This is a genomic window from Nocardia higoensis, from assembly GCF_015477835.1.
Taxonomy (GTDB): Bacteria; Actinomycetota; Actinomycetes; order Mycobacteriales; family Mycobacteriaceae; genus Nocardia; species Nocardia higoensis_A.
Window position 1 is genome coordinate 3,102,137 of record NZ_JADLQN010000001.1, and the last position, 57,671, is coordinate 3,159,807.

At 70.9% G+C, this 57,671-nt stretch carries 30 protein-coding genes (2 of these 30 running past the window's edge); 12 read left to right on the plus strand and 18 right to left on the minus strand.

Annotated features, from left to right (window positions below; translation table 11 throughout):
- The 5 genes from IU449_RS13895 to mftF form a co-directional block, all read right to left on the minus strand.
- A protein-coding gene (locus IU449_RS13895; protein WP_195002178.1) for a non-ribosomal peptide synthetase crosses the window boundary here: on the minus strand, window positions 1-10,632 show its 5' end (the start). Its footprint begins 15,615 nt before the window's first position; only the first 10,632 of its 26,247 coding nucleotides appear in the window; the start codon lies at window positions 10,630-10,632; its stop codon lies beyond the left edge, outside the window.
- Window positions 10,632-29,384 carry a non-ribosomal peptide synthase/polyketide synthase gene (locus tag IU449_RS13900; RefSeq protein WP_195002179.1) on the minus strand — a complete coding sequence of 6,251 codons (18,753 nt, stop codon included), beginning with the start codon at window positions 29,382-29,384 and terminating at the stop codon, window positions 10,632-10,634. The genes IU449_RS13895 and IU449_RS13900 overlap by 1 nt, the downstream gene beginning before the upstream one ends.
- Window positions 29,385-29,877: 493 nt before the next feature.
- Window positions 29,878-31,239: a GAF domain-containing protein gene (locus IU449_RS13905; RefSeq protein WP_195002180.1), complete on the minus strand. Its 1,362-nt coding sequence runs from the start codon at window positions 31,237-31,239 to the stop codon at window positions 29,878-29,880.
- 146 nt (window positions 31,240-31,385) lie between these two features.
- Window positions 31,386-33,011 carry a mycofactocin system GMC family oxidoreductase MftG gene (mftG, locus tag IU449_RS13910; RefSeq protein ID WP_228803965.1) on the minus strand — a complete coding sequence of 542 codons (1,626 nt, stop codon included), beginning with the start codon at window positions 33,009-33,011 and terminating at the stop codon, window positions 31,386-31,388.
- Window positions 33,012-33,039: 28 nt separating this feature from the next.
- Entirely contained in the window at window positions 33,040-34,443 is a 1,404-nt protein-coding gene (gene mftF, locus IU449_RS13920) for a mycofactocin biosynthesis glycosyltransferase MftF (RefSeq protein WP_195002181.1), read from the minus strand.
- 366 nt (window positions 34,444-34,809) lie between these two features.
- Between mftF and mftR2 the strand changes: the two genes are divergently transcribed.
- Together mftR2 and IU449_RS13930 are read left to right on the plus strand one after the other, a co-directional pair.
- Complete coding sequence (gene mftR2 / locus IU449_RS13925) at window positions 34,810-35,448, plus strand: mycofactocin system transcriptional regulator MftR2 (protein WP_228803966.1); 639 nt, start codon at window positions 34,810-34,812, stop codon at window positions 35,446-35,448.
- Window positions 35,449-35,488: 40 nt separating this feature from the next.
- Window positions 35,489-36,544 (plus strand): ferredoxin--NADP reductase, encoded by a 1,056-nt coding sequence (locus tag IU449_RS13930; RefSeq protein WP_195002182.1) that lies wholly within the window; start codon window positions 35,489-35,491, stop codon window positions 36,542-36,544.
- A 159-nt stretch (window positions 36,545-36,703) separates the two neighbouring features.
- Here IU449_RS13930 and IU449_RS13935 read toward each other — a convergent pair whose 3' ends face one another.
- The 3 genes from IU449_RS13935 to IU449_RS13945 form a co-directional block, all read right to left on the minus strand.
- Window positions 36,704-37,435: a DNA alkylation repair protein gene (locus IU449_RS13935; RefSeq protein WP_195002183.1), complete on the minus strand. Its 732-nt coding sequence runs from the start codon at window positions 37,433-37,435 to the stop codon at window positions 36,704-36,706.
- Window positions 37,436-37,480: 45 nt separating this feature from the next.
- Window positions 37,481-38,242, minus strand: a complete 762-nt coding sequence (locus IU449_RS13940; RefSeq protein ID WP_195002184.1) for an aspartate/glutamate racemase family protein — start codon at window positions 38,240-38,242, stop codon at window positions 37,481-37,483.
- 88 nt (window positions 38,243-38,330) lie between these two features.
- Complete coding sequence (locus tag IU449_RS13945; protein ID WP_195002185.1) at window positions 38,331-39,527, minus strand: NAD(P)/FAD-dependent oxidoreductase; 1,197 nt, start codon at window positions 39,525-39,527, stop codon at window positions 38,331-38,333.
- A 182-nt stretch (window positions 39,528-39,709) separates the two neighbouring features.
- Here IU449_RS13945 and IU449_RS13950 point away from each other — a divergent pair, with 182 nt between their 5' ends.
- Window positions 39,710-40,066: an SPW repeat domain-containing protein gene (locus IU449_RS13950; protein WP_195002186.1), complete on the plus strand. Its 357-nt coding sequence runs from the start codon at window positions 39,710-39,712 to the stop codon at window positions 40,064-40,066.
- 19 nt (window positions 40,067-40,085) lie between these two features.
- Complete coding sequence (locus IU449_RS13955) at window positions 40,086-40,733, plus strand: TetR/AcrR family transcriptional regulator (RefSeq protein WP_195002187.1); 648 nt, start codon at window positions 40,086-40,088, stop codon at window positions 40,731-40,733.
- 21 nt (window positions 40,734-40,754) lie between these two features.
- Here the strand turns inward: IU449_RS13955 and IU449_RS13960 are convergent, their stop codons facing one another.
- From IU449_RS13960 to IU449_RS13995, 8 genes are all read right to left on the minus strand, one after another.
- The gene (locus IU449_RS13960; protein ID WP_195002188.1) at window positions 40,755-41,564 is read right to left on the minus strand and encodes an alpha/beta fold hydrolase; all 810 of its coding nucleotides are present in this window, start codon (window positions 41,562-41,564) and stop codon (window positions 40,755-40,757) included.
- Between the two features lie 105 nt (window positions 41,565-41,669).
- Window positions 41,670-42,860: an elongation factor Tu gene (tuf, locus tag IU449_RS13965; RefSeq protein ID WP_195002189.1), complete on the minus strand. Its 1,191-nt coding sequence runs from the start codon at window positions 42,858-42,860 to the stop codon at window positions 41,670-41,672.
- A 137-nt stretch (window positions 42,861-42,997) separates the two neighbouring features.
- Window positions 42,998-45,100: an elongation factor G gene (gene fusA, locus IU449_RS13970; protein WP_195002190.1), complete on the minus strand. Its 2,103-nt coding sequence runs from the start codon at window positions 45,098-45,100 to the stop codon at window positions 42,998-43,000.
- A gap of 158 nt (window positions 45,101-45,258) precedes the next feature.
- The gene (rpsG, locus tag IU449_RS13975) at window positions 45,259-45,729 is read right to left on the minus strand and encodes a 30S ribosomal protein S7 (protein ID WP_040798748.1); all 471 of its coding nucleotides are present in this window, start codon (window positions 45,727-45,729) and stop codon (window positions 45,259-45,261) included.
- A gap of 1 nt (window position 45,730) precedes the next feature.
- On the minus strand, window positions 45,731-46,105 hold the full coding sequence (gene rpsL, locus IU449_RS13980) for a 30S ribosomal protein S12 (RefSeq protein ID WP_019049359.1): 375 nt from the start codon (window positions 46,103-46,105) through the stop codon (window positions 45,731-45,733).
- Between the two features lie 301 nt (window positions 46,106-46,406).
- A complete protein-coding gene (locus IU449_RS13985) occupies window positions 46,407-46,979 on the minus strand; it encodes a DUF3558 domain-containing protein (RefSeq protein ID WP_228803967.1) in 573 nt (190 codons plus the stop codon).
- An 8-nt stretch (window positions 46,980-46,987) separates the two neighbouring features.
- Window positions 46,988-47,512 (minus strand): DUF3558 domain-containing protein, encoded by a 525-nt coding sequence (locus IU449_RS13990; protein ID WP_195002192.1) that lies wholly within the window; start codon window positions 47,510-47,512, stop codon window positions 46,988-46,990.
- Window positions 47,513-47,625: 113 nt separating this feature from the next.
- Entirely contained in the window at window positions 47,626-48,600 is a 975-nt protein-coding gene (locus tag IU449_RS13995) for an NADPH:quinone oxidoreductase family protein (protein ID WP_195002193.1), read from the minus strand.
- Window positions 48,601-48,802: 202 nt separating this feature from the next.
- Between IU449_RS13995 and IU449_RS14000 the strand changes: the two genes are divergently transcribed.
- The 3 genes from IU449_RS14000 to IU449_RS14010 all read left to right on the plus strand — a co-directional run bounded on the left by IU449_RS14000 (window position 48,803) and on the right by IU449_RS14010 (window position 51,245).
- Complete coding sequence (locus IU449_RS14000) at window positions 48,803-49,114, plus strand: type VII secretion target (protein ID WP_195002194.1); 312 nt, start codon at window positions 48,803-48,805, stop codon at window positions 49,112-49,114.
- A complete protein-coding gene (locus tag IU449_RS14005) occupies window positions 49,111-50,235 on the plus strand; it encodes a transglycosylase SLT domain-containing protein (RefSeq protein WP_195002195.1) in 1,125 nt (374 codons plus the stop codon). Before IU449_RS14000 ends, IU449_RS14005 begins: the two co-directional genes overlap by 4 nt.
- A 233-nt stretch (window positions 50,236-50,468) precedes the next feature.
- Window positions 50,469-51,245: an acyl-[acyl-carrier-protein] thioesterase gene (locus tag IU449_RS14010; protein WP_195002196.1), complete on the plus strand. Its 777-nt coding sequence runs from the start codon at window positions 50,469-50,471 to the stop codon at window positions 51,243-51,245.
- A gap of 405 nt (window positions 51,246-51,650) precedes the next feature.
- On the opposite strand, the gene IU449_RS14015 is transcribed toward IU449_RS14010, so the two are convergent.
- Window positions 51,651-53,318: an FAD-dependent oxidoreductase gene (locus IU449_RS14015; protein WP_195002197.1), complete on the minus strand. Its 1,668-nt coding sequence runs from the start codon at window positions 53,316-53,318 to the stop codon at window positions 51,651-51,653.
- Between the two features lie 249 nt (window positions 53,319-53,567).
- Between IU449_RS14015 and IU449_RS14020 the strand changes: the two genes are divergently transcribed.
- The 5 genes from IU449_RS14020 (at window position 53,568) to IU449_RS14040 (ending at window position 56,605) form a co-directional block, all read left to right on the plus strand.
- The gene (locus tag IU449_RS14020) at window positions 53,568-54,059 is read left to right on the plus strand and encodes a SixA phosphatase family protein (RefSeq protein WP_195002198.1); all 492 of its coding nucleotides are present in this window, start codon (window positions 53,568-53,570) and stop codon (window positions 54,057-54,059) included.
- Between the two features lie 163 nt (window positions 54,060-54,222).
- Complete coding sequence (locus IU449_RS14025; protein ID WP_195002199.1) at window positions 54,223-54,519, plus strand: GNAT family N-acetyltransferase; 297 nt, start codon at window positions 54,223-54,225, stop codon at window positions 54,517-54,519.
- A gap of 17 nt (window positions 54,520-54,536) precedes the next feature.
- Window positions 54,537-55,529, plus strand: coding sequence for a pirin family protein (locus tag IU449_RS14030; RefSeq protein ID WP_195002200.1), 993 nt, complete (start codon window positions 54,537-54,539; stop codon window positions 55,527-55,529).
- A gap of 102 nt (window positions 55,530-55,631) precedes the next feature.
- Window positions 55,632-56,285: a hypothetical protein gene (locus tag IU449_RS14035; protein ID WP_228803968.1), complete on the plus strand. Its 654-nt coding sequence runs from the start codon at window positions 55,632-55,634 to the stop codon at window positions 56,283-56,285.
- A gap of 179 nt (window positions 56,286-56,464) precedes the next feature.
- A complete protein-coding gene (locus IU449_RS14040; protein WP_157101150.1) occupies window positions 56,465-56,605 on the plus strand; it encodes a hypothetical protein in 141 nt (46 codons plus the stop codon).
- Window positions 56,606-56,684: 79 nt separating this feature from the next.
- On the opposite strand, the gene IU449_RS14045 is transcribed toward IU449_RS14040, so the two are convergent.
- Window positions 56,685-57,671: the end of a DNA-directed RNA polymerase subunit beta' gene (locus IU449_RS14045; protein ID WP_195002201.1), read on the minus strand. Its footprint extends 2,967 nt past the window's final position; only the last 987 of its 3,954 coding nucleotides appear in the window; its start codon lies beyond the right edge, outside the window; the stop codon is at window positions 56,685-56,687.

The following is a 57,671-nucleotide window of genomic DNA, read 5'->3' on the forward strand; positions in this document are numbered from 1 at the left end:
GACGAGGGCGGGCCGGGCTTCCTCGACGATCTGCGCCAGGCGGTCGGCCGGATGCGCCGGGTCGAGCGGAAGGTAGGCGCCGCCCGCGCGCACGATCGCGTACATGGCGACGAGCATGTCGATCGAGCGCAGGGCGGCCAGGCCGACAACGCTCTCCGGGCCGACGCCCGCCTCGATCAGGTGATGCGCCAACCGGTTCACCCGTTCGGCCAGCTCGGCGTAGGTGCACCACGAGCCTTCGAAGGTGACGGCGCGGCCGTGCGGGTCGGCGTCCGCGCGGACGGTCAGCAGATCGTCGAGGGTTTCCTCGGGCAGGCGACGCCCGGTCGCATTGCGTTCGGAGAGCAGCAGGCCGCGTTCGGCCACCGACATGAGTTCGACATCGCCGACCGCCGTGCGGGTGTCGCGGACCATCGCCCGCAGCACGCGCTCGAAGCCGGTGCGGAAACCGGTGACGGTGCGCTCGTCGAACAGGTCGCGGGCATAGTGCAGGTAGATGTCGATACCCGCGGGGGCGCCGTCGGCATCGTGGTGATCGGTCAGCGTCCAGTCCATGTCCAGCTGGATGGGCGCGGGCCCGACCTCCAGGGCGCCGATCTCGAGTTCGTCCAGCCGGACCTGGGGCGCGGCCTGGTTCTGCAGCGTCAGCGCGACCTGATAGAGCGGCGAATGCGCCTGTGAGCGGACCGGATTGATCGCGTCGACCAGTTGCTCGAAAGGCACCAGCGCGTGATCGAAAGCCGCCACGTCGGTGCGGCGTACCGACTCGATCAACTCGGCCAGGGTCGCCTCGGGACGGATACGCGTGCGCAGCACCAGGGTGTTGACGAACATGCCGACCAGCTCGTCGAGTGCCTGCTCGCCCCGGCCCGCGACCGGGGCTCCGATCACGATGTCGTCGGTGCCCGCCAGGCGGCTGAGCAGGGCGGCCAGGGCGGCGTGCAGCACCATGAACGGGGTCGCGCGGTGGGCGGCGGCCAGATCCTGGATGCCGCGGTGCAGGTCGGCGTCGAGCCTGCCGGTGATCGCGCCACCGCGAGCGCTCGCCACGGCGGGGCGGGGGCGGTCGGCGGGCAGCGTGGTGACCTCCGGCAGTCCGTCCAGTTGCGTTGTCCAGTACTGCAGTTGACGCGACAGCACCGATCCCGGCGCGTCCGCCTCGCCGAGGGCGCGACGCTGCCAGCAGGCGAAGTCGGCGTACTGCACCGGCAACGGGGACCAGGTCGGGGAGTCCCCGGCGCAGCGGGCGGCGTAGGCGGCGGCCAGGTCGCGGGTCAGCGGAGCGAAGGACCAGCCGTCGGCGGCGATGTGGTGGACGACGAACAGCAGCACGTGCTCGGGTCCGTCGGCGTCGCTCACCCGGAGCAGGCGCACCCGGACCGGTACTTCTGCGGTGACGTCGAAAGCAGTGGTCGCGGCGTCGGTGATCAGCTCGGGCAGTTCCCGCGCGCGCACGGGACGGGTGGTCAGGTCCGGCGCGTGCGTGGCCACCGGCAGGACCACCTGGTGGGCCACGCCGTCACGTTCGGGGTAGACGGTGCGCAGCGTCTCGTGCCTGGCGACCACGTCGCCGATCGCGGCTTCCAGTGCCGCCGCGTCCAGTTCGCCGCTCAGACGCAGCGCGAAGGGGATGTTGTAGGCGCCGCCACCGGTGCTGTCACCGGCGGTGTCGTCACCGCCCGGGTGGCCGAGGTCGAAGCGGTTGAGGAACCACATGCGCTGCTGGGCGATCGACAGCGGGACGGGTTCGGTGCGTTCGCCCGCGACCAGCGGCGGGAGTGCGGCTTCCACGCCGCCGGAGGCGCCGGTGGCCGAGTCGATCACGCGCGCCAGTTCGGCGACGGTCGGCGCGTCGAAGACCGCGCGCACCGGCACACGCGCGCCGGAGGCGGCGGTCAGCCGGGCGGCGAGCTGAGTGGCGACCAGGGAGTTGCCTCCCAGGGCGAAGAAGTCGTCGCCCGCGCCGATCTCGCGGTGGCCGAGCAGTTCCGCGAAGACACCCGCCACCAGTATCTCGGTGGCGGTCGCGGGGGCACGGAAGTCGGCGGTGACCGGCGCAGGGGCGGGCAGGGCCGCGCGGTCGAGCTTGCCGGAGGCGTTGACCGGGAAGGCGTCCAGGGTGACCACGGCGGTGGGCACCATGTAGGCGGGCAGGCGGTCGGCCAGTGCGGCGCGCACCGTGTCCAGGGTGAGCAGTCCGGTGCCGCTCGCGGCAGTCATACCGGTGCCGCGCGCGGCAGTATCACCGGTGCCGCGCGCGGCGACCAGGTAGGCGACCAGTTGGTCGCCGGTGCCGTGGTCGTCGCGGACGAGGACGGCGGCTCGGTCGACGCCGGGCAGGTCCAGCAGCGCCGTCTCGATCTCGCCCAGTTCGATGCGCAGGCCGCGCACCTTGACCTGGAAGTCGGTGCGGCCCAGATATTCCAGTTCACCGGCGCGGGTCCAGCGGACCAGGTCGCCGGTGCGGTACATGCGTTCGCCCGCGACTCCGTACGGATCGGCGACGAAGCGGTCGGCTGTGAGGTCGGTGCGGCCGAGGTAGCCGCGGGCCAGCTGGGCACCCGCCAGATAGAGCTCGCCGGACACACCGACGGGGACGGGGCGCAGGCGGGCGTCGAGCACGTAGACGCGGGTGTTCCAGACCGGGCGGCCCATGGCGACGGTGTGGGTGTCGGCGTCGGTGACCTCGTGGGCGGTCACCTCGACGGCGGCCTCGGTGGGGCCGTAGAGGTTGTGCACCCGCGCGCCGGTGATTTCGCGCAGCCTGCGCGCGCTCACGGCGGGCAGCGCCTCACCGGAGCAGAACACGTGGCGCAGCGTGGTCGCCGCGGGGTCGCCGGCCGGGAACGCCTCGGCGAGGAAGACCGCGAGCATGGACGGCACGAAGTGGGTGACGGTGACACGCTCGGCGGCGATGAGGTCGGCCAGGTAGCGCGAGTCGCGGTGGCCGTCGGGGGCGGCCAGCACCATGCGGGCGCCGACCTGCAGGGGCCAGAAGAACTCCGGCACGGACACATCGAAGGTGACCGGGGTCTTCTGCAGCAGGACGTCGTCCGGGCTCAGCGACACGTAGGCGGACTGCATCCAGCACAGGCGGTTCACGACGGCCGCGTGTTCGACCGCCACGCCCTTGGGGCGGCCGGTGGAGCCGGAAGTGAAGATGACGTAGGCGGTGTGTCGCGGACGCAGCGGCGCCAGGCGGTCGGCGTCGGTGACGGCGGACGCCGACCAGCCGCTCAGGTCGACGAGGTCGATACGGATCTGCTCGATACCGGGCCGGCTGTCCTGGGCCAGGCCGTCGCGAGCCCGGCCGCCCTCGCCCCCGGCGTGCTCGGACCGGTCGCGCCCGGCCTGATCCAGATGAGCTCGACCGACCGGGAAGCCGGGAAGATCGAGGTCCGCGCCCGAGGTCAGGATCGCGATCGGGCGGGCGGTGTCGAGCACATGAGCGATGCGCTCGGCCGGGTGGTCGGGATCGAGCGGGACGTAACCGCCGCCGGCGACGACGACGGCGTACATGCCGGTCACCAGGTCGATGGAGCGGCGCATGCCCAGAGCGACAAGGGAATCCGGCCCGACGCCACGGTCGATCAGCCACCGGGCCAGCCGGTTCACCCGGGCGGCGAATTCGCCGTAGGTGAGGGTGACGCCGTCGAAGGTCAGCGCGGGGCGCTCGGGGGTGCGGGCGGCCTGACGCTCGAACAGTGAGACCAGTGTGTCGGTGGCGGCGAGCGGGTGCGCCGTGTCGTTCCAGTCGCGCAGCACCTGGGCGCGTTCGGTGGCGTCGAGCAGTTCCACGTCGCCGACGCGGGTGCCGGGGGCAGTGGCCGCGGCGGTCAGGACGCGGGTGAGCCGGGTGGCGGCATCGGCGGCGGTGGCGTGGTCGAACAGGTCGGTGGCGTAGCGCAGGCTGCCGGTCAGACCGCCGGTGGCGGGGCTTTCGTTCAGGATCAGGTGCAGGTCGAACTTCGCGCCGTCGTCGGGGACGGGCGCGGGCACGACGGTGAGGCCGGGCAGGGTCAGCGCCTCGTGCGCCTGCTCCCCCGCCGCGTAGCTGAGCATGACCTGGAACAGCGGGTGCGCGCCGCCGCTGCGATCGGAGACCAGTTCCTCGACGACGCGTTCGAAGGGCAGCTCGGTGTGGGCGAAGGCGGCCAGGTCGGCCTCGCGCACCTCGGCGACCAGCCGGTCCAAGGGCACGGCCGGATCGACGGCGGTACGCAACACAACGGTATTGACGAACATGCCGACCAGGGCGTCGAGCGCGCTGTGACCGCGGCCGCCGACCGGCGAACCGATGGCGATGTCGGTGCCCGCGCCCAGGCGCGACAAAGTAGCGGCGAAGGCGGCGTGCAGAACCATGAACAGGGTGGCGCCGGAACGGGCGGCCAAGGCGCGCAGGCCCGCCGTGGTCTGCGCGTCGACGGTGATGTCGACAGCGGCGCCGCGCAGGGTGGGGCGTGCGGGTCGGGGACGATCGGTCGGCAGCGTCAGCTGGGCGGGCAGCCCGGCCAGCGTGTCGCGCCAGAAGCCGAGCTGCTGGTGGGCGAGGTCGCCCGCGCGTTCGGTGGAGCCGAGCAGTTCGTGCTGCCAGAGGCTGTAATCGACGTATTGGACAGGCAGTTCGTCCCACGCGGGAGCCTCGCCGTGCAGGCGCGCGCCATAGGCGCGCATCAGGTCGGAGACCAGCGGGCGCATGGACAGGGCGTCGGCGGCGATGTGGTGGACGACGAACACCAGCACATGGTCGGGAGCCGCACCGGGCTCGGCGGGTTCGATGCCGAGCAGGGCGATGCGGGCGGGTAGTTCGGTGGTGACGTCGAACCCGGTGCGCACGAGGGTCGCGACGGTAGCGGCCAGATTCGCTTCGTCGACCGTCATGCGGGCGAGCGCGAAACCCAGGGCAGCGGTGGGCCGCACGGACTGGTAGGGGCCGTCCGCGTCCTGGGGGAAGACGGTGCGCAAGGTCTCGTGCCTGCCGAGCAGGTCGAGCACGGCGCGGTCCAGCGCGGCGACGTCCAGGTCACCGGTGAGGCGCAGGACAACGGGCAGGTTGTAGACGCCCGCGGTACTCGCCCGCGTCCCGGCGCCGTCCTGGCCACCGATGCCGTCGACCTCGGCGCTGTCCTGGACTTCCACGCGGTTGAGGAACCACAGACGCTGCTGGGCGGGCGAGAGCGGGATGCGGGCCGGGCGTTCGCGGCGGGTCAGGGCCGCGGCGGGCCGCGCCGCCGTGGTCGCGGCCTGGTCGGCGAGCGGGCGGACGGCGTCGGCGAACGCCTCCACCGTGGGAGCCTCGAACAGGGTGCGCACCGGGACGCGGGCGCCGCCCAGTGCCGCCCCGATGCGGGCGGTGACCTGCGTGGCGTCCAGCGAGCTGCCACCGTGGGCGAAGAAGTCGTCGTCGAGTCCGGCGCGTTCGGCGCCGAGCACCGCGGCGAAGACCTCGGCGACCAGAGCCTGCACCGAGTCGGTGGGCGCGCGGAACTCCGCGGCCCGCAGCGTCGGCGCGGGCAGGGCGCGGCGATCGAGCTTGCCGCTGGTGTTGAGCGGGAACTCCGACAGCACGACCAACGCTGTCGGCACCATGTAGGCGGGCAGCCTGCGGGTCAGCGCGGCGCGCAGGGCGTCGGTGTCGACGACGGCGCCCGGCGCGGGGACGACGTAGCCGATCAGGTGCTCGCCCTGCTCGCCGGACCACAGCCGGGCCGCGGCCTGGGCGACGGTGTCCTCGGCCAGCAGCGCGGTCTCGATTTCGGCCAGTTCGATGCGCTGGCCGCGGAACTTCACCTGGAAGTCCACCCGGCCCAGGTAGACCAGTTCGCCGTCGGTACTCCAGCGCACCAGGTCGCCCGTGCGGTACATGCGTTCGCCCGCGAAGCCGAACGGGTTGGCGACGAACCGGTCGGCGGTCAGGTCGACGCGGCCGTGGTATCCGCGGGCGAGCTGGTCACCGGCCAGATACAGCTCGCCCGGCACCCCGATCGGCGCGGGGTGCAGACGCGAATCCAGCACGTAGACCTGGCTGTTCCATTCCGGTTCGCCGATCGGCACCAGCGGTCCGTCGGTGACGGTGACCTCGCGGTAGGTGATCGAGACGGCGGCCTCGGTGGGGCCGTAGAGGTTGTGCAGGGCGGCGGGGGCGACCGCGTCGAAGGCGGCGACGGTCTCCGGGGGCAGTGCTTCGCCGATGACGAAGACATCGCGCAGCGAATCGAGTTCGCCCGGCTCGGCGTGGTTGGCGAACACGGCGAGCATGGAAGGAACGAAGTCGGTGAGGGTGACCCGCTCGGCGGCGATGGTCTCGGCGAGATAGCGCGGATCGCGGTGGCCGTCCGGGGTCGCAAGGAGCAGGGTCGCGCCGGCGCGCAGCGGCAGGAAGTAACCCCACAGCGATACGTCGAAGGTCGTCGCGGTCTTCTGCAGATAGACGTCGCCCGCGCGCACCCCGTACTCGGCGTGCATCCAGACGAGCTGGTTGGCGATGGCGTGGTGGCTGATCGACACGCCTTTGGGGCGGCCGGTGGAGCCGGAGGTGAAGATGACGTAGGCCGGGTTCTGCGGATGCAGCGGGCCGCGTTCGGCCTCGGTGATGCGGGTCTGCGCGTAACCGGACAGGTCCAGCTCGTCCAGGTTCGCGATCCGGACGTGCGCGGGCACCGAATCCGGCACGGTGAAACCGGCGTTCGTGGTGGTGAGGATGGTGTGCGGGGCAGCGGTGGCGATGATGTGGCCGATGCGCTCGGCCGGGTGCTCGGGATCCACCGGCACGTACGCGCCGCCCGCGCGCAGGACCGCGTACATGGCGACGACGAGTTCCGCGCAGCGCGGCATGGCCAGCACCACCAGGGTTTCCGCGCCGACGCCGGTCGCGATGAGCAGCCGCGCCAGGCGGTTGGCGCGGGCGGACAGCTCGGAGTAGGTCAGCGATTCGCCGTCGGCGGTGCGCAGCGCGATCGCCTCGGGCGTGCGGCGCACCTGCATGTCGAAGCCGTCGTGCAGGAAGCGTTCGGCGACTTTGTGGCCGCTGGCGTTCCAGCTGGTCACCACGTAGTCGAGTTCGCCCGCGTCCAGCAGTTCGATGTCGCCGACCGGCTGATCCGGGTCGGCGAGCGCGGCGCGCAGCAGGCGGGTGAACTTCGCGGCGAACTCGGCCGCCGTCGGACCGTCGAACAAATCGGTGGCATAGGTCATCTCGGCGCGGTACCCCACCGCCCCGCGGTCGTCCACCGCCGTCCGGCCGAGCGGCTCGGACAGGGTCAGCTGCAGGTCGAATTTGGCGAAGCCGGGGTCGAAGTCGAGCTGTTCGGCGCGCAGGCCGGGCAGGTCCAGGGCGATCGGGCCGATGTTCTGCATGAACAGCGCCACCTGGAACAGCGGGTGCCTGCCCTGGGAGCGGGCCGGGTTGACGGCCTCGACCAGCTGCTCGAACGGGATGTCGCGGTGGGCGAAAGCGCGCAGGTCGCGTTCGCGGGCGTGGGCGAGCAGATCGGCGAAGCCGCGTCCGGCGTCGACCTCGGTGCGCAGCACGAGGGTGTTGACGAACATGCCGACCACGTCGTCGAGCTGGGCCTCGCCGCGGCCGGCGACGGGGGTGCCGATCGCGATGTCGGTGGTGCCCGACAGCCGCGCCAGCAGTGCGGCCAGGGCGGCGTGCACGACCATGAACGGGGTGGCGTTGTGGCGGGCCGCGATCCGGTCGACGGCGGCGCGCGACTCGGCGTCGATGGCGAAGGCGTGCGTGGCGCCGCGGTAGGACGACACCGCGGGCCTCGCCCGGTCGGCGGGCAGGTCGAGCTGGGCGGGCAGGTCGGCCAGTTCGGCGCGCCAGAAATCCAGCTGCGCGGACAGCGCCGAGCCCGGATCGGTCTCCTCGCCCAGCACTTCGCGCTGCCAGAGGGCGTAGTCGGCGTACTGGATCTGCAACGGGGACCAACCGGGCTCAGCACCTGCGCGGCGAGCGGCGTAGGCGGTGATGAGGTCGCGGACCAGCACACCCATCGAGACGCCGTCGGCCGCGATGTGGTGCACGACGAACACCAGGGTGTGGTCCTCGGGGCCGCTGCGCAGCAGCCGAACCCGTAGCGGCACCTCCTCGGCGACGTCGAAACCGCGGACGGCGATGGCGCGCACGGCCTGCACCAGTTCGGATTCCGGCACATCGGTGGCGGTCAACGCGGGCACCGGGTGCACCGCGCGGACGACCTGCACCGGTCCGGTCGCCGTCTGCGGGTAGAGGGTGCGCAGGATCTCGTGGCGGGCGACCAGATCGGACAGGGCGGCATCGAGGGCGCCGGGGTCGAGGTCGCCGCGCAGGCGCAGCGCGACGGGGATGTTGTCGACCGCGCCCGCCGCCGGGTCCCGGCCGGAGTCGGTGCCGAGGCGGTTGAGGAACCACATGCGGCGCTGGGCAGGCGACAGCGGGATGTGTTCCGGGCGCGGCCCGGCGACGAGCGGCGTTCTGGCGGCGGCACTCTCGCGATCGGCGGTGTCACCGAGGGCGGCCAGGGCCGACACCGACGGGCGGTCGAAGAAGTCCCTGACGTCGATGGCCACCCCCAGTGCCTCGGTGAGGCGGGCGATGGCGCGGGTGGCCAGCAGCGAATTGCCGCCGAGAGAGAAGAAGTCGTCGTCCGCGCCGACGCGCTCCGTGCCGAGCAGATCGGCGAAGATTCCGGCGACCAGGCGTTCCGCTTCGGTCGACGGTTCGCGGAACTCGGCAGCGGCGGAGGTGAAGTCGGGTTCGGGCAGGGCGCGCCGGTCGAGTTTTCCGTTGGCGTTGACCGGCATCGCGTCGAGCACCTGCAGCAGCGAGGGCACCATGTACTCGGGCAGGGATGCGCGGGCCAGCTCCAGCACCGCGCCGGTGTCGAGCATCGGCACGTCGGGGGCGGGGACCACATAGCCCACCAGGTGGTCGCCGCCCGCGTGCCGGGCCAGTACCACCGCCGCCTGGGCGACGGCGTCCGACCGCAGCAGCGCGGCCTCGACCTCGCCGAGTTCGATGCGCAGGCCGCGCAGCTTGACCTGGAAGTCCGTGCGGCCCAGGTACTCCAGTTCCAGCGGGCCGCCCTCACCGCCGCCTGCCCAGCGGACCAGATCGCCCGTGCGGTACATGCGATCGCCGGGCGCACCGTGCGGGTTGGCGACGAACCGGTCGGCGGTCAGGCCGGGCCTGGCCACGTAACCGCGGGCCAGCTGCACGCCCGCCAGATACAACTCGCCGACCACGCCGGTGGGCACCGGGCGCAGGCCCTCGTCCAGCACGAGCAGTTCGTTGTCGTCGGCGACGGTGCCGATCGGGACGGTGACGCTGTCGGCGGCGGTCACCTCGTGGGCGGTCACGTCGACGGTGGCCTCGGTCGGGCCGTAGGTGTTCTGCAGGGTGGCTCCGCTGACATCGCGCAATGCCGCGGCGGTCGCGGCGGGCAGGGCCTCGCCGGAGGAGACCACCATCCGCAGCGCGTCCAGCGACACCCCGCCGCCGGCCAGTTCGGCCACGAACACCGAGAGCATGGACGGCACGAAATGGGCGATGGTGACACCGCGTTCGGCCATGAAGCGCACGAGATACGCGGGGTCGCGGTGCCCGTCGGGGCGGGCGATCACCAGCCGCGCGCCGACCTGCAACGGCCAGAAGAACTCCCACACCGACACGTCGAAGGTGAACGGAGTCTTCTGGATCACCCGATCGGTGGCGAGCATCGGGTGCAGGCGCTGCCGCCAGCGCAGGTTGGCGATCACCGAGCGGTGCGAGACCGCGACGCCCTTGGGGCGTCCGGTGGAGCCGGAGGTGAAGATGACGTAGGCGATATTGTCCGGGCCGGGGCCGGGCAGGGGGTCGAGCCGCTCCTGCGCCGGCGCGGGCTCGGAGTCGAATTCGTCGACGCGCAGCACCGGCACGCCCGCGAGTCCGGCGGGCTGGTCGGCGGTGGTGGTGAGCACCAGCGCCGGTGCGGCGGTCTCGAGCACGTAGGCGATGCGTTCGGCCGGGTGCTCGGGGTCGATCGGCACGTACCCGCCACCGGCCTTGAGCACCGCGTACATGCCGACCAGCAACTCGACCGAGCGTCGCACGGCCAGCCCGACCAGTGCCTCGGGACCGACGCCGAGGGTCACCAGGTGCCGCGCCAGAGCCTCGGTCCTGGCGTCGAATTCGGCGTAGGTGAGGACGGTGTCCTCGAATTCCAGCGCGACCGCGTCCGGAGTGCGGCGGACTTGTTCGGCGAACTCTGTCACCAGCGTCTCCACCGGCGTGAAGCTCACCGGCAGCGTCGGGGCCGCGGCCAGCAGGGCGTCGTCGAGCAGCGCGTCGAGCACCTCACCGAGCGCGCCCTCACCCGCCTCCACCAGGTCGGGCAGCCGGCCGGAGACGACCACCGAGATCAGGGCGTCGGGGCTGAGCGCGCCGCCCATCGCGATGGCGAGTGCGCTGATCTCGGCGGACAGTTCCGCGTAACCGACCGTGGCGTCCGGGCTCCGCAGCGCCACGCGCTCGGGTTCGGAATCGGCGACGGTCTCGATCAGGCGGGGCAGATCCGCCAGTCCGTAGGCGCGACGCAGGGCGGCGTGCCGATCGGCGCCGGGGCTGTCGCCGAGTCCACGGGGGGTGAGCGATTCTGCTCGAGACATCAGCTGTTCCTTTCGGAGACGAGGGAGTTCGTCTCGGCGAGAAGGGTGTTCAGCGCGGCGGCCAGACCAGCGCCGCCGAGCGCCGTGAGGATGCCGGGGACCAGCCCGGCGAGGGCGACGTTGATGAGCGCTTCGGGTGAGGCCGCGGCGCCCATCGCCTTCGCGACGCCGGCCAGTTTCGCCTGGAGTTCGGCATAGGTGACCCGATGCTCGCCGTGCGCGAAAGCGACGGCCGTCGGTGCGAGTTCGGCGGCGGCGGCGATCAATCCGGGCAGGTCCGCCATGGTGGCGGGTGCGCGGGAGGATGCCGTGCCCGGCACGGCCGGGGCCGAGCTCGTGCCCGCCGGGTGCCGGGCGGCTGGCTGCCGTTCGGCCTCGGTCCTGATGTCGATCGCGCGCAGGGCGGTCGACGGGTCCGCCACGACGGCGGCCAGCACCAGGTGCAGGCGCTCGGCACAGTCGCGGACGGTGTCTGCGTCGAAGATGTCGACGGCGTAGGTCAGGCGCAGGGACAACCCGGTCCGCTCACCCGCCTCGTCGAATTCCTCGATACCGGTCAATTGCAGGTCGAACTTGGCCTCCGCGGGGGCCGGGTCGATGACCTCGACCGCCAGACCGGGGAGTTCGACCGTGCCGGGGGGCATGTTCTGGAAGGCGAACATGACCTGGAACAGCGGGGTGTAGGCGCTGGACCTGGTGCGCCCGATGGCCTCGACGACCTGGTCGAACGGCACGTCGGCGTGCGAGAGCGCGGCCAGGTTGCGCGCGCCGGCCTGCCGCAGCAGATCGGCGAAGGTGGCGCGGGTGTCGATCTCGGTGCGCAGGGCGACCGTGTTGACGAACATACCGATCAGGTCGTCGATCTCGCGTACGCCGCGACCGGCGACCGGGACACCGACGGTGATGTCGGTGCTGCCGGAGAGCTTGGCCAGCAGGACCGCCAGGGCGCTGTGCAGGACCGTGAACAGGGTGGTGCCGTGGTCGCGGGCCAGTCGGTCCAGTGCGCGGGTGGTCTCGACGTCGATGGCGGTGACGACGGTCTCGCCGCGCATGTCGCGATGGGCCGGGCGGGGCCGGTCGGTGGGCAGGGCCAGGACTTCCGGGGCGTTCGCCAGTTCCTGGCGCCAGTACGCGAGCTGACGCTCGTGGGTGGAGTCCGGGTCGCCGGGGCGGCCGAGCAGTTCGTGCTGCCAGACGCTGTAGTCGGTGTAGCCGATGGGCAGGGGCTCCCAGGCCGGTGCGCGACCGGCCGCGCGGTCGACGTAAGCGCGCACGAGATCACGGGCGAGGGGCCCGACGGAGTAGCCGTCACCACTGATGTGGTGGACGACCACGACGAGCACGTGCTCGGCGGCGGATGCGGTCTGCCCCGTAGCAGCGGACGGCGAGGCGGTGTCGGACCGCGTGCCGTCACCGGATCCCCCGGCGGGCGCCGATTCCGCAGCGGTGCCCGATTCCGTCCCCGCGAGGCCGCGAGCCCCGGGGACACAACGGAACAGGGCCGCACGGACCGGTGGCGCCGCGGCGATGTCGAAGCCGCGGCCGACGAATTCGTCCAGGCGCGCGAACAATTCGGCGCGGTCGACCGTGATCGGCGTGAGGTCGACGGTGACGGCCTCCAGCGGTAGCACTTCCTGGACCGGACCCTCGGGGGTGTCCGGGTAGCGGGTGCGCAGGGGCTCGTGGCGGGCCAGCAGGTCCGCGACGGCGGCGGTGAGGGCGGCGTGGTCGAGGTCGCCGGTCAGGCGGATGGCGGCCGGGATGTTGTAGGCCGCGGAATCCGGGGCGAGGCGGTTGACCACCCACATACGCTGCTGTGCGGGGGCCAGCGGGACCGGGCCCTCGCCGGTGCGGCGGACCAGCGGGGGCCGCGCGCCGGTGTCGTCGAGTTCGCCGAGCCCGCGGGCCAGGTGCGCGACGGTCGGGGCGTCGAAGACCTCGGCCACCGGCACGCGGACGCCGAGTGCGGCGCTCAGCCGGGCCGCCAGCTTGGTGGCCAGCAGGGAGTTGCCGCCGAGGGCGAAGAAGTCGGTGCCGGAGCCGACGCGGTCGGCCGGGACGCCGGTGAGTTCGGCGAAGGTCGCCGCCACCAGTCGCTCGAGCGCACCCGTGGGCTCCTCGGAGTTCGCCTCGGCGAACACCGGCTCGGGCAGCTTCGCGCGGTCGACCTTGCCGTTGGCATTGAGCGGCAGGCGCGGCAGGACGACGATCGCGGCGGGGACCATGTAGCCCGGCAGCCGGGTCGCGAGTTCCGCGCGCAGGTGGGCGGAGAGCTCGGCGGCCCGCGAATCCGCCGACAGCGCATCGGGCATCGGGGCGAGCCGCGCTCCGGCGGCCACCGGGGCGAGCGACTGTCCGACGGTAGCCGGACGGGTCCGCGAGCCGACGGCGTCCGCAGCGTCGACAGTCGCCGCCGCGGGCTCGGCTTCCGGCATGCCGACGTAGGCGACGAGGCGTTCGCCCGCGTTCTCCCCCGCCGAGCGGGCCAGAGCGACGGCCGCGCGGACGCCGGGGAGGCCGAGCAGCGCGGATTCGACTTCGGCGAGCTCGATACGGAAGCCGCCGATCTTGACCTGGAAGTCGGCGCGCTCGAGGTACTCGAGGGTGCCGTCGGCGCGTCGGCGGACGATGTCACCGGTGCGGTACATCCGCGCGCCGGGACCACAGGGGGCGACGCCCGCCGCGTCGACAGCCGCCAGGCGGCCTGCCTGGTCACTGCTCGCCGAAGCGGAAGCCGCGCCGTCGATTTCCCGGAACACGGCGCCGGCGGGCACCACACCGGACGGCGCGACACCGGACGAATCAACACCGGACGGTTCGACGGCGGACGGTTCGACAGCGGAGAACTGCGCGGCGAAGGGATCGGCGACGAAGCGCTCGGCGGTGAGGTCGACGCGGCCGTGGTAGCCGCGGGCGAGCTGGGCGCCCGCCAGGTAGAGCTCACCCGCGACGCCGACCGGGACGGGCTGGAGGCGGCGGTCGAGGACATAGACGCGGCTGTTCCAGGCGGGTGCGCCGATCGGCGCGGTGTGCGCCGGGCGTTCGCGCACTTCGTGGGCGGTGATGGAGACGGCGGCTTCGGTGGGGCCGTACAGGTTGTGCAGGGACGCGCCGGTGCGGGCGGCACGGTCGAGGAACTCGGTGGCGGTGGCGGGGGGCAGCGCTTCGCCGATGGCCAGGACGTGGCGCAGTGCGGGCGGCAGGTCCGCGGCCGCGCCGAGCAGCATGGCGACCAGGGACGGGACCGCGAACAACACGGTGACGCCGTGGGAGTCCATGGTCGCGCGCAGCTGATCGGGGTCGCGCTCGGCGCCGGGGGCGGTGACGACCAGGCTGCCGCCGGACAGCAGCGGGCCCCAGAACTCCCAGACCGACAGATCGAAGGTGGCGGGGGTCTTCAACAGGCTCACCGTGGTGGCGTCGAGCGCGTATCGCTCGCGCAGCCAACGGATCTGGTTGACCACGGCGGCGTGCGGGACGGTCACGCCCTTGGGACGGCCGGTGGAGCCGGAGGTGAAGATGACGTAGGCGGGATGCTCGGGCCGCAGCGGGCGCAGGCGTTCGTCGTCGCGGATCGGCGCCGTTGCCGCCGTCGACGCCACAGCCGCCATCGGCGTTGCGGTCGCCGACACGGCATCAGTCGTCGACACGGCGTCCGATGCGGCCCCCGCCCGGAGGCGGTCGATCTCGAGAACAGGCAACTCGGTGGCGATCGGCATGCCGTCGGCCGAGGTGGTCAGCACACAGATCGGGGCCGCCGTCTCGACGATGTAGCCGATGCGCTCGGCCGGGTGGTCGGGGTCGATCGGCACGTACGCGCCGCCCGCGCGCACCACGGCGTGCATGGCGAGCACCAGTTCGATCGAGCGGCGCATGGCCAGGACCACGGTCGACTCGGGTCCGACGCCCGCGCGGATCAGTACACGTGCCAGGCGATTGACCTCGGCGTCGAACTCCCGGTAAGTGAGGCCACGCGCGGTCGTCCCGGGATCGCGCTGGGTCACGGTGGCCGGTGCGAGCTGATCGGTCACGGCGGGGGCGACCGGGGCGGCGCCCACCAGGGCCAGGGCGTCCGGGGTGCGGGCGGCCTGTTCCGCACCGAGGTCGGCGAGGGTGGCGGGGGCGAGCGGGTGGGCGGTGGCGTTCCAGTCGACGAGCATCCGGCGACGCTGCTGGGCGCCGAGCAGGTCGATCGCGCCGACCTCGATCTGCGGCCGGGCGGCGACGGTGTCGAGGACGGTGCGCAGCTGGGTGGCGAAGCGGTGCACGGTTTCCGCGTCGAACAGGTCTTCGGCGTAGCCGAGGACCACACGGATGCCCTGGGGCGCGCCGCCGGAGCCGTAGGCGTCGAAGGCGAACAGGTGCAGGTCGAATTGGGCGACCCCGCTGTCGAATTCGATGTCGGTGACGGTGAGGCCGGGCAGCTCCAGGGTGCCGCGTTCGTGGTTCTGGAAGGAGTAGCCGACCTGGAACAGCGGGTGGCGCGCGGTGGAGCGCTCGGGGTTGAGCACTTCCACCAGGCGCTCGAAGGGCACGTCGGCGTGACTGAAGGCGGCGATGTCGGCGGCCTTGGCCTGGTCGAGCAGGGCGGTGAAGGGCTGGGCGGCGTCGACGCGGGTGCGCAGCACCAGCGTGTTGACGAACATGCCGATGACGTCGTCGAGTGCGGCTTCGCCGCGGCCGGCGACGGGAGTGCCGACGGCGATGTCCTCGCCACCGGACAGGCGCGAGAGCAGGGTGGCGAAGGCCGCGTGCACGACCATGAACAGGGTCGCGCCCGCGTCGCGGCCCACGGCGACCAGGCGGGCGTGCAGGTCGGCGTCGAGGTCGAAGCGGACCAAGCCGCCGCGCATGCTCTGCTTGGCCGGTCGCGGCCGGTCGGTGGGCAGGGCGAGCTGATCGGGCAGACCCGCCAGGGTCTCGGTCCAGTAGGCGAGCTGTTCGGCGGCGCGGGAGGCGGGGTCGTTCTCGTCGCCGAGCAGATCGCGCTGCCACAGCGCGTAGTCGGCGTATTGGATGGGCAGGGGCCGCCAGTCCGGGGCCGCGCCGTCGCGGCGCGCGGAGTAGGCGGTCATCAGGTCGCGGACGAACGGCACGGTGGACGAGCCGTCGGCGGCGATGTGGTGCAGCACGCCGACGAGCACGTATTCGGCGACGTCCGGGCGCAGCAGCCACAGCCGTACGGGCACCTCGGCGGTGACATCGAACGGGATCTCGACCAGTTCGCGGATGCGCTGCGGAAGCTCGGCTTCGGCGAGGACCTGCGGCTCGAGACGCAGGGCGACCTCGCTCGGCGAGAGAATCTGCTGGACCGGCTCGCCGTCGACCTCGGGGTAGCGGGTGCGCAGCGACTCGTGCCTGGCCACCACATCGGCGACGGCGGCCCGCAGGGCGGCCACGTCCAGGTCGCCGGACATACGCAGGGCCATCGGGATGGTGTAGGCGGTGGAGGCGGCGTCGAAGCGGTTGAGGAACCACATGCGCTGCTGGGCGGGCGAGAGCGGCAGGCGGTCCGGGCGGGCGGCGGCGACCAGCGGCGGGCGGGTGGCGCCGTCGGCTTCGGCGACCACGACGGCCAGGTCGGCGACCCTCGGCGATTCGAACAGGGTGCGCACCGAGACCTGGCGGTCCAGCGCGGCCCCGATGCGGGCGCCGGCCTTGGCGGCGAGCAGGGAGCTGCCGCCGAGGGCGAAGAAGTCGTCGTCGGCGCCGACCCGGTCGTCCGCGGACATGCCGAGCACTTCGGCGTAGACCCCGGCGATGATCTCCTCGACCGGGCCGGTGGGCGCACGGTAGACAGTGCCGGTGAACACCGGAGCGGGCAGCGCGGCGCGATCGAGTTTGCCGTTGACCGTCAACGGGATCCGGTCGATGGGCACCAGCGCCGCGGGGACCATGTGCTCGGGCAGGAGGCGGGCGAGCCGGTCACGCAGCGCGGCGGTATCGACCGGCGCACCATGGACGGCCGAGGCAGTCGCGTCCCCTCGACCAGCAGCATCCGGCAGCGCGGCAGCGTCAGCGAGCGCGGCCGGAGCGACAGTACCGACCCGGACGGCGGTGTCGACCCGAGCGGGGACGACGTAGCCGACGATGCGGTCCTCGGCCTGGTCGTTGCGCACGACGACCGCGGCTTCGGCGACCTCGGGCTGCTCCAGCAGCGCGGCTTCGATCTCACCGAGTTCGATGCGGAAACCACGCAGGTTGACCTGTTGGTCCGCGCGACCGAGATATTCGAGATCGCCGTCGGCGGTCCAGCGAGCCAGGTCACCGGAGCGGTAGGCGAGCGTGCCCGGATCGCCGTAGGGGTCGGCGACGAAGCGGGTCGCGGTCAGATCGGGCCTGTTCAGGTAGCCGCGCGCCGATTGGCCGCCGGAGACGTAGATCTCGCCGGGCACCCCGACGGGAACCGGGCGCAGGCGGGCGTCGAGCACCCGGACGGTGAGACCGGGCAGCGGGCCGCCGATGACGCCGGTCGCCCCGCCGGTCAGGTCGACCAGGTCGATCGGGCGGTGCGAGACGTGCACGGTGGTCTCGGTGATGCCGTACATGTTCACCAGCCGGGGGCCGTGCGGGTAACGGCGCAGCCAGCCGCCGAGCCGCTGGGGCTCGAGCGCTTCGCCGCCGAAGACGACATAGCGCAAGGCGTAGTCACCCGGCTCACGCGCGGCGTCGGCGGCGGCGAGCTGATAGAAGGCCGAGGGCGTCTGGTTCAGGACGGTCACCCGCTCGTCGACGAGCAGCTGCCGGAACTGTTCGGGCGAGCGCGAGGTGAAGTAGTCGACCAGGACCACGCGACCGCCGGTGAGCAGCGCGCCCCACAGTTCCCACACCGAGAAGTCGAAGGCGTAGGAGTGGAACATCGTCCACACGTCCGCCGGCCCGAAATCGAACAGGGTTGCGGCATTGTCGAGCAGTCGCAGCACATTGCGGTGCGGGATCACCACACCCTTGGGGCGGCCGGTGGAGCCGGAGGTGTAGATGACGTAGGCCGGGTGAGCCGGATGGATCGGGGCGCGGCGGTCGGCGTCGGTGAGCGGCGCCGAACAGTGATAACGCGCGTCGACGTCGCGGGTGAGGTCGATGACCGGGCCGTCGAACCAGCCGGGGGTCCGCGGGCTGCCGGGGCCGGTCAGCGCGCACACCGGGCGCGCGTCGGCGAGCATGTACTCGATCCGGTCGGCCGGGTAGTTCGGGTCGACAGGCAGGTAGCCGCCGCCCGCCTTGAGCACCGCCAGCAGCGCCACGACCAGGTCGGGAGTGCGGGCCATCGAGACCGCGACCAATGTCTCCGGGCCGACGCCCGCCGCGACGAGGCGGCGGGCCAGCCGGTTGGACCTGGCGTCGAGTTCGCCGTAGGTGAGGCTCTCGACCGCGCCCGCCGTCGATCCGCCGCGCACCGCGACGGCGGCCGGGTCGCGATGGGCGACCGCGGCGAAACGGTCCGCCAGGGTGCCGGCGGCGGCGCGGTCGGGGCCGGTGCTCGACCACTCGTACAGGGCGCGGTGCTGTTCCTCGGCGGAGAGCAATTGGATGTCGCCGACGACCACGGTGGCGTCGGCGGCCACCCCGTCGAGCACCTGGGTGAAACGGCGGGCCAGCACCGCGATCGAGGCGGCATCGAAAAGATCGGTGCTGTAGACGATCTCGATGTCCATGCCGTCGGCGCGACCGTCGGCGTCGGTGTCCTCGCGGACGGTGAACTGGAGGTCGAACTCGGCGGCCACGGCCGACAGCGGCAGCTCCGCGACCCGCAGGCCGGGCAGCTCCACCTCGGGCACGGTGAAGTTCTGCATGGTCAGCGCCACCTGGAACAGCGGGTGGCGGTTGCGGGCGCGGCTGGGCGCGAGCACCTCCACCAGGCGCTCGAAGGGCAGATCCGGGTGGGACAGCGCTTCCAGGTCGCGGCGGCGGGTGTCGTCGAGGACGGACTCGAACCTGGCGCGGGGATCGATGTGGCTGCGCAGCACCAGCGTGTTGACGAACATGCCGACCATGCCGTCCAGGCCCTGTTCGCCGCGTCCTGCGACCGGGGTGCCGATGGCGATGTCCTCGGTGCCGGACAGGCGGGCCAGCAGCACCGCGAGGGCGGCGTGCACGGTGGTGAACAGGGTGGCCTCGCGTTTGCGGGCCAGTTCGCGCAACTCGCTGTGAAGATCGGCGTCGACACGCAGGCGGTGGGTGGCGCCCCGGTTGCCGGAGACCGCCGGGCGGGGGCGATCGGTGGGCAGGTCGAGCTGTTCGGGCAGGCCGTCCAGGGTGGTGCGCCAGAACTCGAGTTCGCGGTGGGCGCGGGAGCCGGGATCGGTGTCGGCGCCGAGCAGGTCGGCCTGCCAGAGGGTGTAGTCGGCGTAATGGACCGGCAGCGGACGCCACGGTGGGACGGCGCCCGCGCGACGCGCGGCGTAGGCGGTCATGAGGTCGGCGGCCAGCGGGCCGAGGGAGAACCCGTCCGCGCAGATGTGGTGCAGCACGACCAGCAGCACATACTCCTCGCCGGACAGGGCGAACAGCTCAGCGCGGACCGGGATGTCGGTGGTGAGGTCGAAGGTCTCGGCGGTGCTCGCGGCGAGCCGGGCGGGCAGCTCGGCCGGATCCACCTGCCGGGCGCGCAGATTCGCCACCCGCTCCCCCGGTGCGGGTGCGGGCAGGATCACCTGGTGCGGTCCGTCGGCGTCGGCGGGGTGAACCGTGCGCAGCGATTCGTGGCGAGCGATCACGTCGTGCAGCGCGACGGTGAGCGCGGTCTCGTCGACCGCGCCGGTCAGGCGAAGGGCGACCGGGATGTTGCTGACCGCGTCGCCGAGTCCGTCGGCGTCGGCGAGGAACCGGTTGAGGAACCAGATCCGCTGCTGGGCGGCCGAGAGCGGAATGCGATGCGGGCGAGGCCGAGCGGTGAGGGCGGGGCGGGCGCCCGAGCCGTGCAACGGCTCCACCCGTTCGGCCAGCTCCCGCACGGTCGAAGCCTCGAAGAGGAGGCGAACCGGTATCTGGGCGTCCAGAGCCGCGCCGAGGCGGGCGACGGCCTGGGTGGCGGTCAACGAGTTGCCGCCAAGGGCGAAGAAATCGTCGTCGAGACCGACCCGGACTCCATCACCCAGACCGGCCCGGCCTCCATCACCCAGACCGGCCCGGCCTCCATCACCCAGACCGGCCCGGTCGGTGCCCAGTAGACCCGCGAACACGGCGGCCACGGCCTGCTCGGTCGCGGTGACCGGGGCGCGGTAGGCGGCGGCCGCGAAAACCGGTTCCGGCAGCGCGCGGCGGTCGAGCTTGCCGGAGGCGTTGAGCGGGAACTCGGCCAGCGGCACGTAGGCGGCGGGCAGCATGTACGCGGGCAGGCGGGCGGCCAGCGCGGCGCGCACGGCATCGAGGTCGAGGGTGACCTCGGGGCCGGCCGGTGCCGACCGGTCATCGGGGATCACATAGGCGATCAGCTGGTCGCCGCCGCGGGCGACGACGACGGCCTGGGCGATCTCGTCCAGATCGGTGAGAGCGGCTTCGATCTCGCCGAGCTCGATGCGCAGGCCACGCACCTTCACCTGGAAGTCGGTGCGGCCCAGATAGATCAGCTCGCCGGTGGCCGACCAGGTGACCAGGTCGCCGGTGCGGTACATCCGCGCGCCGGGGCGGAAGGGATCGGCGACGAAGCGGTCGGCGGTCAGGTCGGGGCGGGCGACATACCCGCGGGCGAGCTGGACGCCGGAGAGGTACAACTCGCCGGGGACACCCGCGGGTACCGGGCGCAGCCAGGTGTCGAGCACGTGGACGGCGGTGTTGGCGACCGGCAGGCCGATCGGCACGGTGTGGGTGTCGGCGTCGGTGACCTCGTGGAAGGTGACGTCGACGGCGGCCTCGGTGGGGCCGTAGAGGTTGTGCACGCGAGCGCCGGTCAGGGCACGCAGTCGGTGCGCCGGGGCGGGGGTGAGCGCCTCGCCGGAGCAGAACACCTGACGCAGCGACGCACAGGCGAGCGGCTGTCGGGCGGTGGACATCTCAGCGGTGGACAACTCGGCGGTCGACAACTCGGCGACGAACACCGCCAGCATCGACGGCACGAAGTGCGCGACAGTGACGCTCTCACTCTCGATCAGCTCGGCCAGGTAGCGGGGGTCGCGGTGACCGCCGGGCGCGGCCAGGACCAGGCGCGCACCGATCTGCAAGGGCCAGAAGAACTCCCAGACCGACACGTCGAAGGTGGCGGGTGTCTTCTGCAGAACCACGTCGGTCCCGTCGAGCCGGTACTGCGCCTGCATCCAGCGCAGGCGGTTGACGATGGCGGCGTGGGTGACCGCGACGCCCTTCGGACGACCGGTGGAGCCCGAGGTGAAGATGACGTAGGCGGTGTGCTCGGGGCGCAGCGGGGCGAGCCGTTCGGCGTCGGTGAGCGCAGCGCCGGAATTGGCGGTGGTGTCGAGACGGTCGAGGTCCAGGACCGGCCAACGGTGGGCGTCCTCGCCGCCCGGCAGTTCCAGGCCGTCGCCCGCGCGGGTGAGCACGCAGACCGGACGGGCGGTGCGCAGCACGTGGTCGAGGCGCTCGGCCGGGTGCTCCGGATCGAGCGGGATGTAGGCCGCGCCGGTGGCCAGAACCGCGTACATGGCGACCACCAGATCGGTCGAGCGCGCGATACCCAGGGCGACAGCGCGTTCCGGGCCGGCGCCGAAGGAGACCAGCAGCCGCGCGAGGCGGTTCACCCGGATCGAGAGCTCGCGGTAGGTGAGGTGGCTGCCCTGGAACGACAGGGCCGTGGCCTCCGGTGTGCGGGCGGCCTGCTCCTGGAACAGCGAGATCAGGGTGGCGGGCGGGCCGAGTTCGCGGGCGGTGGCGTTGCGGGCGGCGAGTGCGGCGTGTTCGCCCGCGGCGAGCAGGTCGATGTCGCCGATGCGGACGCCGGGGTCCGCGCACACCGTGTCCAGCACGATCCGCAGCCGGGCGGCGAATCCGGCGATGGTGATCGGGTCGAACAGGTCGGTGGCGTACTCGAAGACCGCGTCGAATCCCTCGGCGGTCTCGACCAGGCTCAATTGCAGATCGAACTTCGCTGCCTCGCTGTCGAGGTCGAGGACCGACGCGCTCAGCCCGGCGGTCTCGATCTGGGCGGCGGCGGTGTTGTTGAGGTCGAGCATGACCTGGAACAGCGGATGACTCGCGGCCGAACGCCGCGGTTGGAGAGCCTCCACCAGTCGCTCGAACGGGACCTCGGCGTGGTCGAAGGCGCGCAGGTCCGCGTCGCGGACAGCGCCGACCAGCTCGGTGAAGCTCTGGCCGGGCCGCACCTCGGCGCGCAGGACCACGGTGTTGACGAACATGCCGACGAGGTCGTCGAGGGCGGCCTCGCCGCGTCCGGCGACCGGGGTGCCCACGGCGATGTCGTGCTGACCGGAGAGTTTCGCCAGCAGGGTGGCGAACGCGGCGTGCAGCACCATGAACAGCGAGGCGCCGGTGGTCTCGGCGACCTCGCGCAGTGCGCGCGCGGTGTCGGCGGGCAGGCGGAACCGGTGCCGGGCGCCCTGTCCGGAGGCCTGCGCGGGGCGTGGCCGGTCGCTGGGCAGCGGGAGAAGTTCCGGCAGCCCGGCCAGTTCGGACGACCAGAAGGCGAGCTGGCGGGCCAGCACGGACTGGGGGTCGGCGGCGTCGCCGAGCAGGTCGCGCTGCCACAGGGTGAAATCGGCGTATTGCACGGGCAGCGGCGACCAGTCCGGTGCGGCGCCGTGGCGGCGCGCTTCGTAGGCTCCCAGCAGGTCCCGGGCCAGCGGCGCGACCGACCAGCCGTCGGCCGCGATGTGGTGCAGCGAGATCACCAGCACATGGACCTCGGCGCTCGCGCGCAGCAGGGTCAGGCGCAGCGGCGGGCGGACGGTCACGTCGAAGGATTGCGCCGCGAGTTCGCGGACCCGCGCCGAAATCGCTTCCCCGGCACCGTCTTCGGCGTCGTACGGGAGGACGTCCTCGACGACGAGCGCGACGCCCGCCTCCGCCGGCTCGCACACCTGCTGGTGGGCGACGCCGTCGACGGCGGGGTAGCGGGTGCGCAGCACTTCGTGCCTGGTCACCAGGTCGGTGACGGCCGCGGCGAGCGCGCCGTGGTCGAGCGGCCCGCGGATGCGCAGGGCGGTGGTGAGGTTGTTGGCCAGGGAGTCGGCGTCGAAGCGGTTGAGGAACCACATGCGCTGCTGGGCGTAGGACAGCGGAATGCGCTGTGGGCGTGACCGAGCCAGCAGCGGGGCGCGACCTCCCGAGCCCGCGTGCGCGGCCAGCGCGGCGGCCAGGCCCGCGACCGTGGAGGTCTCGAAGACCAGCCGCACCGGCACGGTCGTGTCCAGTGCCGCGCCGAGGCGGGCGACCAGACGCGTGGCGACCAGCGAGTTTCCGCCCAGCTCGAAGAAGTCGTCGTCGAGCCCGACGCCCGGCGCGGCGGTGATTCCGAGCACCTCGGCGAACACGGCGGCCACGCTGCGTTCGACGCCGGTGACCGGCGCCCGGAACGCCGTGGTCGCGAATCGCGGTGCGGGCAGCGCGGTCCGATCGAGCTTCCCGTTCGGGGTGAGGGGCAGCGCGTCGATCACCGTGATCGCGGCGGGCACCATGTGCGCGGCCAACCGGGTGCGCAGGCCCGTGCGCAGCTCGTCGGGATCGATGCCGGCCGCACCGGATACGCCGGGCGCGGGCACGACGTAGGCGACGAGCTGATCGCCGCGGGGCTGGTCGGTGTGCACGACGACGACCGCGTGCGCCACCCCCGGATGCGCGGACAGCGCCGCCTCGATCTCGCCGAGTTCGATCCGGTAGCCGCGCACCTTCACCTGAGAGTCGTTGCGGCCCAGATACTCCAGCTCGCGTCCCGCGGAGGCCAGGGTCCAGCGCACCAGGTCGCCGGTGCGGTACATGCGCTGTCCGGGCTCCCAGGGGCAGGCCACGAAACGCTCGGCGGTGGTCGCGCCTCTGCCGTGGTAGCCGCGCGCCACCTGCGGACCCGCCACGTACAGTTCACCGGCCACGCCGACCGGCACCGGCACGAGCCGCGCGTCGAGCACCCACTGCCGCGCACCGCGCAACGGGGTGCCGATGGTCACGCGCTCGCCGAGCGCGCCGGACGTGGTCGAGTCCACGATCACCGTGGTCTCGGTGGGACCGTAGGCGTTGACCAGGCTGCGCCCGGCCGCGGACCAGCGTCGCGCGAGTTCCGGCGGGCAGGCCTCGCCGCCGACGACCAGCACCCGCAGGTCGGGCACGTCGGCGGGATCGACCGACATCGCGGCCGAGGGGGTGACGATGGCGTGCGTGACCCGCCGGGCGCGCGCGAAATCCGCGAACTCCCGCCCCACGCGGGCGGTTTCGGGCGCCACCACCAGGGTGGCGGCCGAATCGGCGGCCAGCAGGATCTCGGCGACGGAGATGTCGAACGACGGCGAGCCGACGTGCAGCACCCGGGCATCGGAATCACCCGCGTAACGGGCGGTCTGTTCGGTGGCCAGACCGACCAGACCGGTCTGGCTCACCAGCACCCCCTTGGGCGCACCGGTGGAGCCGGAGGTGTAGATGACGTAGGCCAGGTTGTACGCGCGCAGCGGGCGCACCCGTTCGTCGTCCCGGATCGGCGCGGCGTCGAATCGCGCGCATTCGACGGCGAATTCGGCGTCGTCGAGCACCAGCCAGGTGGGACCGTCTGTCGCGTCGGGCAGGTCGGCGCGCACGGCGTCGACCGTCATGCCGAGTCGCGCGCCGCAGTCGCGCACCATGTACGCGATCCGCTCGGCCGGGTAGGCGGGATCCACCGGTACCCAGGCGGCGCCCGCCTTGGCGATCGCCCACACGGCGGTGACGAACTCCGGCGACCGCGGGATCGCGAGGGCGACCATGTCGTCGGGACCGATGCCGCGGTCGATCAGCGCTCGCGCGATCCGCGCGGAGGCGGCGTCGAGTTCGCGGTAGGTCAGCTCACGGTCGTCGGCGGACAACGCGATCCGCTCCGGCGCGGCGGCCGCGGCGCGCGCGAACAGCTCGGGCAGCAGGGTCGTCGTGGCGGCGGGCGCCACGCCCCGGGTGGTGAGCGCGGCGAGTTCGGCCTCGTCGAGCAACGGCAGCTCGTCGACGCGGGCGGCGGGATCGGTGGTGATCGCGTCGAGCAGACGCGACAGGCGAGCAGCGAACGACGCGACGGTGTCGGCATCGAAAAGCGCGGTCGCGTAGACGAATTCCGTGGCGATCCCCGCCGGTGCCGATCCTTCCCCGAGATCGGCACCGGCGAAGAGCTCGGTGACCTCGATCGACAGGTCGAACTTGGCCACCCCGGTGTTCACCGTACTCGTTCGGACCGAAACCTCGGGGAGGTCCACGCTCATGTCGCCGGTGACCGCCGCCGACAACGCCACCTGGAAGACCGGATGCCAGGCCTGCGAGCGCGTCGGACGCAGCGTGTCGACCAGCTGCTCGAAGGGCACGTCGGCGTGGGAGAAGGCGGCCAGATCGCGATCGCGAACCCTGCGCAGCAGGTCACGGACGGTTTCCGCGCCGTCGACCGTGGTGCGCAGGGGCAGCGTGTTGACGAACATGCCGACCAGCGCGTCCAGGCCCGCGGTATCGCGACCGCCGATGGGCGCCCCGATCACCACATCATCGGTGCCGGACACGCGGGACAGCAGCACCGCGAGTGTCGCGTGCAGCACCATGAAGGTGGAGACACCCTCGTCTCGCGCGAGCTGAACTGCGCGACGGTGCAATTCGGCGGGCAGCTCGATGCGGTAGGTGGCGCCCGCACCTTCGGCGACCGCGGGACGTGGCCGGTCCGTGGGCAATTCGAGATGATCGGGCGCACCGGCGAGCTCGGCGGACCAGAAGGCGAGCTGCCGGGCCGCCAGGGATTGCGGATCGGTTGCGTCCCCGAGCCGTTCGCGCTGCCACACGGCGTAGTCGGCGTACTGCATCGGTAGCGGCGCCCAGTGCGGCGGCCGCCCGGCGCGCCGGGCGGTGTAGGCGGTGACGGTGTCGGCGGCCAGGACCGGCAGCGACAGACCGTCGGCGGCGATGTGGTGCAGCACGATCGCCAGCGCGTATTCGCCCGCGCCGAGAAGGAAAAGGGCGGCGCGGAAGGGGATCTCGCGTTCCAGCGCGAAAGGCCGGGCGGCGAACGCGGACACCGCGGCGTCGAGTTCGCCCGCGGTGACCAGCTCCACCGCCACCGGGAGACCGGCGACCGGCAGGACCTCCTGGCGCGGGGAGCCGTCCGCGTCCACGGGGAACACCGTGCGCAGCACTTCGTGACGGTCGATCACATCGTTGAGCGCGGCGTGCAGCGCGGCCACATCGAGCGCGCCGCTCAGGCGGAGCACGAACGGCATGTGATAGCTGATCCCGGCCTGGTCGAAGCGGCTCAGGAACCAGATCCGCTGCTGGGCCGGGGAGAGCGGGACCAGCGGCGGCCGCGGAACCACCCGCAGCCGGCGGCTCGCGCCGCCGCCGGTCCCGCCTGCGCGCTCGATCAGGTCGGCGAGATCGCGCACCGTGGTGGCGGTGAACATATCGCGAACCGAGAGCGCGCAGTTCAGGTCGGCGGCCAGCCGGGCGGCCACCTGCGTGGCGACCAGGCTGTTACCGCCGAGGGCGAAGAAGTCGTCGTCGCGGCCGATCGGTTCCCCGTCGGCGCGGCCGCCGCTGCCCAGAGCTTCGGCGAAGGCGCGGGCGACGGCCGCCTCCACCGGCGTCGCGGGCGCGGCGTAGGCCGTGACCGTGCGCTCGGGAGCGGGCAGCGCGGCCCGGTCGAGCTTGCCGGAGGCATTGACCGGCAGGGCGTCGAGCACCACATACGCCGCGGGGGCCATATAGGCGGGCAAGGCGTTGAGCGCGGCGGCGCGCAGCTGCTCGGGCCGCACCGCACCCGGCTCGGCCTCGACCACATACGCGACCAGTTGCTCGCCGACACCGGCGTCGTCGCGGACCACCACGACCGCGCGCACCACGCCGTCCACCGTGGCCAGCACCGTCTCGATCTCGCCGAGCTCGATGCGCAGGCCACGCAGCTTCACCTGGAAGTCGGTGCGGCCCAGATACTCCAGCTCGCCGTCGGTAGTCCAGCGCACCAGATCGCCCGTGCGGTACATCCGCGCACCGGCCGCGCCGGGCCCGCCCGCCGCGCCGAACGGGTCGGCGACGAACCGGTCGGCGGTCAGGCCGGGACGCGCGAGGTAACCCCGGGCGAGCTGTACCCCCGACAGATACAGCTCACCCGGCGCCCCGACCGGGACCGGCCGCAATCGCGAGTCCAGCACGTAGAGCCGCGTATTGAAGACCGGCGCACCGATCGGAACCGTCGCGATGTCGGTGTCGGTCACCTCGTGGAAGGTGACGTCGACCGCCGCTTCGGTCGGTCCGTAGAGGTTGTGCAGCCGCACCCCCGTGAGTACCCGCAGGCGCTGGGCCAGCGTGGCGGGCAGCGCCTCGCCGGAGGCGAACACCTGGCGCAGCGAATCGGCGATCTCCTCGACCGCGTCGGCTTCGCCGGGCTCGCGGGTGCCGCCGTCGCGCTGCGCGAGGAAGGCCTCGAGCATGGAGGGGACGAAATGGGCTGTGGTCACGCCGTATTCGGCGATGATTCGGCGCAACGCGGCCGGATCGCGGTGGTCGTCGGGACCGGCGAGCACCAGCTGCGCGCCCGTCTGCAGCGGCCAGAAGAATTCCCACACCGACACGTCGAAGGTGGCCGGGGTCTTCTGCAACACCACGTCGGCATCGGTGAGCCGGTAGGTCTGCTGCATCCACACCAGCCGGTTCACGATCGCTTCGTGGGTGACGGCCACGCCCTTGGGCAGGCCGGTCGAGCCGGAGGTGAAGATGACGTAGGCGAGGTGGCGCGGGGTCAGCGCGCTGCGACGCTCGCGGTCCCACACCGGCCCGTCGGGGTGATCGGTCGGATCGAGTTCGTCCAGGCGCAGCACCGGCGCCGCGACCTCGGGCAGCTCGATGTCGCCGGTCGTCAGCACGTACATCGGGGCGGCCGTGCGCAGGATGTGGGCGGTGCGCTCGGCAGGGTGATCGGGGTCGAGCGGGACGTAGGCGCCACCGGCGGTCAGGACCGCGTACATGGCGATCACCAGTTCGGGCGAACGACGCAGGTGCAGCGCGACCAGGCTGTCGGGCCCGACGCCGCGCTCGATGAGGTACCGGGCCAGCCGGTTGACGCGCGCGTCGAGGGCTCGGTAGGTGAGCGTGCCCTGATCGTCCTGTCCGTGACCGCCCGCGTAGCGCAGGGCGGGCGCGTCGGGGGTGCGGGCGGCTTGGGCCGCGAACATCGAGACCAGCGTCGGTGACTGGGCCGGGCCGCCGATCCCGCAGGCGGCGCGCACATCGAAGCCGGTGGCGTTCCAGATCTTGGTGGTGACCTCGAGCTCCAGGTCGGTGGTGACCGGGATGCGCGACAGATCGTCCTCGGGGCCGGCGTCGACCAGGCGGGTCAGGTAGCCCAGGAAGCGGGCGTGGTGGCGGGCCAGGTCGTCGGCGCGGTAGAGATTCGGGTTCGCCTCGAAATCGACGTGCACGCTGTCGCGCTCGCCGTAGTAGACGTTCATGCTCAGGTCCTCGACCGGACCGGTCGACAGCACGTGGTAGCGCCCGACGGTGTCGCCCAGGCGCAGGTCACGGCCGAACAGCATGATGTTGGCCAGCGGACCGAACAGCGCACGGTGCGCGGGACGGCCGTCGTGCTCGGCGTCGCGACGGATGTCCTCGTGCCGGTAGCGCTGGTGACGCAGCGCCCCGGCCAGCTCGACGCGGGTCGCCCGCAGCAGGGCGGCCCAGCCGATCCGGCCGACCGGGAGCCGCAGCGGCACGATATTGGACAGCATGCCCGTCGAGCGGCGCATGGCGGCGGTGGTGCGCGCGGTGACCGGCAGACTCAGCACCACGTCGGACCGGTCGGTGAGCCTGCCGAGGTAGCCGGCGAACGCCGCGATCAGCACCGCGGCGACGGTCGAGTCCTGATCGGCCGCGATGGTGTTCATCCGCTCGACCAGTGACTGCGGCAGCGGCCGTCCGACCACCAGGTTGCTCGCGGCGCGCGCGGCGGTGCGACCGTCCAGGCTGGTCACGCTGTCCAGGCCGGCCACCCGCTCGGCCCAGTGCGCGCGGTCGGAAGTGAAACGACCGCTCGCGCGGTAGGTCTGCTCGCCCGCGACCAGCTCGGTCAGCGAGGCGGGGCGCACGTCGGCGGGCTGGTCGCCGCGAACCCGCGCGGTGTAGAGCTCGGCGACGCGCTGGGTGTTGATCAGTGCGGCGTAGCCGTCGAGCACGATGTGGTGCGCGCGCAGGTACCAGAACCAGCGGCGGTCGCCGATGCGCAGCACCGCGCCGCGGGTCAGGCGATCGCGCAGCAGGTCCACCGGCGCGGCGGCGTCGGCGCGCATCCATTCGGTCGCCGCGGCCACCGGGTCGGCGTGGGTGCGGAAGTCCAGAACAGTCAGGTCGCTGGAGAGTTCGGGGTCGACGCGCTGATGCGGCACGCCGTCGATCTCGCCCAGCCGCACGAAGCCGGAGCCGTAGTCCAGCGCGGCCCGCGGCGTCACTTCCTGCAGCAACCCGACATCGAGGTCGCCACGCAGGTCGACGTACTGGGCGATGTTGATGGGGGTCTGCGGATCGAGCAACTGCGCGTACCAGACGCCCAGTTGCGCGGGCGAGAGCGGGAAGTGCTGGGCATCGCGCCGGTCGAGGGCGTTCTCGCCGGGCCGAGCGCCGAACCCATCCAACTCCGTACCGTGCACCAGAGCCTCCTTGACCGGTGAAAGAACCACTGCCCGAGCCGATTTCGGGCAGCACCGATCAGCCCGGCTACCGGTCGTGACGACCGGACGCGGGCGGGCGGCATGCCCCCACGGGCGTTTTTCGGGGAGAGCGCGATCGGTGACGATGTCACCCGCGCGGGATCCGACAGATTGCGTTGAACGAGCGGCGGGCTCGGGGCCCGCCAACCGTGGCGGAGAAGATTCCGCTTCGGGTGTGCCTAGCTTGTGATCGTTCCTCCAACTTTCGCCGCCTGGGGTCTGCGATCGAGACCCTGCCGTGTTCTCTGCGTCACACGATCGTTGCGTGCACTGCGAACATTAGGCGGTCGATGAATAAAATGTAACAGGTTCCACTAAATAATTTTGATCACGTGTCCAGATTGTCTTACAGGGTAGAAACCCGAGGACAGCGGCTATCGCGCGGAGCCGGGGGCGTCCACGTAGTGAGCTATCACACTGTCAGGTGTGCAGACTATGAGCCGAAACGTTGCATCCGCGTTGCATCCGCGCCCAACCTGCGGTCGAGTACCCGGATCTTGGCCTCGATCTGCGCATACAGTGGCGAATCACGATCGACCGAGGCGCGATACACAGCCCAGGCGGCGGCGTCGTCACGCCCCTCCGCACTCGAAGTCCAGCGACGCAAGACCCCACTGTCATGGGAGGCGAGCACCGCGGTACGCAGGCGCACCCGCAGCTCGTCGCGGATGTCGACGATGCCGGGCGCGGTGGAGCGCGGCAGCACCGGGCCGGCGTAGAGCCGTAATGCGGATTCCACATCACCGGAGTCGAGGGCGGCGCGCAGCGCCTCCACATCGGTTGCGACCGGAACCCGCAGACGGTAGGGACGCGAACCGAACACCGTCGGGCCGACCACCGAACGCAGTCGCGAGACCGCGGCGCGGATGGTGCCGTTGTCCAGATCGGTGTCGTCGAGCAGCAGCGCGAGATGGTCGGCGCCGAGCCCTTCGGGATGCTCGGCGAGCAGCAGCAGGATCTCGGCGTGCCGTTGCGACAGCGGCACCCGATCCCCCGCGATGGTCAGCTGCGGCTGCCCCTGCCCCAGCACCTCGAGGCCGAGCGCACGCGCTTCGGGCCGGGCGGATACGTTCTGCGCACCCGCGTCGGCCCGGCCCGAGCGCATCGCGGTCAGCACCAGCTCCATTTCGGCGGCCGTGGCCGTCGCCTTGACCAGCGCCAGAATCTCGGGCCGGGCGACCCGCACGCCGCCGGCGACCATCAGGACGCCGACGAGCCTGCCGTCCGGATCGTGCACGGGCGCGGCCGCGCAGGTGATCTGATGCATCCGGTGCAGGAAGTGCTCGGGGCCGTGGATCCAGGCCGCCCGTCCGGTGCGTACCACCAGACCGGCGGCATTGGTGCCGATGCGGCGCTCACTGAGGTCGTCGCCCGCGCGCAACCCGACCTCGGCGGCGGCGGACACCCGGTCGGGGTTGCCGTATACCGAGAGCACCCGGCCGAACTGGTCGGCGAGAGCGACCACGAGGCCGGCGCGGGCGGCGTCCTGGACGAGCAGTTTGTCGATCAGCGGCATCAGTGGGGCCAGCGCGTGGGCATCGCGGTAGCGCTGCAGATCCGCGCCGCGCAGGCCGCGCTCGCTGAGCACATCCATCGGATCGACGCCGCTACGCAGGCTGCGCAGCCAGGAATCCAGCACGAGAGGGCGCAGCAGACCGGCCAGCTGCGAAAGCTGTTCGCCGCCCGCACCGAGATATCCGTGAGCTTGTGCGGCATAGGCTTCCAGTGCGCCGAGCTGCGTGCCTGGCTCGACGCGGTGCCGTGGGGGCCGCCCACCTGCGAGATTGCTGACCATTTGCCTTTCTTTCCGCTCCAAACCTTACCGGCGCGCCATTCCCGACGCGGGAAGGATCTGCGGTTTGTCCGACAGGTCACACCACAGCGACTCCTCAGCGAATTGTGACTCACTTGTCTTTCGGATAGATCGCCCGGGGCGGTCGCTCACCTCGGCAGATCGGCCGCGCGCTCGGCGATCATCACCGCACTGGCGTGCGGACCGCGGCTCAGCGGCACCGGCGGCACCGACAGATCCACCACCGACAGCCCCGGCACACCGTGCACTCGCAGGCGATGGTCGACCACGGCGCGCTCGTCGTGCGCGGCGCCCATCCGGCAGGTGCCCGCCAGGTGCTGGGAGGTGGCGAGCCGTTCACGCAGCCATGCCGGGGACCGCGGGTGCGTCGCGGGCGGGACTCTCGTGAGGAGCCGCGCACCGGGAATCCGCGACAGCAATTCTTCCGCCAGCGACGCGGCTTCCAGCAACCGCGCCCGGTCGGCCGCCTCGGACAGGTAGCGGTGCGCGATCACCGGCCGCGCCGCCGGGTCGCCGGCGGACAGCCCCAGCACGCCCCACCCGCGCGGTCGCATGAGCGCGACCCCGAGACGGCGGGTGCCCGGGGTGAATTCGACGGTGTAGGGGCGCAATTCGATGTCGTCCAGATCGACGACGTACTCCAGTGGGACCGTGGCGGGCGGATCCTCGCCCGGTTCCGAACCGACGCGGTACTCCAGCCCGATCTCCGGGTGGTCGGTGAACCACTGCCCCACCGGGGCCGGATGCACCAGCGGTATGCCGGTCTCGGCGGGCAGCGCGGCCGGGCCGATTCCCGAACGCAGCAACAGCGCAGCGGTTTCCACCGCCCCCGCGCACAGCACGATGTGGTCGGCCCACGCGGTCTGGATCGTGCCGTCGCGCCGATATTCGACCCCGACGGCCCGGCCGTGGCGGACGAGCACCCGCGACACCGTGGCCGCACCCTCCACTCGCAGATTCGGCCGGTGGGCGGCGGGCAGCAGGTAGGCCGTGGCAGTACCGATCCGGTTGCCGCGGTCGACATTGCAGGGCACCCGCGCCAGGCCGGTCTGCGGACCGTCGCCGGGCAGGGCATTGAGATCGTCGCGTTCGGGCAGGCCGAGCGCGCGTGCGGCGGCGGCGAACTCGCGACTGATCGGCGCCGGGTGCGCGGTGCGGACCACCGGGATCGGGCCGGTCCGGCCGTGGCCGGGGCGGTCGCCGAAGTCCTTGTCGCATTCACTGCGGCGGTAGCCGTCGAGCACGGCGTCGAAGTCCCAGCCGGGGCCGCCCGCGATGTCGTCCCACGCCGCGAAGTCCGCGGCTCGCGCCCGTCCGAAGTAGCTGCCGTTCACCGAACTCGACCCGCCGAGCACCCGCCCGCGCACCAACTCGCCCGGCACCGGAGCACCCTCGGGGCGGCCCGAGCGTCCCCATGCCCGCGGCGCGCCACCGGACACCGCGTCCTCCCGCGCGAGACCGGCGTCGCGCCCGAGGTCGGCTCCGCCGCGCGTGTCGACCCCGCCGACAGCGACTCTCGCGTCCTCGGCCGAGTCGCCACCGGCGGAAAGGATCGAGCGGTAGCGCCAGAGCCAAGGCGCGTCCGGGTCCAGCGGCATTCGGGTCGCGTCGCGCAGCGCTTCGGGGAACGCGGCGGGATCCAGCCAGACCTGACCGGCTTCCAGCATCACGACCGTGTGCGAGGGATCCTCGGACAGGCGCGCGGCCAGGACACAGCCCGCGGTTCCGCCGCCGACGATCAGGGTGTCGGTCATCGATTTCCCCGCGGGACGCGCATCCGCTTCAGCGGCGAGCCAGGGTCGGGCGCAGAGCGGCCAGGCTGCGGGCACGGAACGCGCCGACCCACAGACCGGTTCCGTAGGCGACATCGTCGAGGCGCTTGTAGGCCAGGTAGCGGACCGGGTCGAGGCCGCCGGCTTCGCGATGGGTGAACCAGTCGGCCAGGCCGTCGGCGACAGCCATGGTCACCGCGATCCGGCGCACGCGCCGCGACAGCAGCGTCGCCAGCACGGTGACCGGCCAATAGTGTCTGCACATGGCCGAGGCCAGCCGCCACAGTCCCGCGAAGAATCCGCGGGCCAGGTACAGCGAGGCGATCCTGGTCGGATTGTCGAGGCCGGCGAAGACCCGGCGCAGGCGCAGCAGCGCGGCGCCGAGGGTGACCAGGCCGCCGAACACGCCCCAGCGGGTGAGGGTGGCGAACAGCACGGCGGCCAGCACGGTCCAGGACGGCACCGTCAGTGGGGAGACCATCCGCGGGTCGTGGCGTTCGGCGAGCGGGGCGGCACCGGTGCCGTAGAACAACCTGCGGCCGAACCAGGCGCGGAAACGGACACGATGGTCGTGGGCGACGTGCGCGGCGGGCTCGTAGCGCAACCGCCTGCCCGCGCGCTCCAGCCGCCAGCACAGGTCCACGTCCTCGGCGACGTGCAGGGATTCGTCGAACCCGCCGACCTCGAGCAACGCCTGCCTGCGCACCAGCAGGGCCGCGCTGGGCACGTAGGAGATCCGCCCGCCCGAATGCACCGCCGCCTCGCGCCTGCCCAGATCCAGTGAGGATCTGGTGTGCTCGTAGCGGGCCAGCGCGTTGGATTCCGCGTCGAGGGCGGTGACCCGCGGTGCCACCAGCGCGACCTCGGGGTCGCTGAAATGCCCGAGCACGACTTCCAGCCAGCCGCTGCGCGGGACCACGTCCGAATCCAGGAAGGCGACGAATTCGGTTGTCGCCGCCCGCAGCCCGGCGTTGCGCGCGGCCGCCGGCCCCTTGGCCCGGTCGTGACGCAGCACCGTCACCCGGCAACGCGGGCCCCGCTCGCGTGGCACCTCGACCGGTTGATCGGAGCCGTCGTCGACGACGATGACGTGGTGGCCGCGCAGCACCGCCAGCATGCGGGCCAGGCCCTCGGCGTTGTTGCGCAGCGGGACGACGATGGTGACGTCCTCGGTGGAGGGCAGCAGACGAGGGCGCGGGTTGGCGACTCCGGAATCGAGGAGCCTGCGGGCGACGACGGCGGACTTGGGCCCGGAGACCTCCAGGTACCCGTCGCCGATCATCTCGGCGGCCTCCGGCGCGAGCCGCAGCACGCGAGCGGGTGTGCCGCCGACGAGGACGCGACCCCCGGAGTATGCGCGTACCCGTGAATCGATCCGTACCCCGAAGCCGTCCGGCAATCGATCGTGGCGCATCCCTCGCATGCTAGGCAATCTCGCTCGTTCGAGCACCATCGGTGCGCGAAATCGCTGCGAAACGCCCGGAATCGCCCGCGCACGCCCGGCGATCCGGAACGACGGCGTGTCGCGGTCGACGCGGGTACCGACGGGGGCGCCCCGCGATGCGACGGCGGGAACCGCAACGGGAGGGCAAACCGGTATGGTCCGCGACCATGCCTCTTTTCGGGGGCCCTCGGTTCCCCGCGGCCCGGCCGCGCGGCTCCGATGAGCCCGCCGTCCCACGTCGCGGCCCCCACCGGTATCGGTGGCCTCTAGACTTCGAATGGACATCAGCTGAACAGATTGTGATGGGCAACACATGCCCGCGGCGGTAGAGGTGGCATGGGAGTCGGACGCATACAGACCAACGGGGGCGGCAGCACGCTGTCGGAGGCCGAGATCGTCGAGGCGGCACTGCGGGTGGTCCGCGAGGACGGGGTCGAGAAACTCTCGATGCGGCGATTGTCGCGCGAGCTGGGTGTCTCCCCCATGGCGCCGTACTACTACGTCGCCGACAAGCGCGAACTGCTCGATCTGGTGGCGGGCGCCGCACTGACCGGAGTCCGCACGCCGCCGCGCGACTCGGGTCCGTGGCAGCAGCGGCTGCGCGAGCTCGTCGACCAGATCGACGAGAAACTGCGCAGGCATCCGGGATTGGGCGATGTGCTCATCGAGCAGATGCTCGGCAAGCAGCTCGACCTGATCGCCGGGGTCATGAGCATCCTGGCCGACGCCGGGTTCGCCGACCGCGACATCCTGTCCGCGTACGCGACCGTGCACACCTACCTGTTCGGCCGTCGCCGGGTGAATCCCCGCGAGCCCGCGCCGCTGACCGGGGTGGATCTGCCCGATGTGGTCGCCCGCGCCACCGCGCACATGCCCGACCTGCGCGGCCGCTACACCTACGACTTCGGCATGGACGTGCTCATCGCGGGCTTGGAAGCCCGGCTTGTCGCGGGAGCGGACCGCGACGTACGATGAAATTGAAACACGTTCTAGTTTTCGGGTTCGAGAGGACGACATGACCACCGTCGAGGTTCCACACGGTTCACGCTCGGTCGTGCTGCGGGTCGCCGCGGTGATCACCGAGACGGCCGACAGCCGCTCGCTGGTCTTCGACGTGCCCGAGGAGTTGAGCGACAAGTTCGCCTACCGCCCCGGCCAGTTCCTCACGCTGCGAATCCCCAGCGAGCAGACCGGTTCGGTGGCACGATGCTATTCGCTGGCCAGCTCGCCGCACACCGACGACAAGCCGAAGGTGACCGTCAAGCGCACCGAGGGCGGCTACGGGTCCAACTGGGTCTGCGACAACGTCAAGCCCGGCGACCAGCTCGAGGTGCTGCCCCCCTCCGGCGTGTTCACCCCCCGAGATCTGGACGAGAACCTGTTGCTGTTCGGCGCGGGCAGCGGCATCACCCCGGTGATGTCGATCCTGAAATCGGCGCTGGCGCGCGGCACGGGCAAGGTGGTGCTGGTCTACGCCAACCGCGACACCGACAACGTCATCTTCGCCGACGAACTGCGCGAACTGGCGGCGCAGCACGCCGGGCGGCTCGCCGTGATCCACTGGCTGGAACCGTTGCAGGGTCTGCCCACCGCCGAGGGGCTGGCCACCCTGGTCCGTCCCTACAGCGAGTACGAGGCGTTCATGTGCGGTCCCAAGCCGTTCATGGACGGCGTGCACGACGCACTGGCCCGGCTCGGCATGCCCCGCAGCCGCGTCCACGCCGAGGTCTTCAACTCGCTGGCCGGTGACCCCTTCACCGATCAGGCTCCGGTCGAGATCAGCGACGAGGAGGCCGCCGACGCCGCCACCGTCGAGGTAGAACTCGACGGCGAGATCCACGAGCTGAACTGGCCGCGCAAGCAGACCCTGGTCGACATCATGCTCGCCAAGGGCATCGACGTGCCGTACTCCTGCCAGGAGGGCGAGTGCGGCTCGTGCGCGTGCACGGTGCTCGAAGGCGAGGTGGAGATGGACAACGCCGAGATCCTCGATCCCGAGGACATCGCCAACGGCTACATCCTCGGCTGCCAGGCACGCCCCGTCACCGATCGGCTCCGCATCCAATTCTGAGCGCGGCGCTCTCGATCCGGACACGTCCACGCCGAACCGCCGCCGCGCGCACGGCCTCGACGCCGAGGTGAGGTGCGGCGAGCGGCCGATCCCCGGTGGACTGATACGGCCGCCCCGGACGCGCGCCGCCACACCACGCGGCGGGCATGCGGCCGGAGATCAGCGGGCGCGGCGGTAGGCCGCGCGCGTGGCCGGATCGAGGTGCTCGGTGGCGTAGGACAGGGCGGTGCGGCCCATCGCGGGCGCGTGGCGGTCCAGAAAATCGGTGAGCAGGGCGCGGTCGACGCGTTTGCCCACTTCGCGCAGCATCCAGCCGACGGCTTTCTGGATCAGGTCACGACGGTCGTCCACCAGGCGCTCACAGAGGGCGAACGTGGTTGTCGCGTCGCCGGATTTGATGAAGGCGAAGGTGCTCAGCAGGGCCACCCGCCGATGCCACAGCGATTCGGTCGCGGCCAGGTCGAACAGCTCGTCGCGGGGGCGGTCCAGCAGCCAGCGGCCGAGGATGTATTCGGCGGAGGAGTCCACCAGATCCCAGTTGTCGACCCGGCCCCGGTGCACCGCCGCCCGATAGCGCCGCACCACCTCCGCCCGCGCGTCCTGGTCGTAAGTGCGCGCCTTGCTCGCCCGATCGAAGCGCGCGGCCAGGATCAGCAGCCCGGCCAGACGTTCTTCGTGGACGGCGCTGTCGAGCAGGATGTCGACCTCGTCCAAGGGCAGATCGGCGAACCGGCGCACGACGGCGCGGGTGGCGGGCACGCGGACGCCGAGGAAGACGTCACCGTCACCGTAATCGCCCGGCCCGGTCTTGAAGAAGCGCCGCGACTGCGCGGCATCGGCGGGATCCGCCGCCTCGGCCAGTGCCGCGCGCACCTGCGCCGCCTCGCTCATGCACACCTCCGATCTGCCTGAGTGACACCGGGATTCCGACGCGGGTCAGAGGCGGGCGCCGAGGATCCGCCCGGATTCGTAGGCGGCCGCGCTCGGCGGCAGTGCGCCGGGACGGCCGCTGTTCAGCACGCGCACCGTGCCCTCGCCGGTGCTGGGCCTGCCCAGCGCGTCCACCTTCCTGATGGCCTGCGCGGCGACCGCCTGCGCACTGTCGAACAGACGGACGCCCACCGGCAGCGTGGCCAGGATGGCGTCGGCGACCAGCGGGTAGTGGGTGCAGCCGAGCACCACGCCCTCGGTGCCCTCGGGCGTCTGCTCGGCGGCGCGGGCAATGGCATCGGTGGCCGCGGAGAGGTCGCCACGGTCGATGGCGTCGGCCAAGCCATGGCAGGCCACCCCGGTCACCTCCGCCTCGCCGCCGAACTTCGCGATCAGCTCGGCCTGGTAGCGGCTGGCGGTGGTCGCGGCGGTGGCCCACACGGCGACCGATCGGCAGGCCGCCGCCGCCGGTTTGACGGCGGGCACGGTGCCGACCACCGGTACCTCGGGTCCGACATCGGCGCGCACGTGTTCCAGGGCGGTGACGCTGGCGGTATTGCAGGGCAGCACGATGACTTCCGCACCCGACTCCAGCGAGGTGCGGGCCGCGCCGACCACCCGATCGATCGTCCACTGCTCCGGCTTCGGTCCCCACGGCGCGCCGTCCGGGTCCAGCTGCAGCAACAGGTCGAGATCCGGGCGCAACTTGCGCAGCCAGGCGGCCGTCGGCAGCAGCCCCAAACCCGAATCGATGAGCGCGACGATCACCCGACCACCGTATTACAGCCCGAATCGGCCCCGACATCGCCTGGGGAACCGAGGCGTTCGAGCACTCCCTGTCCTCGCGAGCACCGGACTAGGTGGACGCCAGCAGATCGGCGACCGGAACCGCCTCGGCGACCTTCGCGCGTGCCTTCATGACCTGAGCGGTCATTCCCGCGCCGACCACGCCGGTGAGCATTCCCCCGCGGGAGTAGTAGGCCAGGAACTTGCGGCCGTCGTCGCTGACCACGACCACGTCGTCGGTGGCCGACGGAGTGCCGAGGGCCTGGATCTTGACGTTGTACTGGTCGCTCCAGAAGTAGGGCACCCGCGCGGCGGTGGGCGGCTGCGCGCCCAGCAGTGCGCAGGCGACGAGCTTGGCCTGCTCGCCCGCATTGGTCCAGTGCTCGACGCGACTCCGCTCGCCGGTGTCGTGCCGCCAGGCCGCCACGTCGCCGACGGCCCACACGTTCTCGGCGCTGGTCCGGCCCACCTCGTCGGCGAGTACACCGCCGCCCTCGGCCGGATCGGCCAGTGCCACACCGGAATCGGCGAGCCAGTCGATCGCCGGGCGCGAGCCCACACCCACGACGACCAGATCGGCGGACACCTCGGAACCGTCGGCGAGCCGCGCGCCCACCACTCGACCTTCCACGTCGGCCAGCAACGTGTCCAGCCCGACGCCGCAGCGCAGATCCACCCCCTCGTCGCGATGCATCCGGGCGACCAGCGCACCCACCTGCTCGCCCAGCACCGAGGCCAGCGGCGTGGGCTGAGGTTCCACCAGCACCACATCGAGCCCGCTCGCCCGGAAGCTGGCCGCCACCTCGCAGCCGATGAAGCCCGCGCCGATCACCAGCGCCTTGCTCGCCCGCGTCACGTCGGCGCGCAACCCGGCGGCGTCGGCGTGATCGCGCAGCACGTGCACGCCCGCCAGGTCCGGCAGGCCCGGCAGGCGGCGCGGCCGCAGTCCGGTGGCGATGATCAGGTGGCTGTAGTCCAGGACATCGCCATCGGCCAGGCGCAGTCGTCGGCTCGCGGTGTCCACACCGCTCGCGGCGACGCCCAGGCGCAGCTCGATCGACTTCTCCTCGAAGAATTCCGCCGGACGCAGGGTGGTGTCGTCGGTTTCACCGCGCACGAACTGCTTCGACAGCGGCGGGCGGTCGTAGGGCAGCCGCGACTCGTCGCCGAGCAGCACCAGCGGGCCCTCGTACCCGGCCCTGCGCAATTCCTCGGCGGTGCGCAGGCCGGCCAGACCGGCTCCCACGATGATGATCGGCGCGTTCATTCAGCCCGGTCCTTCCGTAGACGACAGGCCGAGCCTAGCAATCGCTTGGTATTTTTCGGCATCCCGCACCGGGGGAGCACTGTGCCCGCAAACGCCACCCAATCGTGTCCGTCCCGGTGTCGACCGGGCGGTCGATCAGGTCTATACCGAGGTCAGGACTACTTTTCGCAGGAGGCACAACCATGTTCACCAATTCCCGCGCCCAGGATCTCCTCGCTGTCGTCCTCGGCGCCTTCACCGCACTCTCGCCGCTGTGGCTGGACACCAGCGATCGGGCGATGTGGACACTCATCGTGCTCGGCGTCCTCATCGCGCTCACCGGCCTGGCCCAGATGGCGCGTCCGGCGATGGCGATGGCCGACTACGCGATGGCGCTGTTCGGCGCGCTGCTGTTCCTCTCACCGTGGGTCATGGACTTCACCGAGTTCCGCGGCGCGTCCTGGACCTCGTGGGTGGTCGGACTGGTCACGGTGGTGGTCGCCCTCGCGGCGCTGCCCGCCGTCACCGGCCGCATGCATCGCCCAGCCGCCCATCACTGAACCCGGCTACGCCGGTCCGATGACGAGGCGCACCGACATGCGCACTCGGCCCTCCCCCCGCACCGGGCGCCGCCGCAACGCCGAGCGCGACGGCGACGCCCGGGAACTCATTCTCGACGCGGCGGAGAACCTTTTCGCCACCCAAGGTTTCGATGCGACGCCGACCTCCGCCGTGGCCGCGGCGGCCGGCGTCCCCAAAGGACTGCTCTTCTACTACTTCCCCACCAAGGACGCGATACTGTCCGCGCTCATGAGCGAACGGGTGCCCGACCAGCCGGTGCCCGACATCGCCGCCGTCGTCTCCCCCGGCGACCCGGCGGCGAGCCTGCTGAACCTGCACTCCGCGCTGCGCCCGCGAGACCACCACTCCTCGGTGCTGCGCGTGATCCTGTGGCGTGAGGCCGACACCCATCCCGATGTGCGCAGACAGCTTCGCCGCCTGCGCGAACATCTGCTGGAGGTGACCGCCCGGGTGCTGCAGGCCAGCGCGCCCGCGCCCGTCGCGCCCGGCACGATCCGCGCCTGCGCGCTCACCTGGGTCTCGGCCATGTTCACCGTGGTGGGCGCCGACCGGCTGCACGCGCTCGACGAGCTGCCGCTGCCCGCCGCCGACGAGATACTCGGCATGGCCAAGGTGGTCGCGGCCGGGTTGGCCCAGTCCGGGTAGCCGCGACCTTCCGGCGATCGCTCAGCCGCCGAGGAAGGCGGTCACCTCGGCGGCGAAGCGCGGGTGGTTGATCGCGCCGGTGTGACCGGCGCCGGGAACGATGACCAGCCGGGAGTCCGGGATGCGGTCGGCGGTGCGCCGGAAGGACTCCGTCGAATAGAAGCCGTCCTGCTCGCCGCCGATCACCAGGGTGGGCACCGTGAGGCCGGGCAGCCGGTCCGTGACGTCGAAACGGTCCTCGGCGAGCACGAACGCGAGGGTGTCGGCGGGGTCGCGCGGACGGACCAGCGGATCGAGCAGCCACATCACCGCCTTCTCGATCCGGCCCCGCACCGTGTGCGGATGGGCGGCCATGTAGTGCAGACCGCGCTTGCCCGCAGCCGCTGCCTCGGCGTATCGCAGCTGTGCGGATCGGGCGTGGGGCTCCAGCCGAGACGCCGAGGAGGCCACCACCAATCTGCGCACCACGTCCGGATGGTCGAGCGCCAGCTGCAGGGCCAGCGAACCGCCCGAGGAGATGCCGAGCACGTCGACCGGGACGCCGAAGGTGGCGCGCAACGCGGCGGCGTGGTCGTCGGCGATCTCGGCCATGGCGACACCGGCCCGCATCCCCGGCGCCCGGTTGATCGCGTACACCCGCCTGTGGACGGCCAGCGGAGCCAGCGCGCCGATCTCCGCCTTGCGCATGAAGCCGGTGGGATTGGCGTGATCGGGAGTCAACCAGCGCAGGACCACCAGCGGCGGCCCGGAGCCCAGGGCGCGGTAGGGCAGTCCCATGGGCAGCGTGCCCTCGGCGATGTCGAGGCCGACGATGTTCGGTGCGGAGCTCATCGATCCCTCCCAGCGTTGTTCGTGCAGGCGGATGACGACGAAACGCCGAACGGCGCCGCTCCCGAAGGAGCGACGCCGTCGACGCGGATCAGCGATTCGACAGAATCACTTGATGATCTTGGTGACGCGGCCGGCACCGACGGTGCGGCCACCCTCGCGGATCGCGAAGCGCAGGCCCTCATCCATGGCGACCGGCTGGATCAGCTTGACGGTCATCTCGGTGTTGTCACCCGGCATGACCATCTCGGTACCCTCGGGAAGGGTCACGACGCCGGTGACGTCCGTGGTACGGAAGTAGAACTGCGGACGGTAGTTGTTGAAGAACGGGGTGTGGCGGCCGCCCTCGTCCTTGGACAGGATGTACGCCTGGCCCTCGAACTCGGTGTGCGGGGTGGTGGTGCCCGGCTTCACGACGACCTGGCCGCGCTCGACATCCTCGCGCTTGATGCCACGAACCAGCAGACCGACGTTGTCGCCCGCCTGGCCCTGGTCGAGCAGCTTGCGGAACATCTCGATACCGGTGACCGTGGTCTTGGTCTTCTCCGGACGGATGCCGACGATCTCGACTTCCTCGTTCACGTTGATCACGCCACGCTCGACGCGACCGGTGACGACGGTGCCACGACCGGTGATGGTGAAGACGTCCTCCACCGGCATCAGGAACGGCTTGTCGGTCTCACGCACCGGGTCCGGGATGGACTCGTCGACGGCGTTCATGAGCTCGAGCACCGACTCGGTCCACTTCGGGTCGCCCTCGAGCGCCTTCAGACCGGAGACGCGCACGACCGGAGCGTCCTCGTCGAAGTCCTGGGCGGCCAGCAGTTCGCGGACCTCCATCTCGACGAGCTCGAGGATCTCCTCGTCGTCGACCATGTCCGACTTGTTCAGCGCGACCAGGATGTAGGGCACGCCGACCTGACGGGCGAGCAGCACGTGCTCGCGGGTCTGCGGCATCGGGCCGTCGGTGGCGGCGACCACGAGGATGGCGCCATCCATCTGCGCCGCACCGGTGATCATGTTCTTGATGTAGTCGGCGTGACCCGGCGCGTCGACGTGGGCGTAGTGGCGCTTCTCGGTCTGGTACTCGACGTGCGAGATGTTGATCGTGATGCCACGCGCCTTCTCTTCGGGCGCCTTGTCGATCTGATCGAACGCGAAGCTCTCGTTCAGATCGGGGTACTTGTCAGCCAGCACCTTGGTGATCGCCGCGGTCAGCGTGGTCTTGCCGTGGTCGACGTGACCGATGGTGCCGATGTTGACGTGCGGCTTCGTCCGCTCGAACTTCGCCTTCGCCACTGTGTGGTCCTCCTGGACTTGTTGGTTCCTGCAGTTGCAGCAGTGCGGGGGTCATCCCTGCGGATGCAGGGAACTTTCGGGTCGTACAGACGCCCCGGGAGTGTCCGGGGCAAGTGTGCCACCTGCCCCGGATGCGATCACTCCCCGGTCGCCTTGGCGATGATCTCCTTCGACACGTTGGCCGGAACCTCCGCGTACGAATCGAACACCATGGAGTAGTTCGCCCGGCCCTGAGTCTTCGACCGCAGGTCACCGATGTAGCCGAACATCTCCGAGAGCGGAACCAGCGCCTTGACGACACGGGCACCACTGCGTTCCTCCATGGCCTGGATCTGGCCACGGCGGGAGTTCAGGTCGCCGATCACGTCGCCCATGTAATCCTCGGGCGTGATGACCTCGACCGCCATCAGCGGTTCGAGGATCACCGGACCGGCCTTGCGGGCCGCTTCCTTGAGCGCCTGCGAACCCGCGATCTTGAACGCCATTTCCGACGAGTCGACGTCGTGGTAGGCGCCGTCGATCAGGGTCACCTTCAGGTTCACCAGCGGGTAGCCGGCGAGCACGCCGTACTGCATGGCGTCCTGGGCGCCCGCGTCGACCGAAGGGATGTACTCCCTCGGCACGCGGCCACCGGTGACCTTGTTCTCGAACTCGTAGCTCGCGCCGTCCTCGCCCACGAAGGGCTCGAGGCCGATGATGACCTTCGCGAACTGGCCCGAGCCACCGGTCTGCTTCTTGTGGGTGTACTCGAGCTTCTCGACGGTCTTGGTGATCGTCTCGCGGTAGGCCACCTGCGGCTTGCCGACGTTCGCCTCGACCTTGAACTCGCGACGCATGCGGTCGACGAGGATGTCGAGGTGGAGCTCGCCCATACCGCCGATGACGGTCTGGCCGGTCTCGGCGTCCAGCTTGACCGAGAAGGTGGGATCCTCTTCGGCCAGCTTCTGGATCGCGGTGCCCAGCTTCTCCTGGTCGGACTTGGTCTTGGGCTCGATGGAGACCTCGATGACCGGGTCCGGGAAGGTCATGGACTCGAGCACGATCTGGTTCTGCGGATCGCACAGGGTGTCGCCGGTGGTGGTGTCCTTGAGGCCGATCACCGCGTAGATGTGGCCCGTGGAAACCTCGGGAACCGGGTTCTCCTTGTTGGCGTGCATCTGGAACAGCTTGCCCAGACGCTCCTTCTTGCCCTTGGTCGCGTTGATGACCTGGGCGCCGGAGTCGACCTTGCCCGAGTACACGCGGATGTAGGTCAGCTTGCCGAAGAACGGGTGCACCGCGATCTTGAACGCCAGCGCCGCGAACGGCTCGTCGGCGCTCGGACGACGGGTGATGACCTCGTCCTCCTTGCCGGGCACGTGGCCTTCGACGCTCTCCACGTCCAGCGGGGACGGCAGGTAGTCGATGACGGCGTCGAGCATGGGCTGCACGCCCTTGTTCTTGAACGCCGAGCCGCAGAGCACGGGGTAGGCCTCGGAGCTGACCGTCATCTTGCGGATGGCGCCCTTGATCTCGTCGATCGTGAGCTCCTCGCCGCCGAAGAACTTCTCCAGCAGCGCCTCGTCGGACTCCGCGACGGCCTCGAGCAGTTCCTGACGGTACTGCTCGGCCTTCTCGGCCAGCTCGGCCGGGATTTCCTTGACCTCGTACTTCTCACCGAGCTTGGTCTCACCGGTCCACACCTTGGCGTTCATCTCGACCAGGTCGACGATGCCCTCGAAGGTGTCCTCGGCGCCGATGGGCAGCTGGATCACCAGCGGACGCGCGCCGAGGCGGTCCTTGATGGTCTGCACCGTGAAGTAGAAGTCGGCGCCCAGCTTGTCCATCTTGTTGACGAAGCACACGCGCGGCACGTCGTACTTGTCGGCCTGACGCCACACCTGCTCCGACTGCGGCTCAACGCCCTCTTTGCCGTCGAAGACCGCGACCGCGCCGTCGAGAACGCGCAGCGACCGTTCCACCTCGACGGTGAAGTCCACGTGGCCGGGGGTGTCGATGATGTTGATCTGGTTCTGGTTCCAGAAACAGGTCACCGCGGCGGAGGTGATGGTGATGCCGCGCTCCTGCTCCTGCTCCATCCAGTCGGTGGTCGACGCGCCGTCGTGCGTTTCACCGATCTTGTAGTTGACACCGGTGTAGAAGAGAATACGTTCGGTTGTGGTGGTCTTACCGGCATCGATGTGGGCCATGATGCCGATGTTGCGGACCTTCTTCAGGTCGGTGAGCACGTCCTGTGCCACGGAAATCTTCCCCGCTCTGCTCTGTCAGCGATTGCTTTGGGATCTCGAGTTGCGACCCTGTTCGGGTCATCACTATGTCAACGCCGGAAGGGGCACCATAGTGCCCTCCCGACCGTGAGGCCTTCCGGCGCCGACACGAGCGACGGGCCGGGCGGCTCTCACCAGCGGTAGTGCGCGAAGGCCCGGTTGGATTCGGCCATCTTGTGGGTGTCCTCGCGACGCTTCACCGACGCGCCGAGGCCGTTGCTGGCATCGAGGAGCTCGTTGGCGAGACGCTCGACCATGGTCTTCTCACGACGAGCGCGCGAGAAGTTGACCAGCCAGCGCAGCGCCAGGGTGTTGGCGCGGCCCGGACGAACCTCGACCGGCACCTGATAGGTGGCGCCGCCGACGCGACGGGGCTTGACCTCGAGGGCGGGCTTGACGTTGTCCAGCGCGCGCTTGAGAGTGACGACCGGATCGGTGCCGGTCTTCTCGCGCGCCTGCTCGAGCGCGCCGTAGACGATGCGCTCGGCGGTGGACTTCTTGCCGTCCAGCAGGATCTTGTTGACCAGCTGGGTGACCAGCGGAGACCCGTACACCGGGTCGTTGATCAACGGACGCTTGGGAGCGGGGCCCTTGCGAGGCATATCAGCTCTTCTCCTTCTTGGCGCCGTAGCGGCTGCGGGCCTGCTTGCGGTTCTTCACGCCCTGGGTGTCGAGCGAGCCGCGGATGATCTTGTAGCGCACACCGGGGAGGTCCTTCACACGACCGCCGCGGACGAGCACCATCGAGTGCTCCTGCAGGTTGTGGCCTTCACCGGGGATGTAAGCCGTGACCTCGACCGCGCTGGTCAGGCGAACACGCGCGACCTTGCGCAGCGCGGAGTTCGGCTTCTTCGGGGTCGTGGTGTACACGCGGGTGCACACGCCACGACGCTGCGGGCTCCCCTTGAGGGCCGCGGTCTTGGTCTTGGAGACCTTGTCGCGGCGACCCTTGCGGACCAGCTGGTTGATGGTTGGCATAGACCGGCTTTCCTTGTTGTTTACGCGGTGTCGGGAATGTGTTTCACGAACTACATGGCTGGTTTTCGAGCGGTCCTCGCACGTCCAACCACGTTTCTCGCGTCCCGAGGTCGGGCGTGTCGCGCGCGGGGTGGAGCCCGGAATCCGGGCACGCCGGAGAGGTCAGCCGCTCTCGCTGGCCTACTTCTACGCACGAACTTGCCCGCATGCTGTCGGGCACAGCGGTCCACGATACTCGCGGCCTGCACCGACGGTCAAAGTGGGCCCCCGTGGCCACCACGCCGGCACCGCGGGCGCCCGCTCATCTGGCCAGGTTCAAGGTCAGCTCCAGCAGCGTCTTGGCAGCTGCGCACGGATCGGGATGAGCCGAACCGGCCCGGTAGTTGACCCACCAGCCGACCACGCCGGTATCGGCCGCCGAGGCCGTGACCCCGCACGAGTCCGGGTCGTTCGGCCTGCGCATCTGCAGGGCGCGGGTGCCCTGCACGGTCACCGTCTCGTGACTGTAGCCCAGCTTGTCGGCGGTGGCCTTCTCGTTGTTCAGCGACCCGATCTCGTACCAGTTCAGCGTCACCATCGCCAGCCCGCCCGGAGCGTCCTCGACGTCCCACATACACACCGCGCCGTTGAACGAACCGGTCACGTACTGGGCGCCGCCGAGCGCTTCGCCGATCTTCGCCGGCTCCACGACATCGCACTCGCGCATCAGTTTGTCGAAGTTGGTGTTGATCTCCTGGCTGCCGCCGGCCGGATGCGCGGAGCCCTCGATGGTCTGCCCGCAGCCCGCGGCGGCGGAGACCGCGGCCAGCATCGAGCACAACGCCAGCGCACGACGGGCTCGCCCTACCGCGGCCTGCTTCCCCGGCCCCGTCATCAGTGTCCTCATTTCAGCCGAGAGACGGTGAGTTCGGCCAGTTTCCTGGTCGAGTCGCACGGGTTGCCGGTCGGACCGAACAGGCCGTAGGACATGGACCATTCGAAGAAATCGTCGTCGAGTTGGACCGCCAGGTCGCACACCGTGCCGGTGGGGTCCAGGGCCGCGAAGCCGGGTTTGCCCGCCACCTCGATCTTGTCCGGTTCACGACCGACATTGCTCACCCACGCCTTCTCGCGGTCGATCGGGCTGCCGCGATAGGAGGCGAAAGTGACACTGATCGAACCGAGTCCGGCGGCCTGATAGTTGCAGCCGACCGCGTTCTTGAACACCTGGGACAACTGCGACATCCCGGCGATCTCACGCACCTCGTCGTCGCGGACATGCCCGCATTCGCCTACGAACGGGCCGAGCGAGGCCACTTTCGGCGGCGGGCGCAGCGGCTCGCCGGTGTCCGATCCTCCCCCGGAACCGCAGGCAGACAGCGTCACGACCAAGGCGAGACCGGTGAACAGCGCCGACGGTATCCGCATGCCTGGCACTCTACTGGTTTGCCGGGAAGCACCTCGGCCCGTCACGATCGGCGCAGGTAGACGCGCTCGAACGATGACGCCCTCGACGACCGGTGCGGGTGGCCGGGGGCGGCTCAGCGGACGGTGACGACCACCTTGCCGGTGGCGGTGCGGTTCTCCAGCGAAGCGACCGCCTCGGCGGTCTTCTCCAGCGGGTAGGTCACCGGTTCCGGCGCCGGGATCGCCCCGCTCGCCAGCAGCGGGCCCACCTCCGCCCACTGTTCGACCACGTAGCCCGGGTTCGACATGAACCACTCGCCCCACGCGGCGCCGACCACCTCGACGTTCTTGAGCAGCAGCCGGTTGACCTTGACCGTGGGAATCTCGCCCGCGGTGAAGCCGACGACCAGCAACCTGCCGCCCTGGGCGAGCGAGCGGATGCTGTCGGTGAACCGGTCACCACCGACCGGGTCGAGCACGATGTCCACGCCGCGACCGCCGGTCAGCTCCTTGACCTCGGCCAGCCAGTTGTCGGTCAGCACCACGTCGGTGGCCCCGTTGGCCTTGGCGACCTCGGCCTTCTCCTGCGTGCTGACCACCGCGATCACCCGGCTCGCGCCGAGCGCCTGCGCCATCCGCAGGGTGGAGGTGCCGATGCCGCCCGCGGCGCCGTGCACCAGCACGGTCTCCCCCTCGGCCAGCCTGCCTCGATTGCGCAGGCAGAAGTGCACGGTCAGGTCGTTGAACAGGATCCCCGCGCCCGCCGCCATCGAGATGTTGTCGGGCAGCTTGAACACCAGATCCGGCAGGGTCACCGCGACCTCGGCCGTCGCGCCACCGAGCATGGTCAGCGCCAGCACCCGGTCACCCGGCTGTACGTGCGCGCCCTCGGGAGCCTCGCGCACCACGCCGGCGACCTCGCCGCCCACCACGAACGGCAACTGCGGCTTCATCTGGTAGAGCCCGCGCGACATCAGCACGTCCGGGAAGGCGATGCCCGCCGCGTGCACGTCGATGACCACGCCGCCGGGGATCGCGGCAGGCTCGGGAATATCGACGATCTCGACCGCTTCCGGTCCTTCCAACTTGCTGACCTGAGCTGCGCGCATGGGCCGACCTCTCTGTCCTGTTCCACGGGTGGCGATCCGGCGACACCGGTCGCCGCCGAAGACACCGTGACCAACATAACGAACGGTCTCTCGCACCGCGCGGCGCACATCGCCCCTGCCCGCGAACACCCCCGCTGACCAGCCGCCGAATTGTTATGCTTGCCGGGCTTCGAGGGTTGGGGACTCAGGAGGGGGATACATCGTGTCCGAGGATCAACTGCGGGTGGATCCGGAAGCGCTCCGGACATTCGCGAACCAGCTGGGCACCGAAGCCGGGGAACTGAGCGCCCTCGGGGCGGGGGACGCCTTCACCACCGCCGCGAGTGCGCTACCCGGCACGGAATTCGGTGCCGCCGCACGACAATCCGACGACATCGTCGGCCGCTGCCTGTCCCGGATGGGCGAACGACTGACCACCGTCGCCGACAATATGGACAATGCCGCGGGCGTCTTCGAACTCACCGAGGCCGAGTTCGCCCGGACCCTCGCCACTATTGGACTGCGGCTGCCATGACCCTGACCGTCGACGATGTCATCGCCTGGCAGCCCGAACAGCTGACCGCCGCCGCCGAGCACGCGAAGACCATCCACGAGGGCCTGGACCGCATCGTCGGCGCGGCCATGACCGACACCCAGGGGCTGACCGACTCGAAAGCCTGGTCGGGTGTCGCGGGAGCCGCCGCCACCACTCGCATGGAGACCGAGAAGACCCGGGCCTCCGTCGTCGGCGCCGCGCTCCTCGCGCTGGAGACGGCGTACCGCACGCAGGCGGGCATCCTCACCGGCGCCGAGGACGCCGTCGTGCGACTGCGCAACCAATACGTCGACGAAGCGCCGGTCGGCTTCGAGGTGGCCGCCGACGGACTGGTCACCGCGGCCACCCGGATCCAGCGCATCCGCGACAACGCGGGCGGCGCCGATGTCACCGGCCTGGTCCTGGCCGAGGAGACCGCGGCCGCCCAGCGCACCCTGGATCTCCGGCTGGCGCTGAAGGCCGCAGAGGACGCGGCCGCCGCCGCGACCACAGCGGTCGAGGCCGCCAACGCCGCGCTCGAACAGGCCTTCGGCGTGCTCGGCGATCCGAAACTCGGGGCGCCCACCGACACCGCGCCCGCGGCCACCACGCCCGCCGCGACGCCGGTCGGCGGGGGCCAGCCGAATTACGTCATGTCCGGGAGCAGCGGGTCCACTCCGTCGTCGGGCAACTCGGGATATTCGGGGAGTTCGGGATCGTCGGCCGGTCCGGGCTCGAGCGCACCCACCGGGCCGATGCCGACCGGCGATGTGGCGAAGTGGATCGAGGACGCCAAGAAAATCCTGATCGAGATGGGCTACGCGCCCGAGGACATCGACGAGCGGGCCCTCGCGCTGATCATCCAGCACGAATCCGGCGGCAATCCCTACGCGGAGAACCGCTGGGACAGCAACTGGCTCGCCGGGCACCCGTCCAAGGGCATCATGCAGACCATCGACAGCACGTTCGACGCCTACGCCGCCCCCGGTCACACCGATATCTGGAACCCGGTGGACAACATCGTCGCCGCCACCAGATACGCCATCGACCGTTACGGTTCGCTGTCCGCCGTGCCCGGCGTCGCCGGGGTGAACTCGGGCGGCACCTACCAGGGCTACTGACGAGCACACAAGCCGGACGCCGGGGTACACCCCGTCGGACGCACCGGGTGCTCTGTCCCGGATTCATTGCGACAATGGGTAGCGGTGGGGCTACACCGGACCTCTACCTGTGAGTACAGTCGGCTCGAAACGAGGGTAGGGCGACCGACCCGTAAAGTCGTCTCACAGCAAGCACCACAAGAAGCAGCACCGTAAGAAACACCGCGGCACAACGTGCAGCGCGAGGAGCACCAGTGTCACTCGATCAGCCACTCGCCCCGGTTCCCGAACAGGGCATGGGCTTCGATTCGGCGTGGCCCGTCCGGGCTGGCGATGTGGACCCCTACAACCGGCTGCGTTTCGACGCGGTCGCGCGGTATCTGCAGGATATCGCCTGGGAGCAGTTGCATCAGACCTTCCTGGCGCGCAGCGATCCCAACTGGATCGTGCGACGCACCGTCATCGACGTCGTGCGGCCGGTGCTGTGGCCCGACGACGTGCAGTTGCTGCGGTGGTGCTCGAGCATGAGCACGCGCTGGACGAACATGCGGGTGCGGATCACCAGTGCCAACGGCGGGCTGATCGAGACCGAGGGTTTCTGGATCAACATCAGCGAGTCCACCGGCATGCCCGCCCGGATCAGCGACGAGGGGCTGGCCTACCTGGCCAGGAGCACCGACGAGCACCGCCTGCGCTGGCGGCCCTATCTCACCGACACCGCGCCCCCGGAATCCGACACCGACCTGCCGTTCCCGGTGCGGGTGACCGACATCGACCAGTACAACCACGTGAACAACGCCTGCTACTGGCAGGCGGTCGAGCACTTCGTGGCCGAGTACCCCAAGCTCGTCGCCGGACCGCATCGGGCGATCGTCGAGTACGTCGCGCCGGTCCTGGCGCGTCAACACATCACGGTGCGCAGCCGCTTCGAACCGGAGGATCGCACCACCGGGCGTCCGGTGCTGCGACTGTGGTTCATGGTGGGCGGGGCGACCACCACGGTCGTGCGCATCATGCCGCTGCCCGGCTGACCCGCGCCCGCGCTCACGACCGCCCGCCGCATGCCGGTGATCGCGTGCGCGTCGTCGCCGTCGACCTCCCGCCGTGAGCCCGGTTCCGGCCGTCGAGCAGTTCCGGCCGCAGGTGCACAGGTGGGTCGCGGGCCGAGTTGCGGACCGCGGGGGCGACTCCGGCGGGCGACGCTGTCCTGCGGTCGCAGTTCCGGTTCGCAGTGCCGTTCCCACCGGCGGGTGACCCCACACCGGACACGCGAGGGCCGACCGAGACGACGCGACGGACGCCCCGTCACGGTGACGCCCGCCGAATGTCGCATATCGGTCCCTGCCGCGCACGGCCGCTCGACTTCAGCCGCGCACGGCCGCTCGACTTCAGCCGCGCACGGCCGCTCGAACTCAGCCGCGCACGGCCGTGGAACCTCAGCCGCGCGCGGCCTTGAGCAGATCCTCGCGCGAGGTGAACTTGACCCGCGGGCGCCCCGCGCCCCGGCCCGCGCTCTTCTCCGCGGTGTCGATGTTCTTCCAGCCCTGCCGGTCCACCAGCTCGGCCTGACGTTCGGCGACCAGCGCCTGCAGCGCCGCCCGGTCCGCGCTGGGGGCGGGCAGCGCGCCCGCGACGAAGTCGGCGATCAACTGCTCGACGGTTTCCTGCGAGTCGACCCGGTTCGAGCCGATCACGCCGCGCGGACCGCGCTTGATCCAGCCACTGACATACACGCCGGGCAGCACCTGGCCGTCGGCGATCACCCTGCCCTTCTGGTTGGGCACCACGGCGCGGCTCTCGTCGAAGGGCAGGTCCGCCACCGGTTCGCCCCGGTAGCCGATGGACCGGAGCACCAGTGAGGCATCCAGCCGGTCGGTCTCGCCGGTCGGCTGGGCCACCAGCTGGCCGTCCAGCTCGACGAGTTCGTTGCGGCCGACCTCGATGCCCTCGACCTTGTCCTCGCCCAGGACCGCGGTCGGGGAAGCGAGGTAGCGGAAGACGATGCGCTTGTTGTCCGGGTTCGGCGTGGCCGCCGCGTACTCCTGCGCCAGGGTGTATTTCAGCTGCAACGACGGTTCCACCTCGGGATCGTCGAGCAGCGCCCGGCTGGCGTGATCGAGCTCGAGTTCGGCATCGTCGATGACGACGTCGACGCCCTTCAGATGGGTCAGCGCCATGAACTCGGGGCTGGTGTACGCGGCCTGCAGGGGGCCGCGACGGCCGAGCACGACCACTTCGCGGATATTGGACTCGCGCAGGGCGGCCAGCGCGTGGTCGGCGATGTCGGTCTTGGCCAGTTCGTCGGGATCGACGGTGAGCACCCGGGCCACGTCGAGGGCGACATTGCCGTTGCCGACGATGACCGCGCGCTCACCCGACAGGTCGAAGCCGCGCTCGGCGAAATCGGGATGGCCGTTGTACCACGCCACGAACTCGGTCGCGGAGTGGCTGCCGGGCAGATCCTCGCCGGGGACGTTCATCCGGCGATCGGCCGCGGCGCCGACCGCGTAGATCACCGCGTGGTGGTGGGCCAGCAGTTCCTCGTGGCTGAGATGCGTGCCGATCTCGACGTTGAGGTAGTACTGCAGCGTCTCGCGACGGAAGGCCGACTCGAACATGGCCGAGATGGTCTTGGTGCCGGGGTGGTCGGGCGCCACGCCCGCGCGGACCAGGCCCCACGGGGTGGGCAGGCGGTCGAACATCTCGACCTCGACGTCGCAGCGCCGCAGCAGTTCCTCGGCCGCGTAGCAGGCGGCCGGGCCCGCGCCGACGATCGCGACGCGCAGGGTGCCGAGTTCCTTCGGCGGACGCGCCGGCGCCACGATCGGATCGAAGTTCGGTTCCAGCGGGTGGCGCTGGAAATAGGCCGCGTTGACGTCCTTGAACCGGGCGAGCGATGCGCTCAGGTCGTCCTCGGAGAAGATGGCCTCCACGGGGCAGGCATCCACACACGCACCGCAGTCGATGCAGGTGTCCGGGTCGATGTAGAGCATCTCGGTGGTCGCGAAATTGGGATCGTCCGGGTTGGGACGAATGCAATCGACCGGGCACTCGGAGACGCAGCTGGCGTCATTGCAACAACGCTGCGTGATTACGTAGGCCATAGTGTGCAGATCCTCGAAACGTACGTGGGGCTGTGCGCCACCCGCGGGTCGGAGGTGGACAGCGGGACCACATGGAACGCACAGCGAAATGTGACCCCGCTTTCAGTGTGCCTCGAGAGTGGTGAGCACCTCTCCTCGGAACCCCTCCTGAGTACCACAATCGCGCCCGCGGCGCGGCCGACTGCCACACTCCGGCCCCTGACAACCCCACTCCGTCACCTGACAACAGTGACGAATTACCGTGGCGACATGGTGTGGACTCTGATCCTCATGCGGCACGGCAAGTCCGGCTATCCCGCGGGCGTCGACGACCACGAGCGTCCGCTCGCCCCGCGCGGACGGCGCGAAGCCGCGCTCGCGGGCGACTGGCTGCGCGACACCCAGCCCGCCGTGGACGCGGTGCGCTGCTCCACGGCCACCCGAACCCGCCAGACGCTCGACGCCACCGGCATCACCGCACCCGTCGTCTACGAGCGGGGCATCTACGATGCCTCCCCGCGCACACTGATCGAGCTGATCCAGCTTTCCGACGACGACGTCTCGACGCTGATGTTCATCGGCCACGCGCCGGGGATGCCCTGGACCGCGTGGGAGCTCGCGGGCAACCGCGACAGCGACGCCGCCATGGAACTGAGCCGCAAGTTCCCCACCTCGGCGCTGGCGGTGCTCACCTTCGACCGGCCGTGGGCCCAGATCGGGGAGGGCGTCGGCGAACTGGTCACCTTCCACGTGCCGCGCTGAGCCCGCGCCCTCGACCCACCCGAACGCCGTGAGTACTCTCGGGCGAAGCGGCAGTTGCCCGAGGTATCGACGGTCATCCGGTCGCCACGGGCGATCGCCGCGTTCCACCCGTGTACACGCTGTGCATCGCGCAGGCGCCGCGCAGCCGAAAGGAGAGCCGGCCATGTCCGTTCAGGCGAAGGAAACCACGGTCACCCGGAACGGGGACAAGAGCCGCTACGAGATCTTCTACGGCGGCGAGCTCGCCGGTTTCGCCGAATACGAGGAGAACGGCGATCGGGCCGATTTCTTCCACACCGAGATCGACGACGCCTTCGGCGGTAAGGGTCTGGGCGGCGCGCTGGCGAAGGGCGCGCTCGACGACGCGATCGCCCGTGGCAAGCGCATCGTCGCGACCTGTTCGTTCATCAGGGGCTACGTCGACAAGCACCCCGAGTACGCCCCGAACCTGGTGGGTTAGGAGCGGGGCGAACAGCGATGAGCGATCTGGATTCGCGTCCCGCCGAGGCGCTGTGCACCCCGGCTCCCGGGCCCGGCCCGGTGACGGAGTTCTTTACCGCGCGGGAGGTGCCACTCGGGGGCGTTCGCGGTGTCTACGTGGAACGTGTTCTGCCGCAGCGGGATCTCCCCACCGTCGGCGCCTGGTGCTTTCTCGATCATTTCGGCGCGCCGACGGTCACCCGGACCGACGCGCCCTCGAACATCGAACCGCATCCGCACATCGGGCTGCAGACGGTCACCTGGCCGTTCGTCGGCCGCATCCGGCACAGGGACTCGGTCGGCTCCGATGTGGAGATCGAGCCGGGCCAGCTGAACCTGATGACCTCCGGACGCGGCATCGCGCACTCGGAGTACTACGCCACCGACGCGCCCGCGAGCGAGGGTCTGCAACTGTGGATCGCGCTGCCCGGCCACAGCGCCGGGGTCGCACCGCATTTCGAGCAACACCGCGACCTGCCCGTCCACGAGGCGCCGGGACTGCGGGCGATCGTGCTCACCGGAACGCTGGCGGGCCATACCTCCCCCGCGACGACCTACACCCCGATCGTGGGCGCCGACATCCGCATCGCGCCGGGCGCGGATGTCGCGCTGCCGATCGATCCGAGCTTCGAGCACGCGGTACTGGCCGTGGCAGGCGAGGTTACGGTGGCGGCGACGTCGGTACGGCCCGGACCGCTGCTGTACCTGGGCAGTGACCGCTCCGAACTGCGGCTGAGCAGTGCCACCGGCGCGCATCTGGTCCTGATCGGCGGGGAGCCCTTCGGTGAGGAGCTGGTGATGTGGTGGAACTTCGTCGGCCGCACCCACGAGGAGATCGTGGCGGCGCGCACCGCATGGGAGAACCGCGATACCACGTGGTTCTCCGACATCGCGGGACACACTCCGCAGCAGCGCATTCCGGCGCCGCCGATGCCTCCGGTGACTCTGCGACCGCGTATACGCCGCATCGGCGACGCCGCGCGGGACTGACCCGGCGCCGTTCGCTTCCCGAGCCCGAGCTCACCCGGTACCTTGACCGACAATCCCGACAATACGGAAACCGGTATGCCCGGCAGCTCGACAGGAAGACACATGCGAAGCAGCGCGATGACCATGACAGTGACGACGGCGCTGGCCGCGGCAGCCATCGGCCTCACCTCGGCGGGCGCGCACGCCGAACCCGCACCGGACCGGCCCGCCCAGAGCACCCCGGCGCAGACTCCCGACCTGCGGGGCAGCGCCGGTGGCGTGGACTACCGGATGTCGGTGACCGAGGGCCACCGTGCCACCGTCACCGAAATCAGCGGCGGCCGTTTCGAACTCGTCCACGACGATCGGATCGTCACCGTCACCGACACCGACGGCCACGTGCTGGCCGCCCTGCCGATGACCTTGCACATCCAGGACCACGACGTCGCTCTCCTCCCGACCATCGACGAGGCGGGCACCCGGCTCACCCTCGCCCCGGCCGACCCGGCGCCGAACCCGTTGCGCGACATCAGCTCCTACGACCGATTCCACGAGGTGACCCAGCGCGCGATGCCCGAGATCACCGCCGCGGCGGGCATCGGCGCGGCTATCGGCGCTCTGCTGGGCTTCCCGCTCGGGTTGTTCGTCTTCGACATCGTCACGGTGCCGCTGGGCGCGGTGATCGGCGGTGTGGCGGGCGCCTTCGTCGGGCTCTACAACAGCGGCGGGCAACCCGCCGTGGACGCGGCGGTCGCGTATCTGACCGGCCAACCCTGAGACCCGCCACCACGACGCACTCCAGCACGGCCGTACCAATCCGAAACAAACTCTAGTCACACTCACGGAAATGTGACTAAGCTGCTGTTCCGATTGCGTCAACGCATCAGACCGGGCTTCCGGACACTCCACAGGCACTCGGATCGTCGCGATCCGCCTTAAGCAAGAGGACACGCAGCATGCTCAACTTCATCGCCCTCATCGACTCCGCCACCGCCAACTCGGTCGACAGCAACGTGCTGGTCAACAACTTCCTCAGCGCCTTCATCACCGGTTCGGCCGGCTCGCAGAGCAACAACGGCGGCGTCGCCGTCGGCTGATCACACCGCAGGCGAGAAACGCACTTCGGCCCCCGCTCCGGATTCGGAGCGGGGGCCGAAGTCTTCATGCCCTAGCGGCTCAGCGGTAGTCGCTGAAGCCGTAGTCGTCCAGCGGCACCGCGGCGCCGGTGGACGCGCCGAAGCTGTCCGGGCTGTAGTAGGTGTCGTCGTAGGACGGCACCGCGTACGCCGCGGCACGAGCCTCTTCGGTCGGCTGCACCTGGATGTTGCGGTAACGGTTGATGCCGGTACCGGCCGGGATCAGCTTGCCGATGATCACGTTCTCCTTGAGACCGATCAGCTTGTCGGAGCGGCAGTTGATCGCCGCGTCCGTCAGCACGCGAGTGGTCTCCTGGAACGACGCCGCCGACAGCCACGAATCGGTGGCCAGCGACGCCTTGGTGATACCCATCAGCACCGGACGACCCGCGGCGGGCTCGCCGCCCTCGGCCACCACACGACGGTTCGAGGCCTCGAACTCGGCACGCTCGGTGAGCGAGCCGGGCAGGAACTCCGTGGCGCCCGAATCGATGATCGTCACGCGACGCAGCATCTGCCGCACGATGACCTCGATGTGCTTGTCGTGGATCGACACACCCTGGCTGCGGTAGACCTCCTGGACCTCGTGGACCAGGTGGATCTGCACCTGACGCGGACCCATCACGCGCAGCACCTCGTGCGGATCGGCAGCGCCCTCGAGCAGCTGCTGACCGACCTCCACGTGGTCACCATCGGAGAGCAGGCGCTCGGAGCCGTCCTCGTGCTTGAACACACGCAGACGCTGACGCTTCGAGAGCTTGTCGTAGACGACTTCCTCGCTCCCGTCGTCCGGGATGATGGTGATCTTGTAGAAGCGGTCGTCGTCCTCGAGCCGCACCCGGCCGGAGATCTCCGCGATCGGGGCCTTGCCCTTGGGGACACGAGCCTCGAACAGTTCGGTGACACGGGGCAGACCACCGGTGATGTCGTCGCCGGCGACACCACCCTGGTGGAACGTACGCATGGTCAGCTGGGTACCCGGCTCACCGATGGACTGGGCGGCGACGATGCCGACGGCCTCGCCGAT

Bases quoted from the DNA above. Each gene is read 5' to 3' on its own strand.
- IU449_RS13905 (WP_195002180.1), bottom strand. From the start codon at position 31,239: ATGGTCAGCAATCTCGCAGGTGGGCGGCCCCCACGGCACCGCGTCGAG.
- mftG (WP_228803965.1), bottom strand. From the start codon at position 33,011: ATGACCGACACCCTGATCGTCGGCGGCGGAACCGCGGGCTGTGTCCTG.
- mftF (WP_195002181.1), bottom strand. From the start codon at position 34,443: ATGCGCCACGATCGATTGCCGGACGGCTTCGGGGTACGGATCGATTCA.
- mftR2 (WP_228803966.1), top strand. From the start codon at position 34,810: ATGGGAGTCGGACGCATACAGACCAACGGGGGCGGCAGCACGCTGTCG.
- IU449_RS13930 (WP_195002182.1), top strand. From the start codon at position 35,489: ATGACCACCGTCGAGGTTCCACACGGTTCACGCTCGGTCGTGCTGCGG.
- IU449_RS13935 (WP_195002183.1), bottom strand. From the start codon at position 37,435: ATGAGCGAGGCGGCGCAGGTGCGCGCGGCACTGGCCGAGGCGGCGGAT.
- IU449_RS13945 (WP_195002185.1), bottom strand. From the start codon at position 39,527: ATGAACGCGCCGATCATCATCGTGGGAGCCGGTCTGGCCGGCCTGCGC.
- IU449_RS13950 (WP_195002186.1), top strand. From the start codon at position 39,710: ATGTTCACCAATTCCCGCGCCCAGGATCTCCTCGCTGTCGTCCTCGGC.
- IU449_RS13955 (WP_195002187.1), top strand. From the start codon at position 40,086: ATGACGAGGCGCACCGACATGCGCACTCGGCCCTCCCCCCGCACCGGG.
- IU449_RS13960 (WP_195002188.1), bottom strand. From the start codon at position 41,564: ATGAGCTCCGCACCGAACATCGTCGGCCTCGACATCGCCGAGGGCACG.
- rpsG (WP_040798748.1), bottom strand. From the start codon at position 45,729: ATGCCTCGCAAGGGCCCCGCTCCCAAGCGTCCGTTGATCAACGACCCG.
- rpsL (WP_019049359.1), bottom strand. From the start codon at position 46,105: ATGCCAACCATCAACCAGCTGGTCCGCAAGGGTCGCCGCGACAAGGTC.
- IU449_RS13985 (WP_228803967.1), bottom strand. From the start codon at position 46,979: ATGACGGGGCCGGGGAAGCAGGCCGCGGTAGGGCGAGCCCGTCGTGCG.
- IU449_RS13990 (WP_195002192.1), bottom strand. From the start codon at position 47,512: ATGCGGATACCGTCGGCGCTGTTCACCGGTCTCGCCTTGGTCGTGACG.
- IU449_RS13995 (WP_195002193.1), bottom strand. From the start codon at position 48,600: ATGCGCGCAGCTCAGGTCAGCAAGTTGGAAGGACCGGAAGCGGTCGAG.
- IU449_RS14005 (WP_195002195.1), top strand. From the start codon at position 49,111: ATGACCCTGACCGTCGACGATGTCATCGCCTGGCAGCCCGAACAGCTG.
- IU449_RS14015 (WP_195002197.1), bottom strand. From the start codon at position 53,318: ATGGCCTACGTAATCACGCAGCGTTGTTGCAATGACGCCAGCTGCGTC.
- IU449_RS14020 (WP_195002198.1), top strand. From the start codon at position 53,568: ATGGTGTGGACTCTGATCCTCATGCGGCACGGCAAGTCCGGCTATCCC.
- IU449_RS14025 (WP_195002199.1), top strand. From the start codon at position 54,223: ATGTCCGTTCAGGCGAAGGAAACCACGGTCACCCGGAACGGGGACAAG.
- IU449_RS14030 (WP_195002200.1), top strand. From the start codon at position 54,537: ATGAGCGATCTGGATTCGCGTCCCGCCGAGGCGCTGTGCACCCCGGCT.
- IU449_RS14035 (WP_228803968.1), top strand. From the start codon at position 55,632: ATGCGAAGCAGCGCGATGACCATGACAGTGACGACGGCGCTGGCCGCG.
- IU449_RS14040 (WP_157101150.1), top strand. From the start codon at position 56,465: ATGCTCAACTTCATCGCCCTCATCGACTCCGCCACCGCCAACTCGGTC.